At 68.7% G+C, this 56411-nt stretch carries 50 protein-coding genes and 10 pseudogenes (1 of these 60 only partly in view); 35 read left to right on the forward strand and 25 right to left on the reverse strand.

Annotated features, from left to right (window positions below):
- Positions 1-129: 129 nt before the first annotated feature.
- Positions 130-1146, reverse strand: a complete 1017-nt coding sequence (locus tag ABZ893_RS23995; RefSeq protein ID WP_361407146.1) for a MerR family transcriptional regulator — start codon at positions 1144-1146, stop codon at positions 130-132.
- 187 nt (positions 1147-1333) lie between these two features.
- Between ABZ893_RS23995 and ABZ893_RS24000 the strand changes: the two genes are divergently transcribed.
- Entirely contained in the window at positions 1334-1921 is a 588-nt protein-coding gene (locus tag ABZ893_RS24000; protein ID WP_361407147.1) for a sigma-70 family RNA polymerase sigma factor, read from the forward strand.
- A gap of 61 nt (positions 1922-1982) precedes the next feature.
- On the opposite strand, the gene ABZ893_RS24005 is transcribed toward ABZ893_RS24000, so the two are convergent.
- The 3 genes from ABZ893_RS24005 to ABZ893_RS24015 form a co-directional block, all read right to left on the reverse strand.
- A complete protein-coding gene (locus tag ABZ893_RS24005; RefSeq protein ID WP_361407149.1) occupies positions 1983-3362 on the reverse strand; it encodes a deoxyribodipyrimidine photo-lyase in 1380 nt (459 codons plus the stop codon).
- 64 nt (positions 3363-3426) lie between these two features.
- On the reverse strand, positions 3427-5040 hold the full coding sequence (locus ABZ893_RS24010) for an SDR family oxidoreductase (RefSeq protein WP_361407150.1): 1614 nt from the start codon (positions 5038-5040) through the stop codon (positions 3427-3429).
- A gap of 1141 nt (positions 5041-6181) precedes the next feature.
- Positions 6182-6958: a DUF899 family protein gene (locus ABZ893_RS24015; RefSeq protein WP_361407152.1), complete on the reverse strand. Its 777-nt coding sequence runs from the start codon at positions 6956-6958 to the stop codon at positions 6182-6184.
- A gap of 1238 nt (positions 6959-8196) precedes the next feature.
- Between ABZ893_RS24015 and ABZ893_RS24020 the strand changes: the two genes are divergently transcribed.
- On the forward strand, positions 8197-9171 hold the full coding sequence (locus tag ABZ893_RS24020; protein ID WP_361407153.1) for an LLM class flavin-dependent oxidoreductase: 975 nt from the start codon (positions 8197-8199) through the stop codon (positions 9169-9171).
- A 704-nt stretch (positions 9172-9875) separates the two neighbouring features.
- On the opposite strand, the gene ABZ893_RS24025 is transcribed toward ABZ893_RS24020, so the two are convergent.
- Positions 9876-11228 (reverse strand): MFS transporter, encoded by a 1353-nt coding sequence (locus ABZ893_RS24025; RefSeq protein ID WP_361407155.1) that lies wholly within the window; start codon positions 11226-11228, stop codon positions 9876-9878.
- 73 nt (positions 11229-11301) lie between these two features.
- Between ABZ893_RS24025 and ABZ893_RS24030 the strand changes: the two genes are divergently transcribed.
- Together ABZ893_RS24030 and ABZ893_RS24035 are read left to right on the forward strand one after the other, a co-directional pair.
- Positions 11302-12186, forward strand: coding sequence for a LysR family transcriptional regulator (locus ABZ893_RS24030; RefSeq protein WP_361407157.1), 885 nt, complete (start codon positions 11302-11304; stop codon positions 12184-12186).
- Between the two features lie 855 nt (positions 12187-13041).
- A complete protein-coding gene (locus tag ABZ893_RS24035) occupies positions 13042-13941 on the forward strand; it encodes a hypothetical protein (RefSeq protein ID WP_361407158.1) in 900 nt (299 codons plus the stop codon).
- Between the two features lie 19 nt (positions 13942-13960).
- Here ABZ893_RS24035 and ABZ893_RS24040 read toward each other — a convergent pair whose 3' ends face one another.
- Together ABZ893_RS24040 and ABZ893_RS24045 are read right to left on the reverse strand one after the other, a co-directional pair.
- Positions 13961-14434 (reverse strand): hypothetical protein, encoded by a 474-nt coding sequence (locus ABZ893_RS24040; protein WP_361407160.1) that lies wholly within the window; start codon positions 14432-14434, stop codon positions 13961-13963.
- Positions 14435-14939: 505 nt separating this feature from the next.
- Entirely contained in the window at positions 14940-15548 is a 609-nt protein-coding gene (locus ABZ893_RS24045) for a hypothetical protein (RefSeq protein ID WP_361407161.1), read from the reverse strand.
- Between the two features lie 531 nt (positions 15549-16079).
- On the opposite strand from ABZ893_RS24045, the gene ABZ893_RS24050 reads away from it, so the two are divergent.
- Complete coding sequence (locus tag ABZ893_RS24050; RefSeq protein WP_361407163.1) at positions 16080-16496, forward strand: hypothetical protein; 417 nt, start codon at positions 16080-16082, stop codon at positions 16494-16496.
- 63 nt (positions 16497-16559) lie between these two features.
- Here ABZ893_RS24050 and ABZ893_RS24055 read toward each other — a convergent pair whose 3' ends face one another.
- Positions 16560-16766, reverse strand: coding sequence for a hypothetical protein (locus ABZ893_RS24055; protein ID WP_361407165.1), 207 nt, complete (start codon positions 16764-16766; stop codon positions 16560-16562).
- Between the two features lie 36 nt (positions 16767-16802).
- Here ABZ893_RS24055 and ABZ893_RS24060 point away from each other — a divergent pair.
- Positions 16803-17256 (forward strand): annotated as a pseudogene (locus ABZ893_RS24060) (transposase); the annotation flags it as partial.
- Here the strand turns inward: ABZ893_RS24060 and ABZ893_RS24065 are convergent.
- The 7 genes and pseudogenes from ABZ893_RS24065 to ABZ893_RS24095 all read right to left on the reverse strand — a co-directional run bounded on the left by ABZ893_RS24065 (position 17244) and on the right by ABZ893_RS24095 (position 22586).
- A complete protein-coding gene (locus ABZ893_RS24065; protein WP_361407166.1) occupies positions 17244-17687 on the reverse strand; it encodes a hypothetical protein in 444 nt (147 codons plus the stop codon). The pseudogene ABZ893_RS24060 and the gene ABZ893_RS24065 sit on opposite strands and share 13 nt — an antisense overlap.
- Before the next feature lie 408 nt (positions 17688-18095).
- A complete protein-coding gene (locus tag ABZ893_RS24070) occupies positions 18096-18605 on the reverse strand; it encodes a hypothetical protein (RefSeq protein ID WP_361407168.1) in 510 nt (169 codons plus the stop codon).
- Between the two features lie 392 nt (positions 18606-18997).
- Positions 18998-19420: pseudogene (locus ABZ893_RS24075) on the reverse strand (transposase); the annotation flags it as partial.
- Between the two features lie 31 nt (positions 19421-19451).
- Positions 19452-19799, reverse strand: coding sequence for a hypothetical protein (locus tag ABZ893_RS24080; RefSeq protein WP_361407170.1), 348 nt, complete (start codon positions 19797-19799; stop codon positions 19452-19454).
- A 231-nt stretch (positions 19800-20030) separates the two neighbouring features.
- Positions 20031-21185: a PP2C family protein-serine/threonine phosphatase gene (locus tag ABZ893_RS24085; protein ID WP_361407172.1), complete on the reverse strand. Its 1155-nt coding sequence runs from the start codon at positions 21183-21185 to the stop codon at positions 20031-20033.
- Between the two features lie 192 nt (positions 21186-21377).
- On the reverse strand, positions 21378-21809 hold the full coding sequence (locus tag ABZ893_RS24090) for a hypothetical protein (protein WP_361407173.1): 432 nt from the start codon (positions 21807-21809) through the stop codon (positions 21378-21380).
- Positions 21810-21929: 120 nt separating this feature from the next.
- Positions 21930-22586, reverse strand: coding sequence for a DUF4232 domain-containing protein (locus tag ABZ893_RS24095; RefSeq protein ID WP_361407175.1), 657 nt, complete (start codon positions 22584-22586; stop codon positions 21930-21932).
- A gap of 769 nt (positions 22587-23355) precedes the next feature.
- Between ABZ893_RS24095 and ABZ893_RS24100 the strand changes: the two genes are divergently transcribed.
- Together ABZ893_RS24100 and ABZ893_RS24105 are read left to right on the forward strand one after the other, a co-directional pair.
- Positions 23356-25272, forward strand: coding sequence for a LamG-like jellyroll fold domain-containing protein (locus ABZ893_RS24100; protein ID WP_361407176.1), 1917 nt, complete (start codon positions 23356-23358; stop codon positions 25270-25272).
- Positions 25273-25326: 54 nt separating this feature from the next.
- Positions 25327-25850: pseudogene (locus ABZ893_RS24105) on the forward strand (IS5 family transposase); the annotation flags it as partial.
- A gap of 202 nt (positions 25851-26052) precedes the next feature.
- Here the strand turns inward: ABZ893_RS24105 and ABZ893_RS24110 are convergent.
- A pseudogene (locus ABZ893_RS24110) lies at positions 26053-26478 on the reverse strand (helicase); the annotation flags it as partial.
- A gap of 278 nt (positions 26479-26756) precedes the next feature.
- On the opposite strand from ABZ893_RS24110, the pseudogene ABZ893_RS24115 reads away from it, so the two are divergent.
- Both ABZ893_RS24115 and ABZ893_RS24120 read left to right on the forward strand, forming a co-directional pair.
- Positions 26757-26867 (forward strand): annotated as a pseudogene (locus tag ABZ893_RS24115) (amino acid transporter); the annotation flags it as partial.
- Positions 26868-27126: 259 nt separating this feature from the next.
- Positions 27127-28494, forward strand: a complete 1368-nt coding sequence (locus tag ABZ893_RS24120) for a hypothetical protein (protein WP_361407178.1) — start codon at positions 27127-27129, stop codon at positions 28492-28494.
- Positions 28495-28623: 129 nt separating this feature from the next.
- On the opposite strand, the pseudogene ABZ893_RS24125 reads toward ABZ893_RS24120, so the two are convergent.
- A pseudogene (locus tag ABZ893_RS24125) lies at positions 28624-28776 on the reverse strand (IS5/IS1182 family transposase); the annotation flags it as partial.
- Between the two features lie 96 nt (positions 28777-28872).
- Here ABZ893_RS24125 and ABZ893_RS24130 point away from each other — a divergent pair.
- Positions 28873-29211 (forward strand): annotated as a pseudogene (locus tag ABZ893_RS24130) (hypothetical protein); the annotation flags it as partial.
- A 329-nt stretch (positions 29212-29540) separates the two neighbouring features.
- On the opposite strand, the pseudogene ABZ893_RS24135 reads toward ABZ893_RS24130, so the two are convergent.
- Positions 29541-30377: pseudogene (locus ABZ893_RS24135) on the reverse strand (ATP-binding protein); the annotation flags it as partial.
- Positions 30378-30520: 143 nt separating this feature from the next.
- Complete coding sequence (locus ABZ893_RS24140; RefSeq protein WP_361407180.1) at positions 30521-31075, reverse strand: MarR family winged helix-turn-helix transcriptional regulator; 555 nt, start codon at positions 31073-31075, stop codon at positions 30521-30523.
- 249 nt (positions 31076-31324) lie between these two features.
- Here ABZ893_RS24140 and ABZ893_RS24145 point away from each other — a divergent pair, with 249 nt between their 5' ends.
- Genes ABZ893_RS24145 through ABZ893_RS24155 form a run of 3 tightly spaced genes read left to right on the forward strand, consistent with a single transcriptional unit; the run spans position 31325 to position 33926 of the window.
- The gene (locus ABZ893_RS24145) at positions 31325-32656 is read left to right on the forward strand and encodes an MFS transporter (RefSeq protein WP_361407182.1); all 1332 of its coding nucleotides are present in this window, start codon (positions 31325-31327) and stop codon (positions 32654-32656) included.
- Positions 32653-33525, forward strand: coding sequence for an alpha/beta hydrolase (locus ABZ893_RS24150; RefSeq protein ID WP_361407184.1), 873 nt, complete (start codon positions 32653-32655; stop codon positions 33523-33525). The genes ABZ893_RS24145 and ABZ893_RS24150 overlap by 4 nt, the downstream gene beginning before the upstream one ends.
- On the forward strand, positions 33522-33926 hold the full coding sequence (locus ABZ893_RS24155; protein ID WP_361407186.1) for a RidA family protein: 405 nt from the start codon (positions 33522-33524) through the stop codon (positions 33924-33926). The genes ABZ893_RS24150 and ABZ893_RS24155 overlap by 4 nt, the downstream gene beginning before the upstream one ends.
- A 272-nt stretch (positions 33927-34198) precedes the next feature.
- Here ABZ893_RS24155 and ABZ893_RS24160 read toward each other — a convergent pair.
- Positions 34199-34375, reverse strand: a pseudogene (locus ABZ893_RS24160) (IS5/IS1182 family transposase); the annotation flags it as partial.
- Between the two features lie 21 nt (positions 34376-34396).
- Complete coding sequence (locus ABZ893_RS24165) at positions 34397-35035, reverse strand: histidine phosphatase family protein (protein WP_361407188.1); 639 nt, start codon at positions 35033-35035, stop codon at positions 34397-34399.
- A 344-nt stretch (positions 35036-35379) separates the two neighbouring features.
- Here ABZ893_RS24165 and ABZ893_RS24170 point away from each other — a divergent pair, with 344 nt between their 5' ends.
- A complete protein-coding gene (locus tag ABZ893_RS24170) occupies positions 35380-35571 on the forward strand; it encodes a hypothetical protein (RefSeq protein ID WP_361407190.1) in 192 nt (63 codons plus the stop codon).
- Positions 35572-35586: 15 nt separating this feature from the next.
- Here the strand turns inward: ABZ893_RS24170 and ABZ893_RS24175 are convergent.
- Positions 35587-35697 (reverse strand): annotated as a pseudogene (locus ABZ893_RS24175) (leucine-rich repeat domain-containing protein); the annotation flags it as partial.
- A gap of 47 nt (positions 35698-35744) precedes the next feature.
- Entirely contained in the window at positions 35745-36995 is a 1251-nt protein-coding gene (locus ABZ893_RS24180; protein WP_361407192.1) for a serine hydrolase domain-containing protein, read from the reverse strand.
- A gap of 235 nt (positions 36996-37230) precedes the next feature.
- Between ABZ893_RS24180 and ABZ893_RS24185 the strand changes: the two genes are divergently transcribed.
- The 4 genes from ABZ893_RS24185 (at position 37231) to ABZ893_RS24200 (ending at position 39978) form a co-directional block, all read left to right on the forward strand.
- Positions 37231-37485, forward strand: coding sequence for a DUF6332 family protein (locus ABZ893_RS24185; RefSeq protein WP_361407194.1), 255 nt, complete (start codon positions 37231-37233; stop codon positions 37483-37485).
- Positions 37486-37528: 43 nt separating this feature from the next.
- A protein-coding gene (locus tag ABZ893_RS24190; protein ID WP_361407277.1) for an IS5 family transposase occupies positions 37529-38328 on the forward strand; the annotation gives its coding sequence in 2 pieces (ribosomal slippage) (positions 37529-37864 and positions 37867-38328; 798 coding nt in all).
- Between the two features lie 210 nt (positions 38329-38538).
- Complete coding sequence (locus ABZ893_RS24195; protein WP_361407195.1) at positions 38539-38871, forward strand: hypothetical protein; 333 nt, start codon at positions 38539-38541, stop codon at positions 38869-38871.
- 378 nt (positions 38872-39249) lie between these two features.
- Positions 39250-39978 (forward strand): NAD(P)H-binding protein, encoded by a 729-nt coding sequence (locus ABZ893_RS24200; RefSeq protein WP_361407197.1) that lies wholly within the window; start codon positions 39250-39252, stop codon positions 39976-39978.
- On the opposite strand, the gene ABZ893_RS24205 is transcribed toward ABZ893_RS24200, so the two are convergent.
- On the reverse strand, positions 39957-40109 hold the full coding sequence (locus ABZ893_RS24205) for a hypothetical protein (protein ID WP_361407199.1): 153 nt from the start codon (positions 40107-40109) through the stop codon (positions 39957-39959). The two genes, ABZ893_RS24200 and ABZ893_RS24205, sit on opposite strands and share 22 nt — an antisense overlap.
- 470 nt (positions 40110-40579) lie before the next feature.
- Between ABZ893_RS24205 and ABZ893_RS24210 the strand changes: the two genes are divergently transcribed.
- The 10 genes from ABZ893_RS24210 (at position 40580) to ABZ893_RS24255 (ending at position 47998) form a co-directional block, all read left to right on the forward strand.
- Entirely contained in the window at positions 40580-41113 is a 534-nt protein-coding gene (locus ABZ893_RS24210) for a hypothetical protein (RefSeq protein ID WP_361407201.1), read from the forward strand.
- Positions 41114-41236: 123 nt separating this feature from the next.
- Positions 41237-41434 carry a DUF1778 domain-containing protein gene (locus tag ABZ893_RS24215; protein WP_361407203.1) on the forward strand — a complete coding sequence of 66 codons (198 nt, stop codon included), beginning with the start codon at positions 41237-41239 and terminating at the stop codon, positions 41432-41434.
- Entirely contained in the window at positions 41431-41745 is a 315-nt protein-coding gene (locus ABZ893_RS24220; RefSeq protein WP_361407205.1) for a hypothetical protein, read from the forward strand. Before ABZ893_RS24215 ends, ABZ893_RS24220 begins: the two co-directional genes overlap by 4 nt.
- 161 nt (positions 41746-41906) lie before the next feature.
- Positions 41907-42188, forward strand: coding sequence for an AMP-binding protein (locus ABZ893_RS24225; protein ID WP_361407207.1), 282 nt, complete (start codon positions 41907-41909; stop codon positions 42186-42188).
- Positions 42189-42266: 78 nt separating this feature from the next.
- Complete coding sequence (locus ABZ893_RS24230) at positions 42267-42557, forward strand: hypothetical protein (protein WP_361407209.1); 291 nt, start codon at positions 42267-42269, stop codon at positions 42555-42557.
- Positions 42558-42697: 140 nt separating this feature from the next.
- Positions 42698-43435, forward strand: coding sequence for a GntR family transcriptional regulator (locus tag ABZ893_RS24235; RefSeq protein ID WP_361407211.1), 738 nt, complete (start codon positions 42698-42700; stop codon positions 43433-43435).
- 674 nt (positions 43436-44109) lie between these two features.
- Positions 44110-45051 carry a fumarylacetoacetate hydrolase family protein gene (locus ABZ893_RS24240; RefSeq protein ID WP_361407213.1) on the forward strand — a complete coding sequence of 314 codons (942 nt, stop codon included), beginning with the start codon at positions 44110-44112 and terminating at the stop codon, positions 45049-45051.
- 8 nt (positions 45052-45059) lie between these two features.
- Positions 45060-45920 (forward strand): MBL fold metallo-hydrolase, encoded by an 861-nt coding sequence (locus tag ABZ893_RS24245; RefSeq protein ID WP_361407215.1) that lies wholly within the window; start codon positions 45060-45062, stop codon positions 45918-45920.
- A 289-nt stretch (positions 45921-46209) separates the two neighbouring features.
- Positions 46210-46686, forward strand: coding sequence for a hypothetical protein (locus tag ABZ893_RS24250; RefSeq protein WP_361407217.1), 477 nt, complete (start codon positions 46210-46212; stop codon positions 46684-46686).
- 286 nt (positions 46687-46972) lie between these two features.
- Positions 46973-47998 carry a zinc-binding dehydrogenase gene (locus tag ABZ893_RS24255; protein ID WP_361407219.1) on the forward strand — a complete coding sequence of 342 codons (1026 nt, stop codon included), beginning with the start codon at positions 46973-46975 and terminating at the stop codon, positions 47996-47998.
- Positions 47999-48115: 117 nt separating this feature from the next.
- Here the strand turns inward: ABZ893_RS24255 and ABZ893_RS24260 are convergent, their stop codons facing one another.
- The gene (locus ABZ893_RS24260) at positions 48116-49114 is read right to left on the reverse strand and encodes a zinc-binding dehydrogenase (RefSeq protein ID WP_361407220.1); all 999 of its coding nucleotides are present in this window, start codon (positions 49112-49114) and stop codon (positions 48116-48118) included.
- Positions 49115-49340: 226 nt separating this feature from the next.
- Between ABZ893_RS24260 and ABZ893_RS24265 the strand changes: the two genes are divergently transcribed.
- From ABZ893_RS24265 to ABZ893_RS24290, 6 genes are all read left to right on the forward strand, one after another.
- Positions 49341-50591, forward strand: a complete 1251-nt coding sequence (locus ABZ893_RS24265; protein WP_361407222.1) for a thiolase family protein — start codon at positions 49341-49343, stop codon at positions 50589-50591.
- A gap of 10 nt (positions 50592-50601) precedes the next feature.
- Positions 50602-51486 (forward strand): SMP-30/gluconolactonase/LRE family protein, encoded by an 885-nt coding sequence (locus tag ABZ893_RS24270; protein ID WP_361407223.1) that lies wholly within the window; start codon positions 50602-50604, stop codon positions 51484-51486.
- A gap of 33 nt (positions 51487-51519) precedes the next feature.
- Positions 51520-52356 carry an SDR family oxidoreductase gene (locus tag ABZ893_RS24275; protein WP_361407224.1) on the forward strand — a complete coding sequence of 279 codons (837 nt, stop codon included), beginning with the start codon at positions 51520-51522 and terminating at the stop codon, positions 52354-52356.
- A 4-nt stretch (positions 52357-52360) separates the two neighbouring features.
- Positions 52361-53920, forward strand: a complete 1560-nt coding sequence (locus ABZ893_RS24280; RefSeq protein WP_361407226.1) for an AMP-binding protein — start codon at positions 52361-52363, stop codon at positions 53918-53920.
- A 66-nt stretch (positions 53921-53986) separates the two neighbouring features.
- Positions 53987-54748 (forward strand): GntR family transcriptional regulator, encoded by a 762-nt coding sequence (locus tag ABZ893_RS24285; protein ID WP_361407228.1) that lies wholly within the window; start codon positions 53987-53989, stop codon positions 54746-54748.
- 1396 nt (positions 54749-56144) lie between these two features.
- A protein-coding gene (locus ABZ893_RS24290; protein ID WP_361407229.1) for a hypothetical protein crosses the window boundary here: on the forward strand, positions 56145-56411 show its 5' portion. 162 nt of this gene lie beyond the right edge of the window; 267 of the gene's 429 nt are visible here — the first part of the coding sequence; the start codon lies at positions 56145-56147; its stop codon lies off the right edge, out of view.

A 56411-nucleotide genomic window follows, 5' to 3' on the forward strand; every position in this document is an offset into this window, starting at 1 on the left:
ACTTTCAGGGCGAATCGAACATGTTTGCCGTCACATCTACCAGAGCGCATGGTGGGTACGGAAGTGTCTGACCTGCCTTCGACGGTCCCTGTGGCATACCTCATGCCGAACATGCAGCCCCGGAGGGGATCAGCCGAAGAGTGTTTCGAGTAGTGCCAGGCCGGAGGCGAGTCCGGTGAGGCGGTTGGTTCCTGGTTCGGGTGGTGTGCCGGCCCAGCCGGGGCCTGCGAGGAGGGTGAGTGGGTGGGTTCGGGCGCCGCGTGGGCCCCATTCGAGGGCGAGGAGTGTGCGTACGACGCTTAGGTCGGCGGTGGTCCGGGACTGGGACCACAGGACGACGGCGGCGGGGCCGGTGCGCTTGGCCGCCGATACCAGGGCCTCGGCGGGTACGGCGGCTCCGAACATGTGGGTGGGTAGTGCCCGCTCGGTGAGTGCCGCCCACAGGGCTTCGATCGGCAGGCTGTGCTGTTCCTGCGGCATACAGGCCAGCAGGATCGGGGGGCGTGTGTCGGTGGCCGGGGTGGTCGCTGAGCGGAGTGTGGACGACACGTGCCAGGAGAGCAGGTGTTCCACCTCGACGTAGGACTCGTCCGATGTGGCCCATTTACGGCCGACGGCGTGCAGGGTGGGGGCGATGACATGTTCCCAGGCGACCACGATGCCGTAAGTGTCGATCGCGGTGCGGAGCTGGGTCTGGACTGCCGTGGCGTCGAGTCGTACGGCGGCGCGCGCCAGGCCTCGGCTTTCCGGCCAGACCCGTCCCAGGGGCAGGTCGCGGAGGCCGCCGGGAGTGCGGGGCTGCGGCGCTGCCACCGTCGGATGATCTGCCGCCCGGCCGTCGTCGGCCATCGCCAGCTGTGCTGCTTCGGCGGGTGTGATGCCCTGCGCGGTCAGCCGGCACATGTGCTCCATCCTGGCCACGTCTTGGGGGGACCAGCGGCGGTGGCGTCCTGGATCGCGGTGGCTGGGGCCGATGCCGTAGCGGCGTTCCCAGGTGCGCAGGGTGGTCTGGGCGACGCCGAGTCTGCGGGCGAGTGCGCCGGTGGTCAGGGCGGGTCCGGCAGGTTCGTCCGGCTCGGCGGAAGGTGTCCCGGGCCGGCGGTCCGCTTGTCGGCGAGTCGTGGGGTGCCGTTGCCTGCCGCTCATGCGCTGCTCCTTGGTGTTTCTCTTCGCCGCGTTGCTGTGCCGGACCCCGTTTCCTGGGGTCAAAACGATGCACGAACGATGCATCTTGTGCACCGGTTTCCTACGCGATCACTGTGGCGGCAGGCGCGACGAGGCGGCGCCTGGCACGTCAGTGCAGCCCGGTGGAATTGTCCGAGGAGTGTTCACGATGACCACGACAGAGTTGGCGCGCTCTGAGCCGGCGGGGCTTCGGGACGATCGGTTGATCGCTGAGGCGTTTTGGCGGGGTGATGGGGACGGTTGCCGGTTGGTGTACGAGCGGTGGGCGGCGCTCGTGCGCGGCCTTGTGCGGGGAGCGCTCGGCGACTCCTGGGACGTGGAGGATGTCACGCAGCAGGTGTTCATTGCCGCGTGGCGGGGGCGTGGTGGGTTTCGTCCGGAGCGGGGCAGTGTCGGGTCCTGGCTGGTCGGTATCGCCCGGCACAAGATTGCGGACGCGCGGGGGGTGCGGGCGCGTCAGGCCAGGTTGGCGGCCGCGGTGGAGTCGGAGTGGGACGCGGAGCCGTGGATGTCGGAGGGGTGCCTGGCGCAGCGGGCGGTGGACGGTGTGGTGGTCCGGTATGAGCTGAGCCGGTTGCCGCGCGTGCAGCAGGAGGTGCTGTGGCTGGCTTTCTACGCGGATCTGCCTCAGTCGCAGATCGCTGCCCGGATGGGGTTGCCGCTCGGGACGGTCAAGAGTCATGCCCGGCGGGGGATGCGTATGTTGCGGCTGCGGTTGGAGCAGTGCGGGGGGTGATCTTGCCGACCGGAAGAGCGGGTCCGGGCTGGTCGATGAACGCCGGGTGCACCGAGTGGTCTCAGTCGCGGCCGCGGGCCTGCTTGAAGCGGGCCAGACCGTCGGCGAGGTCGATCAACGGTTCCGGGTAGTCGAGCCCGGCCCGCATCTCGCGCGGCAGCCGCCAGGGCTCGTGGATCAGACGGTCCTCGACGCCGGCGAGTTCGGGCACCCACCGGCGGACGTACGTTCCACGTGGGTCGAAGCGCTTGCCCTGGGCTACTGGGCTGAGGACGCGGTGGGGGCGGGTGTCGGTGCCGGTGCCGGCGACCCATTGCCAGTTGAGCTGGTTGTTGACGATGTCGCCGTCGACGAGGAGGTCGAGGAAGTGTCGGGCTCCGATACGCCAGTCCACGTAGAGGGTTTTGGTGAGGAAGCTGGCTGTCAGGAGGCGGGCGCGGTTGTGCATCCAGCCCTCGTGGCGCAGTTGGCGCATTCCGGCGTCGACGATCGGGTACCCGGTGCGGCCGTCCCGCCAGGCGGCGATGTCTTCGACCGCGTCGTCCTCGCCGCGCCACTGGTCGTGGCGGGTGCGGTAGTCGGTGGTGGCGGTGTCGGGGCGGGCGGCGAGGGTTTGATGGTGGAAGTCGCGCCAGCAGAGTTGTCGTACGAACGCGTCGGCTCCGGGGCCGCCGTGTGCGCGGGCGCGGTGGATGAGTTCGACGGGGGAGAGGGCGCCGAAGTGGAGGTAGGGGGACAGCCGGGAGGTGGCGTCGTCCGCCAAGTCGTCGTGCCGGTCCTCGTATTGAGACAGGTTGCCGGACCACCACCGTGCGCAGCGGGTACGACCTGCCGTCTCGCCGCCTTGGGGTAGTCCGGGGGAGGTGTCGTCGACGTCCTTGGCCGACGGCAGGGACTCGCCGCGCGCGGTGTCGGGGACGCGCACGGTTCCCGGCGGCGGCAGCGGGTCGCGCAGCGGCATCTGCGACCAACGGCGGTAGTACGGCGTAAACACGGCGTAGTGGTCGGTGCCGGTTCCGGTGGGTGTCAGGGCGCCGGGGGCGACGGCGGTGGTCACGTTGTCGTGGACGTGGAGAGTCACACCTTGTGCGGCCAGTGCTTCGCGCAGCAACTGTTCGCGCTGGTGGGCGTACCGGGTGACGCCGGCGGCCATGTGTACTTCGGTGGCCCCGCACTCGACGGCGACGGCGGTGACCTCCCGAGCGACGGGGCCGGTCCGCACGACGAGGCGGCCGCCGCGTTGCCGCAGCTGCTCGTCGAGGTCGGTGAGGCAGTCGGTGAGGAAGGCTTGGCGGTTGGGTGCGTCGAAGCCGGTGGCGTGGATTCCTGGGTCGCGTACGAACAGGGGGACGATCTCGTCGGCGGTGCGTTGGGCGGCGTGGAGTGGGGGGTGGTCGTGCAGGCGCAGGTCTGCGGTGAACAGGACGACGGCGATGGTCATGTGGCCACTCCTGGGGTGGTGGTGCGAGGTGCGGGGGACGTGGCCCACGGGTGGTCATGGGCCATCACCGGTCTCTTCGCCGGGAGGTGGCGTGTCGGATGCGATCGAGTGGCGACCGGGAGGGTGAGGGCGCCGACGACGGCGATGTACGGGCGCCCGGGTTGCCCGCCGCAGCGTGGGTGATGTTGCGTGCCATGCCCCCGAACACGACGGCGTGGAAGGGCGAGACCGACCACCAGTAGGCGTGGCCGAGGAGTCCGCGCGGGTGGAACAGGGCGCGTTGTCGGTACCGGGTGCGCCCCTGGTCGTCCGTGTCGACGCGCATCTCGAGCCAGGCCAGGCCCGGCAGCCGCATCTCGGCGCGGAGCCGGAGCAGGCGGACGGGTTCGATCTCCTCGACGCGCCAGAAGTCCAGGGAATCGCCGACCCGCAGCCGCTGGGCGTCGCGTCGCCCGCGGCGCAGTCCGACGCCGCCGGCGAACCGGTCGAGCCAGCCGCGTACGGCCCAGGCGAGGGGGAAGGAGTACCAGCCGTTGTCGCCGCCGATGCCCTCGATGACTTTCCACAGCGCCTCGGGCGCCACGGCGGCCAGGAGCTCGCGTTCGTCTTCGTACAGGCTGCCGCCGGCCCAGTCCGGGTCGGTGGGCAGGGGGTCGCTGGGTGCGCCCGGCACCGCGGCGGAGGACCAGCGGGTGGCGACCTGGGCCTCCCGGACCCGCCGGACGGCGAGGGTCAGCGCGTCATCGAACGGCAGCGGCCGGCCGGGCAGGTCGGGGACGTAGCGGGCGATGTCGTGCTCGTTGCAGATGACTTCGTGTCGGAGTGATTCGGTGAGCGGGCGGGCGATGGAGGCGGGGACGGGGGTGACGAGCCCGACCCAGTGGCTGGACAGCCGGGCTGTGAGCACCGGGACCGGGACGATGACGCGCCTCGGCAGCCCGGCGACGGCGGCGTAGCGGCGCATCATGTCCCGGTACGTGAGCACGTCGGGTCCGCCGATGTCGAAGGCCCGGTTGACGTCGGCAGGTAGGCGGGCTGAGCCGGTGAGGTAGTGGAGTACGTCGCGGATGCCGATGGGTTGGGTGTGGGTGTGTACCCAGCTGGGGGTGACCATGACGGGTAGGCGTTCGGTGAGGTGGCGCAGCATTTCGAAGGAGGCGGAGCCGGATCCGATCACTACGGCGGCGCGGAGTACGGCGGTGGGTACGGCGGAGTCGAGGAAGATGCGGCCGACTTCGGCGCGGGACCGCAGGTGGGGCGAGAGGGCGCGTTCGGGGACGCCGCGGGGGGTGAGTGCGCCGAGGTAGACGATGCGGCGGACCCCGGCGGTGTGCGCCGCTTGGGCGAAGATGCGGGCCGCGCGCCGGTCTCTCTGTTCGAAGTCGGGTCCTGCGCCGAGGGCGTGGACGAGGTAGTAGGCGACGTCGATGCCGCGCAGTGCGGTGGCGACTGACTCAGGGTGTGTGACGTCTCCGCGTACGGTTTCGATCTGCGCGGCCCAGGGGTGGTCGCGGAGTTTAGCCGGGGTGCGGACGAGGCAGCGGACGCGGTGTCCCGCGCCGAGCAGTTCGGGGACGAGGCGTCCGCCGATGTATCCGGAGGCTCCGGTGACGAGGCAGTGCAGCGACTCCTGCCCTGCGGCTGGGCCGTTGGCCTGGCCGTTCGCGTTCGCGCTCATGGCTCTCTCCTCTGCGCTGTCCGAGCTCGCTTCCCAGGGCCGGCCGTCCGCGATCACACGTCCGTCCCTGCGCGCCTCCTGTCGGAAGATGCCGGCCGCAGGCGCCGATCGCCCCTCAGGTCTACGTGACTACTTCGGCGCAATTAGCGCATTCGGATGCACTGGCCGGGTACCGTCCCTGAGGGAGAGGCCGTCATGTCATGTCGTGTCGTGTTCTGTGTTGGTGGTGGTGCGGAGGAGGGTGTGGGCGGCATGGCGGGCAGAGGATCGCCCGCCGGACGGAGACCGATCGTGTCCGTCGTCGCTGGGTGCAGTGCCGTCTGGGGACCGAGGCGATGCTGTGTGCGTTCGCGTCGTTGCCGCGTTGGCAGTCGCCGGTCCTGAGCTGTGACTATCCGGTATCCGGTGGACAAGGCGGTGCACTTGGGCGGGCGGGGGTGCCGTCGTATTTCTGTCGGGGTTTGCCGGTGGCTCTGGGGGATGAGGCGTTGCCGCCGGTTCTGGTCTACCGGCCCGGCTGGACCCGCCCGCCGTGTCCGAGGCGCTCGCGGCGTAGGGTTCGCGGCCGGCGCCGCTGCTGGGGCATACGCGTACGGCGTGCGGGCCGGTGCGGGACGGGATGGGCCCGTGTGCGTGGCGCGCCGTGATGCCCTGCTCGGGGGTATGCGCCTGAGGGCGGTTTTACCGCCGAACTCGAATCCGGACGGGGCGGTGGCTGGGGCGTGCGGGCCGGGTCAGGTCCCGTAGTCGGACGGGGCCGGGCCGTGGCGGCCTGTTCCATGTGCCTGATCCCCTGCGGGCGTGCGGTCTCCGACGGCTGTGGGACATCAACGGCCTGGTAGTGGCGTCATTCACCTTCGGCAACGGCGATTTGTTGGAGGGTGCGGCGGCGGATGGCGAGCGGGGGAGGGTGAGGTGATCCTGGGGGCACGTACGTGGATGCCTGGTGCTCCGCCGGAGAGTCTGTGCGTCGGTTGCGACGTGACCCGCCGTTCGTGTGCAGGTCGAGGGCGTCCGCGAGACCGGCTTCATGGTTGTTGGGTGCAGCCGGAGGTGTCGCGACGAGCAGATGGGAGCGGGCAAGTGGCGTGGGAGCGGGCAAGTGGCGTGGGCCGAAGCGGACTGGCCCGCGGTTGTGCAGTCACGATCGGGGCGTGAGGTCGTCCGAGCGTCCGGCTTCGATGCGGGACCATTGGGGGATCGGGCGGCCGTTGGTCCGCAGACGGATGTGGTCGGCGGGTGTGCCCTGGACGCGGGGCCGGCCGGGAGGCGTGTCCTCCCACAGTTCCTGGCGGCCGTACGGGGTGAGGTCCATGAGTGCGTAGCTGTAGTCCATCGTCTCCACCCCGCGCCGGGTCGTCCAGTAGGTCTCGTAGACGCGGTCGCCGTCGCGCAGGTAGCAGACCAGGTGCATCATCCCGACGTGGCGTCCGGTCAGGAGTTGGTCCTGGGAGGGGAGAGCCGAGTACCAGGGCATCTGCCAGCCCATGAAGTCCCGGTAACGACGGCTTTCCTCGTACGGGCCCTGGCAGAAGACCGCGTAGGTGATGTCGCGAGAGTGCAGATAGGACAGTTCCTGCACCTGGGTGGTGACCCAGGTGCAGCCTTCGCACTGCCCGGCCGCGTCGTGGCCGGGGTGCCACATGAAGTAGTAGGCGATGAGCTGGTGGCGTCCTTCGAACGTGTCGAGCAGGGTGACCGGTCCGTCGGGTCCGGTCAGTTCGAGGTCGGCCGGCACTTCCACCATGGGCAGCCGGCGCCGGGCCGCGGCGATCGCGTCGCCTTCTCGGGTGTGGGCTTTTTCGCGGGCCCGCAGGGTGTCCAGCTGGGCCTGGAAGGCGGCCCGGTCCGTAACCGGCGGCAGCGCCGGCCCGCGGTCAGGGGCGTGTGTCCTCTTGTTCTTGTCGTGCTCGGTCATGGTCGTGTCCCATCGCTGTATGCCATCGATCGGTTCCGTCAACTGGCGATTCCGGCACTTCGGGGCTGGAGGGCTGCTCGGACCCGGTCACCCCTGGCTCGCGCAACACCTCCCGGTGTGTGCCGATTGCGTGACGGCTCACCGGCCCCACCTCGCCCAGTGCGGACGCCGACATAGAGCCGTCGTTGAGCGCGGCACACCTGACGGGGGCGGAGCAGTCACGGGTGTCCCGTCACAGGACGGCGCGGACTTCTCGACGCATCGACGTATACGTTCGCGTCCTCCGGCTCGGCCCACCTGATCCCCACCGTCCCCCTCGGCGCGCGTGAGCGCGAGCCGGCTGAGGTATTGGGTGCGGGAAATGACCGGACTGGACGACAACGTGGAGCTTGGCCACCACGCCCGCGCTGTGGAGCAGCGCGTCAACGTTGCCGTCACGACGGAAGCGGGTCGGTCGAACGCGCCGAACCGCTATTCAGAACGAGCACATCGACGAGCTCACGGCCGCGCAGCGGACAGTTGGGGACGGTCCCCCCGGCATCTGGGACGACATCGTCATCAACCTGAGCAACACACCCCAAAACCAGCCAACCCGCTCGAAGCAGGAGCTGTACTCGCTGCTCCGCAACCAGCTACAGGCGCTGAGCGAAACCATCTCCAACCGATGCACAGCGACCGTCTCCTCTCTTCGCTACGGACGACGACCTGTTCCAGCCCTCCGGGGAGCTGGCCTTCGAGTAGAACCGTTACACCGACGCCGCCGCGTACACACTCGCTGCCTCCGCCATCTCAGCGATAAGGGGGCGCGGCCCCCGCCCACGACGACGTGTACCCCGTACAGAGTGAGCACCCGTAACTGCAGGCTCTGGCCCAGCTCGTGGGGGCTGCGGCCGTCTTGATGCAGCGCCCCGTCACGTCGAACCGACGCTGTTACTGGGCGGATAGGGCTGACAGATTGGGGGGGTGACGGATGGAGGCGGATGGGGGCGATGCCCCTCGACGAGGCCCAGCAGGTTCTCGCCCACCCGCTCCGGTACCCCCCCGTGCCCGTCGACCTGGAATCCGCACCACACCACACCACACCGACGGTGACTGCGCGGAGATCCGGTTGATCCGGCCCGGCGGCCTGAAACGGCTTGCTCCCGCCGCCGAACCCTCGAGAACGCGACATCCGCCGCATGGCGCGAAAGGAATCACCACGCCGCTCACCGGGGCGGAACATTCCTATGCTGGCCGACATGATCGACATGCCGCTCTCCGCGCTCGAAGTCGCAATGGTCCAGACCGGCACCCGGGCCGTGGACACCCTGCGGGACACCGCCGCCTTCGCGCAGGAGCTGGAACGACTGGGCTACCACCGGATCTGGTACGCCGAGCACCACCACTCCCCGGCGATCGGCGCGTTCCCGCCCGTCGTGCTGACCGCGCACGCCGCGGCCTCCACCTCGGTGATCCGTCTGGGCTCGGGCGGCGTACTGGCCCCCAACCATGCGCCCATCATGCTGGCCGAGCAATTCGGGACCCTGGCCGCCCTGCACGAGGACCGCATCGACCTCGGCGTCGGCCGCGGCCCCGGCACCTTCGACGAGGCCACCGCACGGGCGCTGTGCCGTGGGGCCGGACCCACGACGGACTCCGAATACCGGGACGACGTGGCCGCGATCCTGGCCTTCCTGGTGGACGAGGTCGCGCTCGGCCCGCTGCCGCAGCCATGGCTGCTGGCCTCCAGCCCCGCCGGGGCCGTCCTCGCCGCGGAACTCGGCCTGCCCATCGCCGTCGCCCACCACATCCGGCCGGACAACACCCGTGCGGTCCTGGAGCACTACCGGGCCGCGTTCACCCCTTCACGCTGGTGCACCCGGCCCCGGGTACTGCTGTGTGTGGAGACGGTGTGCGCGCAGACCGACGAGGAAGCCCACTGGCACGGGGGCCCGATGAACGTCGTCAAGGCCGGCCTCCTCAAAGGAATCAGCGACACACCCTTTCCCACGCCCGCCGAGGCCGCCGCCCACCCCTTCGACGCCGAAGAACTGCGCGCCCTGGCCGCCTTCCGCGCGCAGCAGGCCGTCGGCACCCCCGAAACGGTCGTGCACCGGCTCGCACAACTGGCCGACCAGACCGGGGCCGACGAACTGATGCTCACCACACCTGTCTACGACTTCCGCGCCCGCGTCCGCTCGTACGAGCTGATCAGAAAGCACCTGGGGGCCTAGCCAGCTCTAGATACGTTCCTCTGCACACGTTCCTCTGCACACGTTCCTCTGCATACGGTCGGCCGCATGGCTGACTGGCTCCCTTCACTGCTCGGCCTCGCAGCCCTGGCAGCCCTGGCAGCCCTTGTAGCCCTGGCAGCACGCGGCAGGATCAAGCACTGACCGCACGGCGACAGGTGTCGGCCCCGGCCGCCGTCACGACCCTGGCGTCCCACTCGCTGAGCACGGTCCGCAGCTTCCGGACGGCCTTCCGGTTCACCCCGCGACGCTGGGCGACATCACTGTGGTGGACGCTTCGGCCGCCGTTGTTCTGCCTGAACGGTCCAGGCCGGCACCGTCCTGCCGGTGCCGTCGGGAGCGGCAATGTACGCGCCCGGGAAGGCCGCGAGAATGGCGGCGAAGCCCTGCTTTGGGTTGAGCCTGCGTTTCCTATTCGACAAGAACACCCCGAGTTTCACCTCGCTGTACGGGTGCCCGGTGGCTTGCTCTGCCCCCCGGAACTGGAGCCACGCTCGAGCTGCGTAGGCTCGGGGAGCCTACGGGGTGACCGTTGGGGAACTGGGCCCGGACGGGGGCCTGTTGGGCTCGGATGCGCGCGGCGCGCCGCATCGCCTGGTCAGTGGCGCTGGCCACCGTGGCACAGGCGGCGGCGAGCCAACTGCGCCGCATCACCCGCGCCGCGCACGTCCAGGAGTTGCGCGTGCTCACCAGCTTCCGTCCCGTCGATACCTTTCCTCGTCAGGAACAGACGCGTACGCATTCTCCCCTCGCCTCGCCCCCAGCCCCCGAACGCTTCGCCCTGCCCCCGGCCCCCGAACGCTTCGCCTCGCCCCCAGCCCCTGAACACTCCCGCCCTGCGCTTTCACCCGGGCCTTCCAGGCCCACAACCCCCCGCCCGCCGCGGCCAGCACCTGCGCAACGCCCGTAGCGACCAGGGCAGGGCCGGCCCCGGCCCAGCCGATGAGCGCACCGCCGACGAGCAGGCCCAGAGAAGACCCGCCCGAGTGCAGGACCGTCTCGGCCGTGAACGCCGCCCTGCGCTCGGCCCCGGTGGTCTGTTCGCTGATCAGCGTGTTCAGGGCCGCGATCCCCCACGGAGTGGCCGCCCCCGCCACCGCTGCCAGCGCGCAGATACCGGCCAGGCCCGGCGCCGCCGACGGCAGCAGGACGAATGTGGCTCCGAGCACCACCCAGGAGAACACCATCAACGGCACGCGCGGCAACCGGTCGATGACCAGCGGGGCCAGGAGCGAGACGATCACGGACGCGGTCCCGTACCCGCTCATCCCGGCAGCGATCAACGCGCCGGGCCGGCCGTGCTCGACACCGAGGACAGCCAGACCCAGGGTGAACCCGAACCAACAGACCCCGCCTACCCCCGCCATGAGGACCCCGGCAGCGACCTGAGGGCGGGACCGCACGACATCCAGCGCGGACACGCCCTCAGCCGTCGCACCCTCCGGAGCATGTTCCTGCTGCCGGGCCGCCGGCACCGCGAGCATCAGCACCGCGGCCGCAGCGACGACGACGGTCTCGCACCACAGCAGAGGCCGTGCACCCCACGCGACAACGAGCCAGGCCCCGGCAGGAGGGGCGAAGATCATCGACACCCGGTGGGCCAGGTCCTGCCAGGCCAGCCACCGCCCCGAACCTGCCCGGCCGCCCCGAACCACATGCAGGTCGGCGAGGTCGGCGACCAAGGCCCGCTGCGCCGGCCCCAGCAACGCGCCCGCCGCTCCCGTCACCAACCCGGACACGCACAGGGCGAGTGCGCCGCCCTCGCCGGCCAGCGCCGCCACCGGCACGACGGCCAGACCGACGACGTTCAGGGCCATCACCGCCGCCAGGGCCCGCCCGGAGGCCAGCCGGTCGCGCAGTCCGCGCCCCCACCAGCCCACCGTCAGCAGAGGCAGCCCGGCCATCCCCCCGACCAGCCCGGTGGCCCAGACCTCGCCGGTCTCGGCCAGCGCGACCAGCGGCAGGGCGACCGCGGTCATACGGGTCCCGATCCAGGTCACGAACGTGATCGCGGTCAGCAACTGCAACGATTTTCTCATGTCCTCGATCCTGCGCGGGGGATGTCACCGCGAGTAGAGACCACCTGGCACGCCCTGCTCATACGCTGAGGGCATGACCTCCCGCCTCAGCATCGAGGACCTGACGCTGGCCGAAGCCGTCGCCCGCCACGGCTCCATCGGGGCGGCCGCCAAGGAGCTGCTGACCACCCAGCCGTCGGCCTCCCGCCGGCTGGCAGCCCTGGAACGTCGGCTCGGTGCCCGCCTGTTCGAACGCGACACGACAGGTGCCCGGCCCACCCCGGCCGGGCGAGAACTGGCCCGCCAGGCAGCCCGGCTGCTGGCCGAGATCAGCGCGCTGCCCGACCAGGTGCTGGCGGCCACCGACGCGTCCCTGGCCGTCGGCACCATCCAGGCCATCGCACCGATCGTCTTCACCGTCCTGGACGCCAAACTGCCCGGCGTGACGGTCCATCCCGAAGTCGACCACGGACCGGTACTGGTCCAGCAGGTCCACGACGGCCTCCTGGACGCCGCGATCATCACGATCGCGGAGCAGACAAGCCTGCCGAGAGGGCTTCACCGCACGCTCCTGGGGGTCTCGCCCCTGGCCCTGGTCCTGCCCGAAGGAACAGCACCCCCCAGGACAGGAAAACGGCCACTGGCAGGCCACACCGTGCTGTACTCCACGATCGACCTGGCCGGCGAGACCGTTCGAGCCAAACTCTCCGCCCTCGGAGCCGCCCCACAACCCGGCCCCACGACCGAAGCCACCCTTCGCATCGCCCGCCACCGCCGGACCCCGGCGCTCGTGCCACTCCTCGCAGCCCGCTGGTGGGCCGACCCCGGCGACCAGATCCTGCCCTCCCCGGTACCGGGCCAGGCCACGATCTCCCTGATCACCCGCCCACCCCAACCGGCGGCCCTGACCCAAGCCCTGCCCGGCATCACCAAGCAACTCCTCGGAACCGACCCCGCAGGCCCGTCGGCCGGTTACTGACAGGCCTACGTATCTACGGACGCTCCACCGCAGCCACAGCCACAGCCACAGCCGCAGCCACAGCCACAGCCGCATCCGCAGCGTGGCGGGCAGCGGCTGACCTGCGGCATTGCGGCATTGCGGCATCACGCGGTGCTCCTAGCTTCACGTGCCCTTGGAGGAGTTCGAGGGGCGATGTGTCATGGCGGAGGCTTGGAGGCGAGCCGATGTCGGCTCGCCCTGAACAAGGACATCCGCGGCCGGTACAGGCCGCACGCTGTACCGGCCCGATGGCCGGAAGAGGGGTTGGTCGACGGGCTTTGTCAGCAGGCAGCATCCGGACGCTGATGTGGTCTTCTATGCCCTATGGCTGGAACGCAGACCGATGCTTGATGACGTCAGTGGGCCATCCCACCATGGGCGGCAGAGCCTGCCCGGTGCCCAACTGCGAGTGCCCGGTGCGCGGGAAGAAGCTGTGCAGCACCTGCTACAGCCGGCACCGGAAGTCCGGCATGGCCTTGGAAGACTTCATACGGGTTCCCTGCATCTCTCGGCATCCCCACCTGGGCACCGAGCACTGCCGGGTCCCCGGCTGCGAACGCCCGTGGATCAACTCGGCAACGAGCCGATATGCCGGGCCCACCGCTGGCAGATGATCAAGCACGGCGGCACGCTGGAGGAGTTCCTCGGCGACCCCGCCGTCAAGGGCCTGCCCGGCCTGGGGGACTGCTCCGTGCTGGCCTGCAACCGCCAGGCCGTCAGCGAGAGCGGCACGCAGAGCGAAGCGGGGGAGAGGGACGTTGGCCGGGTACGGCAGGGGTTACACCGTCGCACTGGGCGGCGGGTACGCGTGACGGACTGGAACACTTCGAGTGGGTGGTGTGGCGCCTCGAGGTCCAGGACCCGTCGCAGCTCGCGGGCGAGGATCCCGACCTGGACGAGCGCACCAAGCAGATGATGACGGAGCTCGCGGGCTCGCTGGGTTGCGTGTACGAACACTGCGTCGACACCGACACCGACACCTACGCCGACGGAACGCCGTACTACGTCTGGTGGGTCCGCCTGCCCGCAGCCGAGCACGCCTGGCACGACACGGTGGGTATCCCGCAGGTGCTCGGCCCGCTGTGCCAGTACCTGACCACCCAGCTTCCCGACGGCCTGAAGTGGGAGATCACGCCAGATGGCGAGTGCACGGTCGACCACGCCGGCAGCACGGCCCTGTGGACGGCCTACGACGATCTGATCGCCTCGTTCGAGCGCGCCCTGATCCCGCTGCGCCGGGACGGGGCCGATGCTCTCGATCCCCGCGCGAAGGTCTGGAAGTGGGAGGCGAACCTCCTGGTCGGCACGTTCGACCTGTGGCTGTGCAACGATCCTGACCGCCCGCACACCTGGCTCGTCGTCACCGTCGGACTGTGGAGTGGGTCGTGGCCCACATGGGCAGCCGCCTCATTCCCGTCAAGTCGTTCGTCCGTAGGGTCCTGGGCGTCGGGCCGTGCTGCATCACGATGCCGAAGTCGCCCTGTGTGGACTCGGTTTCGGCGTATTCGTGGCGTGGTGCTACGACTCTGCTCCAAATCTGGTCAGGCTGAAGAAACGGGCAGCTCGCCGGCGCCACGCCTTGACGTCAGCCGCCGGTCCGACGATATGCGGCCCGGCGCTGACGGGCCGGCTTTGTGGGGGCACGCCGCCGGCCAGTACGAGCGGCCGCTGCCCCACGCACACGAGTCCCGTGGCCTGCGTGACCTGTGGCTTCAGGAGGGATTGAACTCATAGGTGGCGGCGGTGTTGTGGGTCATTGTGCCCAGCTGAATTCTCTGTCTTTTTGTAGGTGGTCGTGTGCGCCGGCGGTGGGGTGGTAGCGGTGGTTGAAGTCGAGGGGGATGTTGAGGGCGAGGAAGTTTTTGCCGTCTGCTGTGTGTGCGCGCAGGTGGATGCGGTGTCTGGCCACCGGGACTGTTCTGGGGATGTGAAGGTTCCATGTCTGTTGCCAGGGTCCGGCGGGCGGTTGGGGGTTGCCGGTCAGGCGGGTGCCCAGGTTGGCGAGCAGGTCGGGTAGCCGGTAGGTGCTGTTGAGGATTTTCACCGGGCCGACCTTCATGGTCGTCGTGCAGGTGACCTGGGTGAGATCGACGGTCTCTTTGAGGCTGCTGTTCATTGTCCAGCGGAGCGGGCGGCCTAGACACGGGTAGGAGGGGATCAGGGTGATGTCGTGGATGTCCAGGACGTAGGTGTCGTCGCTCGCGTCCTCCACAAGGCGGATGGTCATGTCACTCATCCTTTGGCGTGGTGGGTGGGGAAGGTGCGGTGCTGTCGCCGTGGCATACGGGTGTGCGGGCGGTCACGGTCGGGGCGGCGTGACGGCAGGACGCGTGCGGCTCGTGGTTTCGTCACCTGTTCGGGTGCGGCCGGTCACCGGTGAGGCAGGGGTGCGGTTGCCCGGGCCCTCGTGTCAACGGGGCGTGGTGGGGCGGGAGTCGTCCGGTGGGCGAGCCGGCGAGGCGGGCGAAGGGCGCCTTTGAGGAGGCGGGCGGGGCCTGCTGTCCGCCTCTAATATGGCGTGGCGGGCACCTTGTCGGGGGTGGCCTCGTGCGGGCGTCCCGGATGGGGTGCTCCCGGGCTGTTGCCCAGATTGAGAACCCCGGCCCGATTACGGCGGGCCGGGGTTCTCCGTCATGCGATGCGTCCTGCGGTCCCCGGCCCGATTACGGCGGGCCGGGGTTCTTCGTCCTGCGGCGTGTCGTGCGGTGGTGCGCTGGTGCGCTGGTTTTGAATCACCAGTCGCGCTCGTCGCCCCTGTGGTTGTTGATGACGCGGAAGCTGCCTACCACCCCGTCCCAGACGTGCACGCCCTTGGTGTGGCCGGTGCGGACCCCGTCGCTGGAGCTGTGGGGGCCGACGGTGGCGATGGGGGCGCCGTTGTCGCAGGTCGCTCCGCGGAAGACCTCGACGGTCTTGCGGCTGTCGTTGCGGACGTTCAGGCTCGTGGAGCCCAGGCCGCTGACCACGGTGATGCAGCCGCCAGGGTGAGAGGAGTAGGACCGCTCGTTGATCTGGATCCGGCCCTCCTCGAATTCCCTGCCGCGGTCTCCGCGGTCTCCGCGGTCGTTGCGGTCGCCGCGGTCGCCGCGGTCGCCGCGGTCGTTGCCCTTGCCGCCGTAGTCGTTGCGGTCGTTGCCCTCCTTGCCCTTGCCGCCGACGCCGCCGTCCATGGGCGCCGGGGCGACCTGCGCGGCGGCGGGCGCCGGGGCGGCGTGCGCGGCGGCGGGGGCCGTCTGGACCTGCGGAGCGGGAGAGGCGGTCGCGTAGGTGATGCCGACCGCCGTCAGGGACGCGGCCGCAGCGACGGCCGCGGTGACGGCGCGGGAACGGGTCATGATCATGGCAGTGGTTCTCCTGTTCTCACCGAGAGATCGACTCGGTAGCCGACCCGTAACTGAACGTACGCAGACTCCCCAGGGCTGTCATTTCGGGCGGAGCGGGAGTGCTGCTTCCAGGGAGCCGATCGGGGTAGGCGCGCGTAACTGATGGGCTGTCAAAAAATATCTAATACTGGCAATTGACTGCCTATTAACCCATCAAGGTGATCTTCTGATGCCAGCTCACCCTTGACTGGCGGGAACTTTCGGCGCGTCGCACTTGACATACGGGACGCGGCGGCCATCGCAGGGCTGTGCGCGGGCGGCGGCACTTGGACGAGCACCGCTGCGCGGTGCGGCATTCGTCCGGGCCCGCACCGGTAGCCGATGCCGGTCAGGCGGTTGCACTTCGACGTCGCGTGGGACGAAGGTCTCGCCGAGAGATGATCTTAGAGCCCGGAAGGTTCGCTATGGGGCTGATAGCACTCGTAGGTGAAAGGCCAGGTTCGGAGAGGGTGTGGTCGTTGCTGGTCAGGGCTGGTGGGGTCGTGGTCGGTGGGGTGGTCGGTTGCCTTCCACGCCCTGCGCGCCCTGGAGATCCGCCACCTCACCCTCACCGACGCTCGCGACCTCGCAGCAGGCCACCTCCACCGGCCCGGCCGCACCGTCCTGCTCGCCGAACCGGTCCAGGCCCGCATGAACGCCTACCTCGCCCACCGCGCCCGGCGCCGGCCGAACACCGCCAACCCGCACTTCTTCCTCACCCTGCACACCGCGCTGTCCACCACCCCCGTCAGCCGGCCCTGGCTGTACCGCCACTACCCCGCCTCCAGCAACCTGCTCCGCAGGGACCGCATCGTCGACGAGGCACAGGCCGCCGACGGCGACATCCGGCTGACCTGCGACCTGTTCGGCCTCAGCATCCAGGCCGCCACCCGCTGCACCGCCGCTGGGGACTTTCTCTCCCGGTGACCGTCCCTCGCGCAGGGCCCCGGGCCGGCCGAGGGTTTTGGCCGGCCCGATGTACCCCTTGCCTCACGTCATGGCCGGGACCAGCACGGCCAGCAGCGCGATAAACAACGTCATGACGCTGAAGAACACGAAGCTGCCCCGGCTGATGGCCGTGGAGACCGGCGAGCCCGCCTCGCGGGCGACGTTGTAGCCGATCAGGCCTGCGACGGCCGAGACAGCCGCGAGGACAACCAGAGCCAGAAGCAGGATAAGGATGTTCTGCGTGCTCACGCCGCACCCCGCTGGCCCTGCCGGCGGGAGGCGGAGGCGAAGCGGCAGACCGCGAAGCTGCGTCGCAGGGTCGCGAACCAGCGGGCCGACACCGCTCGCAAGTGGGCCAAGCGCATTGTCCGCGACCATGACGCCCTCGCGGTGGAGTACTTGCGTCCCACGTTCCTGGCGAAGACCACCATGGCCAAGAGTGGCGCCGATGCCGCGATCGGCGCCACCAAACGGGCGCTGATCGAGCAGGCCCGTAAGCACGGCCGGACCGTGTACCTGGTCCATCCCGCGCACACCACGATGGACTGCGCGCACTGCGGAGCGAGAGCCAAGCACCGCCTCCCTCTTTCCGAGAGAACGTATACGTGCACCGCGTGTCGAACCGTGTCCCCCAGGGACAAGAACTCCGCCCGCGTGATGCTCGTCCGGGCTGGTCTTCAACCCGGCTAGCGCTGATCGTGTAAGACCCGCATCCCCGCCCGGGGGTCAGGCGACGTGAGCTAGGAATCCCCCTCCTTCAGGAGGGGGAGGAGTCAACGTGTAGTCGGCGTGCTCCTCGAGCTGCTGAGTCAGTCCGCTCATGCGCTGGCGTACCAGTTTCTCGACGCGGCTGAGCCTGCCGCGCAGCTCCCGCATCGCCGTTTCCACGTGTTCGGCCTCTTCGCTATCGACAGTCCTGCACCTGCACGCCGCAGCCGAGGTCCTCCTCAAGGCCCGTCTCACCCACGAGCACTGGAGCCTGGTCTTCGCCGAGCCTGCCGCAGCTAGCTGGGGGCCGGCCAGGTGCTCGACGGCGCTGCGCAGGTAGTCCATCCCGTTGTGGACCGGGGTGAAGTCGAGGTCTGGCCGAGCGGCGACCGGCTGGCCGTCGCGGGCCTTCGGGAGGTCGACCGACTCGACCGGCTGCTGGTGGGTGTCGGACTCGGGCACCGAGGTCTGCTTCGTGGCGGGGCGACCGGCAAGCCAAGAACGTTCCTCGTGTGTCGGTCCAATTCCCTTGCTTTCCGCTCATCCTGACGGGCTTTCAAGGAACGCACGGGATAACCGCAATTATCCTGTGGGTTCCTTCTCGTCACCCGGACCGGTGGTGCGGAGGAAGTCGGCGACGACCGTGCAATGGCGTGGCAGGCACCTTGTCGGGGGTGGCCTCGTGCGGGCGTCCCGGATGGGGTGCTCCCGGGCTGTTGCCCAGATTGAGAACCCCGGCCCGATTACGGCGGGCCGGGGTTCTTTGTCATGCGATGCGTTCTGCGGTCCCCGGCCCGATTACGGCGGGCCGGGGTTCTGCCCCGCGACGACGACGACCGTCGGCGTGTCTTGCGGTGGTGCGCTGGTTTCTCAGTAGTCGTCCCTGTCGCCCCTGTGGTTGTCGATGACGCGGAAGCTGCCTACTACCCCGTCCTCGACGTGCACGCCTTCGGTGCGGCCGGGGCGGACGCCGTCGCTGGAGCTGTGGGCGCCGACGGTGGCGATGGGGGCGCCGTTGTCGCAGGTCACTCCGCGGAAGACCTCGACGGTCTTGCGGCTGTCGTTGCGGATGTTCAGGCTCGTGGAGCCCAGGCCGCTGACCACGGTGATGCAGCCGCCAGGGTGAGAGGAGTAGGACCGCTCGTTGATCTGGATCAAGCCCTCCTCGAATTCCCTGCCGCCGCGGTCGCCGCGGTCGTTGCCCTCCTTGCCCTTGCCGCCGACGTCGCCGCCCATGGGCGCCGGGGCGCCCTGCACGGCGGCGGGGGCCGTCTGGACCTGCGGAGCGGGAGCGGCGGCGGCGTAGGTGATGCCGGCCGCGGTCAGGGATGCGACGGCAGCGACGGCCGCGGTGAAGGCGTGGGAACGGGTCACGATCATGGCAGTGGTTCTCCTGTTCTCACCGAGAGATCGGCTCGGTAGCCGACCCGTGACTGAACGTATGCAGACTCCCCAGGGCTGTCATTTCGGGCGGAGCGGGAGTGCTGCTTCCAGGGAGCCGATCGGGGTAGGCAGAGCACCTGATCGCCCTGCCGTGCCTAACTGATGAGCTGTCAAAAAAATATCTAGCATTGGCAATTGACTGCCCATTGACCCTTCAAGGTGATCTTCTGATGCCGGCTCACCCTTGACCGGCGGGAACTTTCGGCGCGTCGCACTTGACATACGGGACGTAGCGGTCATCGCAGGGCTGTGCGCGGACGGCGGCACTTGGACGAGCACCGCTGCGCGGTGCGGCATTCGTCCGGGCCCGCACCGGTAGCCGATGCCGGTCAGGCGGTTGCGCTTCGACGTCGCGTGGGACGAAGGTCTCGCCACGAGATGATCTTGGAGCCCGGAAGGTTCGCTATGGGGCTGATGGCGCTCGTTGAACTCAGAGATCGCCCGCCAACCCGGAACCGGTCGTCCGCCCAACAGGGCCCGGTGGTCCAGTGGGTGTCGAGTCTGACGATGTTGAGTGCGGTGGCGGAGAAGGCGTGTCGAAGGCGGACTTTCGGCAGGCCGCGGTCGCGGGCCCGGCGGATGCCGGTGAGGTCGAGGGCCTGGTTGATGGTGCCCTCGACGCCGGCGCGCAGGGCGTACTTGTTCTTCCAGGTGTCGGTCTTCTGCTCGGCGCGGGCCGCGCGGGGTTCTCGTGGAGTTCCTCGGGACGCAGGGGTGAGTATGCGGCGCCCGGGTTTCGAGGTGGTGCACTGCTTTCGAGCCGGCCGAGTCGGGCGAACCGTCTCAGCCCGAGCCCGCCGTCGATCTCATGACCGTGCTGGAGCAGAGCGTCGAGGAGGCACGGTCCGCCCGACATCCCGCGACGAACCCCTCGAAGCCCGACCAGAAGAGGAAATGATCAGCCCGCCCAGCCGATGTCCCGGACCTCAATCGCTCCCGCGTGTGGCATGTACTGGATCCAAACGCCTGCCGGATCTCCTCCACCGAGCCCACATCCCGCACATCGGGCCAGGCCCGCGGATCCATCTGCGCGACCTCCACCAGCGCCTTCACCTCCCGCCAGGCCCGATCGTCGGGCAACTGGGCCATGACCTCGACCGCGAGCTCCTCCACCACCACGCCGTACCGCATCCCGCACACCTCTGTGTTGCCGCTCGTCCGTACGGTCCTCGGCGCCGAGCCGCGCAACACCACGAGATCGCCCTGCGGGAACTCGGCTTCCGCATATTCGTGGCGCGGCTCTACGACCCTGCCGGAAACCCGGTCAGGCTGAAGAACGAGCAGCTCACCGGCGCCCCCCTGACGCCAGCCGCTGGCCCGACGACATGCGGCTCGAGGGGTGACGGAATGCGCGGAGCGTGCTCAGCGGGCCAGGCGGTGACAGTCAGCCGGTTGTCGACGGGGTGGTCCGTCGGTGAGGTGCGGTCGGCGCAGATAGCGCGGGAGGGTGCGTTTGATGATCAGGAAAGCGGCATCATCGGTGAGTCGCTTGCCCGTGTGCGCGAGCAGGTCGTGGTGAATGTGGTGCAGCAAAGCGTCGGGACCTGAGGCGGGGAAGGAGGCGACGCGTTCGGCGAGCGGGTAGAAATCTCCGGCCGGTGAGCGGGCTTCGATCACGCCGTCGGTGTAGAGCAGCAGCATGTCACCCGTCTCCAAGACGAACGGATCAGTGCCGCCGTTCCGTACGCCCAGAGAACACAGGCCCAACGGGGGTGCAGGCTGACGGGAGTTCAGGGCGGTCACCGCGCCACCACGGACCAGCAGGGGCGGCGGGTGGCCGCAGTTGAGCATCTCAGCTCGCGGACCCTCATCGTGGATGTCGATCATGATGGCGGTGGTGAAGTGCTCGCCGACGTCATGCGCGGTATCAGCGGCCTCCTCCAGGTTCCGGCAGACGCTCTCTTCGACGGCGGTCACGAGCTCGGGCAAGGAGTGGTACCGGGGAGCGCCCTCACGGAACGCGCCCAGCACCACCGATGCCTCGCCGACGGAGGCCAGCCCATGACCTCGAACATCGCCGATGAGCACCCGGGTACAGGCGTGATCGGCACGGGCAACCGCCAACAGATCGCCCCCGATCTGAGTCTCGTCCTCGGCAGCCAGATACAGCCAGGCCACCCGCAACGGCCCGATCCGGCGAGGTGGAGGCCGCAGCAGAACCCGCTGTGCCGTCTCGGCCACCGACCGCACCCGGCTCAGCTCCCGGGTACGCCGCTCCCGCGTATAGGAGATGAAGACCACCAGGGCCGACAGCACGGCCAGGGCGATGAGCTGTGCCACGTGGTTGGTCGTGGCCAGCCCGCCCAGGAGGACCGAGACGATCACCAGGGCCGCCTCCGCCAGAGCCCCGATCAGGGCGGTCAGCCACGGACCGGCGACAGAAGCGGTCAGAGTCGGCGCGATGACCAGCAACGGACCCAGATGAACACTGGTGCCGGTACCGACGTCCGCCACACTGATGGCCACGATCAGTGCAAGTGAGACCACCACCAGCCCGCGCCCCGCGCGCTGCTCCAAGGTGGGGTCTCCCGATGCACCTCGTACGCCCATATGCCCTTTCTACGCCTCTTTAGCCGTGCGTGTTTCCCGCGTCAGTTCCTGTCAGGCCCGGTCCGCTCTTGGCACTGCATGTCGTCGGTAGCCCGCCGGTGCCGCCCACCGAGACAACAGCCGCCGTCCTCAAAGACGCCCACCGCGCCGCCGACTCGGTCAGGCTCCTGGTGACCCCTGATCGAGCACAGCCAGACGTGACATCACCCGTACGATGATCACGTGGCCGCGCGCACCATCCGCGCCTCCCAGGTCGATCTGATCCACGCCCTGCCAGGCCTCCGCATCCCCGACGTCGCCGAGCTGCGCGCCCGAGGCGGGCTTCGCCCGCTTTGTTGCGTTCGCTCGCCAGGTTTCCTCGGCTTGAACACTGGCGGTCGTGACTCCAGCTCGGCCAGCCGGGTTCTCTGCCGGTATCAGGCGGCGGTTGGCGATGAGCATCCCGACGCGGATGAGCGTGTCGCCCAGGTGGCCGGCGGCTTCTGGCTGGGACATCCAGGCATCGTGCTCGACGGTGTCCACCTTGAGTAGAACGTAGCCGCGGTTGTTTCGCGACCACGACCGCCCGGGTTGGCGGCTGTCGTGCATCACGCCGCTGCCTTCGGTCGCTCGGCCAGGAGGCCGCGTTCGAAGCGGGCTCCGGCGCGGACGAGGGCGACATGCTGGTGGCGGGGGAGAGGGGGAGGGGGAGGGGGCACGTCTGACCGGGGGTCAGTCGACTTTGCCGCCGATCGGGCCGACCTGGATGTCCTTGGCGCTGCTGTCGGAGCCGTCCGTCACGGCGAGGTTGATCTGCGGTTGCCGTACGGTCAGTTGGTGGGTGTCGTTCGGCGGGGTGACCGTCAGGCTGGTCACGTTGACGCCGGTGCCGCCGCTGTTGTTGTAGGGGGTCATCAGCTGGAAGGTGGTCGACTGGCCGGGCGAAAGGGTGACCGAGACCGCGGAGGTGTCGCTCCGCGCGGCGCTGTCCGAGCCGCCGCCCTGGAAGTTCAGGTCGACCCCCGGGAAGCCGTGCATGCTGCAGCTGCTGGAGCCGTTGTTGGTGAGCCGGACGGTGGTGAGCACCTCGGCACCGCCGGTCGTCACGCTGCTCGCGCGGACGCCGCTGAGGTCGGACGCGTGGCAGATCGAGCCGCTGCCGTCGGCGGCCTGCGCGCTGCCGCCGCCCGAACCGGAGCCCGAGCCGCCGGCCTGGGCCTGGGCGGACCCGCCGGTCGCCCCGCCGTTCGTACCGGCGGCCGCGCTGGCGCTCGCCGAGGCGCCGCCGCTCGCGCTGCCCGAGGTCGCGCCGTCGCTGTTGCAGGCGGTGAGCGACAGGCCGGCCGCGACGGCGACGACGGCGATGGCGGCGGACTTGTGGATTCGCAAGGGATTCTCCCCGATTTGACGCAGCATCAGTTCTCTGTGATCTCTCACGTGGGATTCACGCGGCCCGGGCGGGCCCGGTTGCCAACTGGTGAGAGATCTTCACGTGGTTGATATCACGTCGCTGACCTGCAACCTTCCACGGGGGAGGGCATCCGTGATGCCTCACCGGCTCACCGGCTCACCGGCTCACCGGCTCACCGGCTCACCGGCTCACCGGCTCACCGGCTCACCGGCTCACCGGCTCACCGCATGAACCCAGCGGCCCATCCGCCAGGAGTCAACACTCGCCACTTCAATGGGGGCTTGGCTGCCGTGCTGTAGCCACGGTCACGCGACTCAGTGTTGTGCGAGAGCCACGCGCGGAGGACGCCGGTGACCGGCGCGGGGCTGACAAGAAGGACCACTCCGCCCTTGATCCGCACCCAGGTGGGCGGTCTCCAGGTGGAGACGGAAGGTGTCGGCGAGGACGAACTTCACCGCCATCGGGTGCGTGGGTTTCTGACGACGCCGTTGCACCCTCAATCCCAAACTCAGCGAAATCAATGACCTGTTCGCGACTGCGTCGCTCCGGGATCACTTTCAGATCCCGCGCGACCTCCGTGATCGTCTTGCTGAAGGAGGGGGCCAACGCATCGCGTCCCGCTCCGGTCATGACGGCAGATCAGGCGCGCTGCCACGGCGGAGGCCGCCCCGGACGGCGCGCCGGCCGCCCCCTATGCTGGGGGCCGTCCGGCCGGACCAGACCGGGGCGACGACGCAGGAGGGGTTTGTGGCAGCGCTGTATCCGGACGACCCGCGCTCCATCGGCGGATACCAGTTGCTGGGGCGGCTGGGCGCCGGCGGTATGGGGCAGGTCTTCCTCGGGCGCTCGCCGGGCGGCCGACAGGTCGCGGTCAAGGTGGTGCACGCCGCGCTGGTCGACCGGCCGGACTTCCGCTCCCGGTTCCGCAGGGAAGTGCAGGCCGCGCGTGCAGTCAGTGGGGCGTTCACCGCGCCGGTGATCGACGCCGACCCGGACGCGGCCGGGCCCTGGCTGGTCACCAGTTACATTGCCGGTCCGTCGTTGGAGAAGGCGGTCACCGACCGGGGGCCGATGCCCGCGCCGCAGGTGTTCGCCTTGGCCGCCGGGCTCGCCGAGGCGCTGGTGTCGATCCACGGCGCGCACCTCGTCCACCGCGACCTCAAGCCCTCCAATGTGCTGCTCGCCGCGGACGGCCCGCGGGTCATCGACTTCGGGATCGCCCGGGTCGTCGAGAGCAGCTCCCTCACTGTGACAGGGCAAGCGCTCGGCTCCCCGGGATTCATGTCGCCGGAGCAGGTGAATGGCGAGGAGATCAGTCCGGCCAGCGACGTCTTCTCCCTCGGGACGGTACTGGCGTACGCGGCCACCGGCGGTAACCCGTTCGGCAACGGGCACCTGGCCTCCATCTTCTATCGGGTCGTCCACGACACCCCCGACCTCGACGCGGTCACCGACCCTGCGCTGTGCGCCCTCATCGCCGACTGCCTGGCCAAGGACCCCGCCCGGCGCCCCACCCCGCGCCAACTCCTCGCCCGGTGCGCCGCGGGTGCCGCACCGGCCGAAAGCGCCGACCGCAGCCGCGGAACGCCGCACGGTACCGCGCCATCCGGTCGGATATCCGGCTGGGACGCCGCCGTCGGCACCGGCGGCGAGTGCTCCACCAGCTCCGCGATCTCCCCGGACAGGGGTAGTGCCCGGGACGCCGGTGCCGTCCCCGGCGGCACCGTAGACCCCGGTGCGCGCAGCGAAACAGCCTACCCGGGGCACCGGCCGGCCCACGGGGCAGCGGCGGTCCCGGCTGACCCCCGGCCTCCGGTACCGGGCGCTCCCGGCACGGGGCCGACGGCCGTCGGCCGCCACGACGTGCCCATCACTTCCCTGCCGGCAACGGCGATGACGCGTCCGCGTCCTGCCGATGTTGCGGGCCGACACGGCCCCGCCCGCCGTACCTTCCTGATCCCGGCAGCCGTCGCAGCGGCCGCCGTCGCGGTGGGCGTCCCCATGTACCTCACGCTCAGCCACGACACCTCACGAGGCTCCGCACCGGCCCGGCCCACCGGCCCCAAGCCGGTCGGGGCATGGCGACTTGACGAACGCTCCGGCACCGCCGCGGCGGACACGGCCGGCACCCACGACGGCACCGCATCCGATGTCCGCTGGCGCACGGGCAACAGCGGCGCCGCCCTCTTCAACGGCGTCAGCAGCCAGATCACCACGCGCGGCCCGGTGCTCGACACTGCCCCTGGACACAGCTTCACGGTCTCCGCCTGGGTCTACCTCACCAGCACGAACGGCTTCGCCACCGCCGTCAGTCAAGGCACCTCCAACGGCAGCGCCTTCTTTCTCCAGTACTCGGGCGCCGACCACCGGTGGGCGTTCTCCCGGCCGGGCGTCCGCGCCCTCGCGGCTGAGCCGCCCGCCATGAACACCTGGACACACCTGGTCGGGGTCTGCGACGCCGCCTCCCACCGACTCCACCTCTACGTCAACGGCACACAGCAGGGCACCGCCACCGACACCCGCCCCGTCACCACCCCAGGCCCCCTCGTGATCGGCCGCGCCACTTTCCACGGCCGACCCGTCGACTTCTTCCCCGGCGGCATCAAAAACGTCCAGATCTTCGACCAATCCCTGTCCGCGGACCGGGTCGCGGCGCTGGACTAGGCACTGTTCTCGGATCTCCTTACGTGGGTGGGGTGTTGGGGGCAGGCCGGCTGTATGGGCCGTGGGGATCTGACGAATGCGGAGTGGGATCGGCTGGAGTCGTTCTTGCCGCGTGGCGGGACGCGTGGGGGCCGGTGGAGTGATCACCGTCGGGTGATCAACGGGGTGTTGTACCGGGTGCGGAGGGGTGTGCAGTGGCGGGATCTGCCGGAGCGGTTCGGGCCTTGGGAGACGGTCTATAAACGGCATCGTCGCTGGTCGGCGGATGGGACGTGGCAGATGCTGCTGTCGAAGGTGCAGGCCGCCGAGGACGCTCAGGGCGGGATCGACTGGGACGTGGCGGTGGACTCCACCGCGGTGCGGGCTCACCAGCATGCCGCCGGCGCGAAGAAGGCCCCGCCCACCGCACCGCCTCAAAAGGGGGCGGTCCAGGGGGCGAACCGGGCCGAACCGGTGTTGCGGAAACTGGTCGTCCGGCTGGAGGAGGTGGTCAGATCGGCGAATGCCCGGGACGTTCCCGCGGCGGCTTCACCACCAAAATCCACCTTGCCGCCGACGGGCGGTGCCGGCCCCTCGCCCTGCCCGCGCCCGACGCGGGGCAGCTCGCCGCGATGCCGGCGGCCCAGCTGTCGCAGGGCGGAGGCGGATCGGTGCGCCACGGCGCGTACACCAGGGTGTCCGCGTGGGGGCCGCCCGTGGCCCGGTCGACGAGCTGGATCTGGTGGCTGAGGGGACCAGCTCCTCAACTCCGAGTACCAGGAACGCTGGCTTGCCGTCGAACTTGGTGGAGCCGTCGCGGTTCAACCTCAGCGCGCGGCCGATGTTCTGCACGATCTCTACCTGGGAGCCGCGGGTGTCGGCGAAGCAGATCGCCTCCACACCGCGCTCGCCGGTGATGTCGACGCCTTCCCCGAGCACGCGAACGCTCGAGAGGAAGACCCGGTGTACGCGCCGGTTGTTGGCGTCGATGCCGTTGGTGAACTGCCGTAGCACCTCCCGGCGTTCGGCCACCAGATGGTCGCCGCACAGCGACCCCGACCACACCCGGGCCGGCGGCACGTGGCGGCCGGCCTCCAGCCCGTAGAACTCCGCGTCGATGGACGACGCGGGGAGCTCCTTTTCCGCCTTGACCATCGTCGTGTCATCGGTCTCGGTGACGTACAGCTCGGCTGCGGTCTTCGGTAGCGCCTCCGCGAACGCCGCAGCCCGCGACGTCCTAGCCGAGCAGACCAGCCCGCGAGGACAGCAACGCCGAACTCCGCCCGCCTACTGCGCTGCGCGAGGGTTGCCAGGCCGTTGCACCGGGCGCGGCAGCCTCCGCGCCTGCTGCCACGTCCGCTGACAGAAAACGGCACGCCGCTGTCAGTGCCGGGTTTCATACCGGCGGATTAGGCCATAACACGCGGTCGCGCCTGTCCGTCTGGCACGCACAGGTGCACGCTGCGCGGAACAGACAAGGGCAACGTGGCCCGTGGAGGGGAGTCGCCCGGCTGCTCGGCCCCTTGTTGGCTCGGCTCACCGCCTGGCGCGTACTGGACGCCCTGGTCGCCGTCACTATGTTCGCGCTGGGCGCCACGCTCGTCGCCGGAACATGAAGCCGGGTTCGACGATCAGCCTGGGCAACGTCAGGGTCCGAGGCCGAGGCGGCCCTGGCCCGAGGACGACTGGCGCAGCGATCCAAGATGGCCGTAGTGAGCTCGTGACCGAACGTTCACACTGTCGCAAGCCCCGAACCCCCCACAGAGCAGACGATCACACCTTCCCCGGTATGTATCCGGAAAGCGGGGTTGCCGGGCGGGTCGGGCCAAGGGCAGCGTGTACCCCGACGGACAACGCCCGAGCAGGACACAGAGGTTGAACTTGACGACCGACGACAACCAGTGGATTCCCCTGTCCCAGGCACGGCTTCGGGCGCTCGTCCCACCGGTGCGGGCGGTCGTCGCCCAGCCCCGTCCCCGCACCGCGGTGGCCATGTCCGCGGCGGGTGTCACCCTGTTCGCCCTGGTGGGCTCCGGCGCCCCCAATCACAACACACTCACGGTCCCCACCACTTGGCGCGCGCTGCCGGCGATGCCCGACGTCCTCTCCCAGACGGTCACCATCGCGGCCATCGTCCTGTCCTGCCTCGGCACGCTCGGCATGCTCAGCGCCCGTCGGCGGGGCTGGAGCCCGGACTCCCGTCTCCTCTTCCTGCCGGGCGCGCTCGCGGTGCTCGTCGTCGCCAACCTCACCCCGGTCGGGTCTTCCGACACGGCCAGTTATGCGGCGTACGGCCGTATCGCCGCGCTCGGCGGTGACCCGTACGTGACCTCCCCCGCCCAACTGGGAGGCCCCTACGCCCAACTCGTGGCCGTCGCCTGGCGTGACACCACCTCCGTGTACGGACCGGTCGCGACATGGTGGCAGAGCGCGGCGGCATTCCTCGGCGGTGAGCGGCCGTGGGTGACGATCTGGGTCCTGATGCTGGCCAACGCGTGCGTGTTCCTGGGCACCGGCTATCTGCTGATCCGCGCTGCGGACGATCCCGTCAGGGCTGGGCTGCTGTGGGTCGCCAACCCATTGCTGATCGGTGTGCTGGTCGGAGGCGGACATCTGGACACCATCGTGGCCGCTCTCGCCGTCGGCGCGATCCATCTGGCGCGCAGAACTCCCCGGCTGCGCCATGACCTGCTCATCGGGGGGTTGGTCGGCCTTGCCTGCTGCGTCAAGATCAGTGCGGCCCTGCTCGGCGTCGCACTGGCCTGGCCGCTGCTGCGAGTGGGAGCCTGGCGGCGAGTCGCCCGGCAGGCCTCGGTGGCCGCGCTGACCATCGCACTCCTCTACAGCGTGTACGGTCTGCACGCTCTCGCCCCGCTCTCGGCCGCCTCACGGATGGTCTCGTTCCCGTCGTTGTGGATGGTGTTCGACTGGCTGGGAAGCGAACTTCTTGGGCCCGGTGCGACCGCGACGGCCATCCGTCTGCTGTGGCCCGGCCTGATGCTCGTACTGGCCTGGGCCCTTCACCGCCGTACGCCCGCGGGCTCTCCCCCTGCCGTCGCCGTACCATTCGCGCTCGCCTTCGCCTGGGTTCTCACGGCTCCGTGGTCGATGCCCTGGTATGCGGCTCTCCCCTTCGTCCCGGCAGCCCTGTGTCCCCAAGGCCGCCTCACCCGGTACCTCGTCGCCGCCACGGCTGCCCTCGCCCTGGTCAACAACGGCGGCGGGCACGGCTGGTCCGCATGACGCGCCTCGTGGATGGAGCCTCGCGCCGGGCGAGATTCTCGACGCCGGGGAGAGAAAGCTGCGGTTCTTCCAGGAGCAGCTGAACTACGAGGCGACGGCGTGGGGTAGACCTTGGCGCAGCCGGAGTGGGTCCTCCAGAGGCAGGCCCCAGGGCCGCCCCCGGCGGAGGGTGTCAGCCTCCTGGCGCCGCAGTACGACTACCAGCTTGGTGAACTGGCGCGGGCTCAGCCCGGTAAACGGGGATATCCAGGACGGCTCCGACGCCGTGATCACTCCAGCCACACCGGGATCATCACATCAGATCGGCTCGACGCCGGGAACGATCGTTGCAGTTGCGCTTCGACGCACAGCCGATGCTGGCAAGGGGACGGAGAACTCTCGGTCCGGCGGCGGCCCCTGCGGGTCTGGCTCAACCCCGAGCACGGGCAAGCTTTGCTTCGGCTCGACTACGAGCTGTGCTGGGCCACCACATGGATGGACGACGCCAATCGATGGGTCGCCCCCGTGCTCGGCCTTCCCGAACTCCCCTTCGTCGACTTCGGCGACGCCCTGTTCCAAGAACGCCCTGACGGGGTCCACTGGAAGACCGGTCCGCTTGTGGACTACGCCAACGGTCGCCCCTTCGCATGGGTGGACGACGAACAGAGGGAGCTCGACCGGGTGTACGTAACTGCCCACCACCGGGGCACCGGGCTTCTACACCACGTCGACCCGCGCCGCTCGTCGTGTCTTCAGGCCGTACTCCGTCCCGGCGGGCCGGCGCGGGGCTGTCCGGTCTTTCAGGATGACAGTTGGGCGGCGTTATGGCGGCTGACGGTCGCCCTCGGGCAGGTCGCGTAGCGCTCCCAGGCCACGCCGGAGATGGTGACCGTCTTGAACTCCGGCGGATAGTTCTTCATGACCACGAGATGTCCGTCCTCAGAACCTCAGGATCCAGTGTCTCGTGTGTCCAGAATCAGGGGTCAAGGCCCTACTACAGCGTCACCCCCCAACCCGGACCAGGCAGCCGAATAGCCCCAGCCTGGGGCCACAGTGCGTGGACTTACCGCCTTGTTCAGGGCGCGCAGTTCGCTGGCCGAGGGTTCCGTGGGTTCGAAGGCGCTGTCCTGGACCTTGGCGAGGAGTTCGACGGTCTCGTACGGGTTGCCGCCGGTGACGGCCCAGACTTCGCGGCAGAAGGGCGCGTCGGCGTGTTCGCCGAGCGCGGCGCGGGTGAGGCCGGCGGTGGCGTCCGGGGTGAGGGCGTGCAGGGTGGTGCGGGGGTGGGCGGCGGCGCCGACGGCTTCGAGGTGGCCGGTGGAGGCGGCGGTCGCCTCGCCGTCGCGGTGCGCGACCACGACGAGGACGGGCAGGTCGTCGAGGCGTTCGGCGAACGCGGCGAGCCAGTGCAGGGTTTCCTCGTCGGCCCACTGCGCGTCGTCGATGAGCAGGACGAGCGGCCAGTGCAGCCGGGCGAGTCTGGCCACGGCGACGACGAGTCCGTCGCGCACGCCCTGCGGGTCGGCCTGACGGCCGCTCGGTTCGGCTATGCCGAGGGCGGGTCCTGCGATGTCGTACCAGTCGCCGAAGTATTCGCGGGTCTCCTCCTGGGAGAGGTTGAGGAGTGCGGGCTGGAGGAGTTGGCGTACGACGTTAAGGGGGACGGAGGTGACGGTCTCGCCGCCGCGGGCGGACCAGACGGTGGCCCTGCCCTGCGCGATGCGGCGCACTTCGTCGAGGAGTGCGGTCTTGCCGATGCCGGCCTCTCCGCTGAACACGACGAGGCTGCCCGACGACGCCGCGTCCCCGCAGAGTTCACCGAGTGCCTGCGCGACGACCGCGACCTCCGCGTCCCGCTCCCACAGCCGTGCCGAGGCGGCTCCCTCAGGCCGACTCTGCGTCATCCCGCACCCTCCCGAAGTCGCTCGATCGACGTACAGATGTTGAGAGTGGAGCACCGGCTCAGGGAGTCAGGTCCAAGATCCGGACTGGCTGGCCTTCCCATCGCTTCGGCGCGGTCGTCTGCGCCCCGGGAAACCCATGACCGTCAGGGAAGTCGTGCTGGGCCTTCGTGGTCGAGGAGGATTTTCTTCAGGATCTGCGCGGCCGTACGAAACTCCTCGCCCGACAGGGAGCGGATCAGTTCGCGTTGGCAGGAGAGGACCTCGCCGAACGCCTCGTCGATCACCTTCCTGCCCTCGGTGGTGAGTTTGACCACGACAATGCGGCGGTCGACGGGGTCTGGAGTGCGGGTGATCCAGCCGCGGCTCTCCAGGGACTTGAGGCGCGTCGTCATCGTCCCGGAGGTCACGAGCGTAGCCGCCATGAGTTCCCCGGGGGTGGACTGCTGTCGTGCATCCCGGCGTAGTGCCGCCAGCATGTCGAAGGACCAGGGCTCCAGGCCGAAGCGGGACAGCGTCTTGTCGCGGTCACGGTCGAAGAGCCGGGTGATGCGCAGCATGCGGCTGACCACCTCGAGGCTGCGCACCTCGGCCTCGGGCAGGCAGGCCTGCCAGAGGCCGATCATCTCGTCGATCGCGTCGAGGGGCTCGCTGTGAGGCGTTCCCGCGCTCTGTTCGCCCGTTGCGTGTACCGACTCCACTGAGCCTCCCCGATGCCGTCGTCCGGATCACATCGAAAAGATATCTTGACGCTCAAGAGATGTCCATGGAGGCTGTCCGGCAGCCGCGGCCAGCAACACCCCAGCCCCGGAAGTCCAAAGGTTCGGGGCTTGCTGTGCCCTGCCGTTGTACGCCTGAACTCTGTGCTGTCCCGCCCCTGATGCGATACGCCGACCGCCGCCCAGCCGGCGGTGGCTCCCGCACTCCCTGAACGAGAAGTGGTGGTCATCGTGGCAATCGAGGACTCGGTTTACGCGAAAGTAGGCAGACGGATCATCCCCCTGCTGTTCGCGCTGTGGCTGGTCAACTTCCTGGACCGGGCGAACGTCGGCTTCGCCGCCCTGCAGATGAACAAGGAACTGCACCTGTCTCCAGCCGTCTACGGCTTCGGCGCGGGAGCCTTCTTCTTCGGCTACCTCGCTCTCGAGGTCCCCGCCAACATGCTGCTGCTGCGCTACGGCGCGCGCCGCTGGATCGCCCGGATCGCGATCACGTGGGGACTCGTCTCCATGGCACAGGCCCTGGTCGTCGGCCCGACCAGTTTCGTCGCGGTCCGTGTCGCCCTGGGCTTCGCCGAGGCCGGATTCCTGCCCGCGATGCTCTACTACCTGACGTTGTGGTTCCCCGCCGAGCGCCGGGCCAAGGCGATCGGCCAGGCCATCTCCGCCAACGTGGTCGCCGTCGTGGTGGGGGCGCCGCTGTCCGGGCTGCTGCTGACCTACCTGGACGGCGCCGCCGGGCTGGGCGGTTGGCAGTGGCTGTTCGTTGTCGAGGGCGCTCTCGCGGTGGTGCTCGGCTTCGTCACGCTGCGCACCCTGACCGAGCGCCCGGACCAGGCGCGCTGGCTCGCCGAGGAGGAGCGCTCCTGGCTGGTGGCCCGAATGGACAAGGACGCCGCGGCCGCCGGCACGCAGGGCAACCACTCGCTGAAGGACGCGCTGCGACTCCCCATCGTCTACCTCCTCGGCGCGCTGTACTTCTGCTGGGGCATCGGCTTCTACGGCGTGACCCTGTGGGCCCCGCAGATCATCGCGCAGCTCTCCGGCGGCTCCATACTCCACACCAGCCTGCTGACGACGGTCCCCTTCGGCTTGGGAGCGGTGGCAATGATCCTTAACGGCCGGCACTCGGACCGCAGCGGGGAGCGGCGCTGGCATGTGACGATCCCGCTGCTGACCGGTGCGGTGGGCCTGGCCGCGGGATCCGTGGTGCCTGATGCGGCCGCGAGCTTCGCCGCGCTGTGCGTCACCGTGGTCGGCGTCTCCGCGGGCCTGGGCGTGTTCTGGTCGGTACCTTCGCAGTTCCTCGTGGGACGCGCGGCCGCCGGAGGCCTGGCCGTCATCAACACGATCAGCAGCTTCTCCGGTTTCTGCGGCCCGTACCTGGTGGGATTCGTCCGCGGCAGCACCGGCAGCTTCACCGCCGCCATGCTTATCCTGGGGGCGAGCACCGCCGTCGCAGCCCTTCTCTCCGTCGTCCTGCTGCGCACACTCCGCCCGGCCGAGGCCAAGTCCCCGGCAGCCGCCGAGGTCGGCCTTGCCGAAGGCGACCCGGTCGCATGACACACGCCACGGATCTCACGCTCTCCGCCGTCCACAACCCCGACGGCCAGCCCCCGCTCCCGGTGGACGCCGCTGTCGGCTACGCCCGCACGGTCATGGACTGGGACGCCCAGGGCACCGATCCCGCGGTGGGCGCCGCACGGGACATCGCCTACGGGCCCCACCCGCTGCACCGGTACAACGTCTTCGCCCCCCAAGGCGCCGAACGGGCCCCGGTCCTGGTTTTCTGGCACGGCGGTGGCTGGACCAACGGCTACCGACAGTGGGTGACGTTCATGAGCCGCGCCGCCTGTTCGCTCGGCTTCGTCCTGGTCGCCCCTTCCTACCGGCTCGCCCCGGCCCATCCGCTGCCTGCCGGGCTCGAGGACGCGCTCGCCGCGCTCGCACACATCAGGCATGGCATCCGCGGGTGGGGCGGAGACCCCCACCGTCTGTTCCTGGCCGGCCACTCCGCTGGGGGCCAACTCGCCGCGCTCACCGCCCTGCTGGCCCCAGAGGGCGTTGCGGCCTGCCTGCCGGTCAGCGGAATCATGGACCTGCGACATCCCGCCCCACTCCCGGGCAGCCTGGAGGAGCTCATCTACACGACGGTGCTCGCCGAACCCGCGCTGGACACCGCGATGAGCCCGGTGTGCAGGATCACCGAACCCGGGGCGGTCCCCTTCCTGCTGACGTACGGAGAACACGACACCGACCGGGTCATCCGCTCCAACCAAACTCTGGCCGCCCAACTGGCCGACCATCACACGGCAGTGGACCTGGTCGAGGAAACCGGTGCCGACCACTTCCACACCCACACCGCCCTGCGATCCCCCGACTACCCCTGGTACCGGCGGCTCGCCGAGATGCTGCGAAGGAGTACGACGTGATCACCCCGGTCGACACTGGTCTACCCGCCCCCGACCAGCCGTTCTCGTGGGCGGTGACCGCCGCGGGGATGCTCTTCACCGCCCACGGTCCGGTGCGCCCCGACGGCAGCATCGACACTGGCCCGGTGGCCGCGCAGGCCCGGCTGACCCTGGAGAATCTGCGCCGCTCGGCCGAGGCGGCCGGAGCTGGCCTGGGCGACGTCGCCCAGGTCCTGCTCTTCCTGACCGACCGGGCCGACATCCCACTGGTCGACGCCGTCTACCGGGAATACTTCGACACCCCCTACCCGAACCGCTGCTGCGTCGTGGTCGCGGCCCTGGCCGTCCCCGGCATGCGGATCGAGTTGATGGCCCACGTGTCGCTCGTCAGACCTCGGGAGTTCAGCGATCGCTCAGACTGAACCAGGGCGTCGAAGAAGCTGCGATGCGAGCCGGAGGGCTGGTGTCTGCCCCGTTGCCCGCCGTCATCTTCCACAGTGTCAGGCCCCCAGCTGTCGTTGCTGGGTGGCCGAGACCGACGCTCGTCGTTTTAGAAGTCGCGTGCATGGTCGAACTCTGCGGATGTCTCGTAATCGTCCCGCTTTTCAAAAGCCAGGGAGTAGTAGAACGGGCCTGCCGCACGATCGGGTTGGGCAGGTCAAACCTGTCACCCAACCCTGCAGCAGCCCCAATCCCTTGTGGCGGGGGAGCGGCGGACGATGCGCATGTCGATACCGAGGGTGGCGGCGTGTTCTACGAGGTGCTGGCGGTAGCCGCCGTCGACCCAGGTCTTGCGGGCGGTGGGGTGCTCGATGGCGATCCGTTCGATGAGCGTCTGGCCGGCGATGGAGTCCTGCACGCCGGCCGCGGTGCGAGGACTCCGAGGTGCCGGTCACCTTGTGGGCCCGCTGTCGTGGGGCTCGGTGCGGGCCGGGCCGATGGGCAGTCCGGCCCACGAGGTGACGCGCCACGCGTCGCCGTCGAGCTCGGTGACGGCTATGCCGGTGTTGTCGAGCTCCCGCTCCGTCATGTCCTGCACGGAGACGTTGGCGGCGCGGGCGGCGAGCCAGACGCGGATCGCGACCCCGTGGCTGACCATGGCCACTGTGTTCGCCCCGCTGCGGACGGCCTCGTCGACGACGCCGTCGAACCGCTCAAGGACTTCCTGGCCGCTCTCGCCGCCGGGCACGCGGGCGGAAGGGTCGGTGGGCCAGCCGAAGACGAAGTCCAGGAAGGCGGTGTGGGAGGCGTGATCGCTGGCGCCCTCCCAGTGGCCGGCGGAGACTTCCCGGATTCCGTCGCGGACGTGGACGGACAGCCCACGGTCGGCGGCGAGCGGGGCGGCGGTGAGTCCGGTGCGTTGATGGGTGGAGGCGTAGAGGGCGTCGATCTTCTCATCGGCGAGGGCGACGGGGAGAGCCGCCGCCTGTTTCCGGCCCAGCGCGGTCAGCTCGGGACCGGGGATCCTGGTGTGCATGGTGTAGGCGACGTTGGCAGTGGTCTGGGCGTGGCGGATCAATATCAGACGCATGTGACCATGCTCGGCGCTGGTCACGGATTCGGGCAGAGGGCCTCGCAGGTGCCGTTTCCGGGCCGTCGCGCGCGGCCGAGTGCGACCGCGCTGATGCACGGCCACCACACTGGTCGGCTGACGTCGGCGGTGCAGCGGGCGCATCTATCCCCTTCGGCCCCGCAGTTCGTCGCGCAGCCGCCACCCATGTCCCAGTCACTGGTTCCGCAGCCCGTGCATGTCCGCTCGTGGTCGAACGTGGGCGACATCCGGGGCGGAAGTCGCCGGCACTCCGGTGCTGTCCTCCGGGCGCTGAGCCCACCAAGGGGTGAGGCGGGAGGCTCCCGCCGGATGGAGGCACTGCTGTGATCGTTCGACTCGTGGGCGGCCCGCTCGCCGGACGCGTGCTGGAGACCACCGACGCCCCGTGGTCCGGGGACTGGCTCACGGCCGGTGACGCCGACTGGGGCCTGTACGTCCCGGTGCACCGTGACCCGGCGGCCGGCACCGTCCTGGCGGAGGTTCAGGTAACGCAGTTCGTGCAGCTTGGCTGCTGACGACGGCAGGTGCTCGATCGCGTTTCCTCGGAGCCATAGCTCACGCAGGTTGCGGAGCTGGCCGATGGTGTCGGGCAGGGTGGTGAGCTGGCTGTGCTGCGCTCTGAGCTCGATGAGGCCGCTCATCCCGAGCCGCGTTCGGCAAGGTGATCGTCACCCATGAGGTGTGACGCTCACGGGGCGAAGGTCGCGGACAGGATCCGGGTGACCAGGGCGAGGTCGTTGCCGCCGCCGGTGGTGGGGTTGAAGGAGTACACCAGGCGGCGGCGCAGGTCGCGGGTGGTGAACATGCCGTTGGTGTAGCCGAAGGTGGTGCCGGTCTTGCCCCACACCGTCACGCCGTTGGGCAGAGTCACGCGCATCAGGCCGGCGGCGTAGTAGGCGCTGCCCTGTCCCGGGTCGTCGGCGGTGCCGCCGAGGTAGGGGACGTCGGGGACGTCGAACAGTTCCGCCTGCTCGGTCGGGGGCAGCAGTCGTCCCCGGAAGAGTGCGGTCAGGAAGCGGTCGAGGTCGGCGGTGGTGGAGATCATGCCGCCGGCGCCGGGGTTCTGTTCGGTGATGTCGACCAGTTGCGATCCGCCGTTCGGCCGAGGTACGGCGATGTAGCCGTGGGAGTGGGGGCCGGGGATCGTGGTGTCGGTCTGCGGGGCGGTGGTGTCGCGCAGGTGCAGCGGTTGCAGGATCCGGGTGGTGATCTCCTGCTGGTAGGTGTGTCCGGTGAGGTTCTCGACGAGCATGGCGGCGACGTAGTAGCCGGTGGCTCCGTAGACCTGCATGCAACCGGGCTTGGTGAAGGGGCGTTCGTGCCGGACGGCCTTGGCGACGAGTTCGGAGAGCGGGTGGTTGTCGAAGCGGTGCTCGACGATGCCGTCCGGGGTGGTGGGCAAGTCGTCCAGGGTCAGTTCAGGCAGGCTGCTCGTGAAGTTGAGCAGGCTGCGGACAGGGATCGGCGGGTAGCTGTCGGGCAGGACGTTCGGCAGGTAGCGCTGGACAGGCTGGTCGAGGTCGACGCGGTCCTCGGCGGCCAGTTGCAGCACCACGGTGGCGATAAAGGTCTTGGTGACGCTGCCGAGACGGAACCGGCCGTCCACCGGCACCGGCGCGCCGGTCGTGAGGTCGGCGGTGCCGTACGTCCCGGTCCAGTGGCCGTCCGGCCCGCTCACGCGTGCCAGCACGCCCGTGACGCGGTCGGGCGCGCTCGACAGGGCATGCTGCAACGCCTGCGGATCCAGCTCCGGCAACCGGTCGCCGGTGGTGTCGACCGCGACGGCAGGCCGCGTGGCGGGCGCCGCGACCGCCGGGACGGACGTGCCCAGCGTCACCGTGCCGAGCACCGCGCAGCCGAGCGCCGCCATCGGTACCCGCCTGCGTCGGCCCGCTGTCGTCGCGGTCCCGGCGTTGGAGGAAGAAGGCTTGAAAGTCATGCCCACGACCGTGCCGCACCGTCGCGGTGCGACGCATCGGGGATCGCCCCTGATAGCACCCTGATCGATCCCTGATGCCGTCTCAGCTTCCGGGAATGCTGGAGTGCTAGGTCCCGCCCGCCGCCTATCTGCGCGGGCTCTTAGAAGTCATCTCAATTGGTAAGCGCCTCGGCACGTGAGAGTCAGGCTGTCCGGCCCAGGCGCCGTGGCTTGACCGTGAGGTGAGACTTGCAGCATGGACATGGGGCGTGAGTCGCGGTGGGAAAAGGACGCAATGACGGTGGAGATCGTTTTCGCCCTGGTGACTGCTGTCGCGCTGGCTGCGGCGGTCTTCGCCGGCGCTCTGACTCTCGCACTAGCCTTTGGCATCTCTGGTTCAGCGAAGCAGGGCGTGTTGGTGGGGGGTGCGCTGCTCGGAGCGACGGCCGGAATATGGCGTCTGGTACGGGTGCTGCGTCGGTTCGACGAGCAGCGCCGAATGGGCCGCTGACTGCGGTCCTTCTCCTTGATGTCGGTAGCCTGCCGGCGTGGGGATCGTTGAGCGGCTGGTGCCTGATGAGCTGTGGGAGTTGTTCCGGTGCGTGGTGCCGGAGGCGCCGAGTCGACCTCAGGGAGGCGGCCGGCGCCGGCACGGTGACCGGGAGGTACTGGCTGCGATCGTGTTCGTGGCCACGTCGGGTTGCACGTGGCAGCAGCTGCCGTCCGCCTCGTTCGGACCATCGGGACCCACGGCTCATCGGCGTTTCGCAGAGTGGTCGAAGGCCCGGGTGTGGGCGAAGCTCCATCGGTTGATCCTCGATGAACTCGGCTCCCGGGGTGAACTGGGCTGGTCTCGCTGCGCGATCGACTCGGTGAACATGCGGGCCCTGAAAAGGGGGACCTGACGGGTCCGAATCCGGTGGATCGGGGCAAGTACGGCTCAAAGATCCACTTGATCACCGAGCGGACCGGGCTGCCCCTGTCCGTGGGGATATCCGGTGCCAATTTGCACGACAGCCAGGCCCTCGAACCGCTCGTGCGAGGCATCCCGCCCATCCGCTCCCGTCGCGGACCGCGTCGGCGACGACCTGCCAAACTCCAAGCCGATAAGGGCTACGACTACGACCACCTGCGCCGATGGTTACGCCAGCGCGGCATCCGGCACCGCATCGCCCGCAAAGGCGTCGAGTCTTCCCAGCGGCTGGGACGCCACCGCTGGACCATCGAACGCACCATGGCCTGGCTCGCCGGATGCCGCCGCCTCCACCGCCGCTATGAACGCAAAGCCGAACACTTCCTGGCCTTCACCAGCATCGCCTGCACTCTCATCTGCTACCGCAGACTCACCAAATGAGATGGCTTCTAAACCGCCGTGGCCCTATTCACGAGAACGGACAGCAGATGTTCACGACTTCGAGCAACGCCAGAAGCCGCCGTTGTTCGAATACTCCGTGAGATGGCCCTGCACGATGACGGATCCCGGTGGCCGCCCTCGACGCGCGCATCGACTCCGAACGGCGAAACGAGGGTGCGAAGCAGCAGCCCGGAGAACTACAACGAGGGGATGACCGTCTTCCTCTGTTCCAAGTGCGGCACCGCGATCACGCCGGAGCTGGCGGAGCTTGCCGCTATCCCCGACCTCTCCGTCGGCGAGCGCGACCGGGACAAGGAGACGCGCCGGGCACCATCCACCATTCCGCAGGGCCGCTACGCGATCGATCCCGAGCCCTGGGGACCCCCCTACGTCGTGCAGGACGATCAGAAGAACCCAAAGCCAGCTCAGCCGCGGGGGCCTCGGATCTGCCGCGAAGAAGGCTTCGTCATCTCGGCGGGCAGCCGACAGACAGTACTGGTGCACCCCGACGACGCCGCTGGCCTTCAGCCGTTGCCCAACTGAGAGAACAGCACTGGGTGCTGCGGACCGGCAGGCGACGAGGGACTCAACCGAGCCTGCCCCTGCGGTGCTGCGGTCGCTACCCTCGCGGCCGACTGCTTCGGGCCCTACGAACTGCACCTCGACCCCGTCCGGACCTACGCGTTCTCCCAGTAGGACCCCGACCTTCGCCGGGAGACATGCTCGCCCCGCCGTTCCGCAGAACGGTGGGCACACACGTCACCGCTGGCCAACGTTCGATTCCAGCGAGGCTTCACTGCCTCCCAAACTGGTGAATAAACGCTGCCCAAACTCGCGCACAAAGCCACCGCCGTGTCTTTCCGCGCCCACATAGTGGCTTATCTGCCATATTTCTTGCGTGATCTCTATGAAAGGTGCCTCATGAAGTTCGCAGTCATCGGCGGTACCGGGCTGATCGGGTCGCAGGTCGTCAAGAAGCTGAATGCCGCCGGGCACGAGGCGGTACCGCACTCGCAGTCCACCGGAGCCGACGTCATCAGTGGCCGGGGGCTGGACGAGGCGGTGGCGGGAGCCGATGTCGTCGTCAACCTGACGAACTCCCCGACCTTCGACGAAGCCTCCCTGGCCTTCTTCCAGACCTCGATGGACAACCTTCTGGCTGCGGCCCACAAGAGCGGCATCGGCCACTTCGTCATCCTCTCGATCGTCGGCACGGACCAGGTTCCGGAACTGGACTACTACCGGGCCAAGGCTCTCCAGGAGAAGATCCTCGCGGCCGGGCCGATCCCCTACTCGATCGTCCGTGCGACGCAGTTCATGGATTTCATGGACGCCGTCCTGTCCTGGACCACCGACGGCGACACCGTCCGGCTGCCCGCCACGCCGATCCAGCCAATCGCCTCCAAGGACGTGGCTGAAGCGGTGGCGGAGGTCGCCGCGGGCGCCCCGCTGAACGGCATCCGCAACATCGGCGGTCCCGAGGTCTTCAACCTGGACGAGCTGGGCCGGATCACCCTGTCCCACAAAAACGACAGCCGTACCGTCGTCACCGACCCCACCGCCGGCATGTTCGCCGCCGTCAAGGGTGACGTCCTCACCGACATGGACGCCCACCTGGCACCTACCCACTACGCCGACTGGCTCTCCTGACTCGCTCGCGCCCCATCCATCAGCGGCTGGGTGAGCGCCGGGCGGCGGTAGGCGGCGTAGCCGAGCGCGCCGATGACCAGCAGGCCGACCAGGACCAGCAGCAGGAAGATCAGCAGGGCAATCGTTGGCATAGCAGTGGATTCCTCAAGGATTCGGGCATGCGTGACTCGCATGCAGGACATGGCAGGGTGCGAAATCCCTGGTCACAGGTCGGAACAGGGAGGCCCGGAGAGGGCGGCGCCAGGATGGAACCCAGCGGGGTTAGCCGCGCAACTCCTCTCCGGCCAGGGCATTTACCGGCGACTGTGACCCCACTCGCGTGGTAGTCGGCGCGGAGTCGCAGGAGGAGACGCAGCTTGCTGCGCAACCCCCGCCCCGGGAGCCCAGGTCCCCCGCGGCCAGTCGGGGGAGCCGCGGAGGGGGCTGCGCGGACAATGATGTAGCGCGTAGCGCCTTGATCACACACGCCACCTGACGCCCTGTACGACCCGATGCCCCCGCCCCTGGCCTGTCACGGCCCAGGGGCGGGGGCATCCGCGTGCTCGCGTGTCCTGGTTGGTGCGGCAGGGCGGTGTGGGCGGCGGGAGGTGAAGCTGGGGGTATGAGCATCAGCAGCGAGCATCCGGTGAGCGCAGACCAGGTCTACCGGGCCTTGGTGGCGTTGGGAGCGGAGCCGCAGTTCGACCCGGAGACGCGGCCCGAGGGCCCGCAGGACGAGGACCGCCTGCGGCTGCTCGGTTGCCTTCTGGCCACGGTGGAGCTGGAGACCACCGAGGCGACCCGGTTGGGCCGTGACGAGGACGAGGGCGAAGTGCTGCTCGGATGGATCGAGGCGGTGAGCCCGGATTCCAAGGTGTCGGCCAATGTGCTGGTCAACCGGCTCTATCGCACCGGGGTGCAGCTCCTGGGAATCGACCTCCTGGGACTCGACGAGGGCGAGACGCTGCCAGGGCAGTCGGCCGCGTCCGCGGCCATCGTGGCCGCGTCGGATACGTTCGCCGCCCACCTCCGGTTCCGCGAGGGTGACGTGGCCGGCGTCCGCCAGGCCCTCGGCCGTGCCGAGGACGCCGTGACCCACATCCAGCGGTACATGCACGATCTCCGCGTGGCCATCGGCGACGCGGAGGCGGAATGAGGAGTAGAGCGGCCAGGCAGCCCTACCTCGCTGCCGTCCGTTGCCGTTACCCGAGTGCAAGCCCCGCCGACCCGATCCGCGACACCGCCTGACGACACCACATTTGGTGTCTAGTCTGGTGTCATGTCGATTACCCCGATGACGCTCCGCGTCCCCGACGAGATCGCGCCCGCGATCAAGCAGGCCGCGAAGGCGGCCAACCTGAGCGTGAACGCCTACATCGTCCGCGCCGCGCGCCGCGCCGCGACCCTCGACGCCGGCCACCAGCTCGCCGCGCTCGGCCTGGGCCAGGACCTGGCCGGCGAGGGCGACGCCCTGTGACGTCAGAGCTCAAGCGCGGCGAGATCTGGACCCTGCCCGCACCCGATGGCCGTGACGTCCTGGTGGTCTCCCTGACCGGCCTGGACGACGCGTACGGAGCCGTCCTCGCGATTGTGCTGCACCCCCCGGGCCGCTACCCCGATACCGCCATGTCCGTCGTCATCGACGACCCGGTCCCGTCCACCGCTGTCGCCGTCAACCTCCAACAGCTCCGCTCGACGCGCTTCACCGAGGCCACCTTGAGGGGCGCTGTCGCTCCCGCCGTGATGGCCCGCGTGGACGCGGCGCTGCGCGCGGTCCTCGACCTCTAGCTCCTGGACGGGACAGTCCGGCTCGTCAGCTGGCGGGCTTGATGCGCCCGGCCTCGACCTTCGCCAGGCAGGCGTTGCACAGCGGGCTGGCAGGCCGGCCGTAGGCAGCCGCCCCGTATTTCTGGGTTGTGTTCTCGCACCGTTGCGCAACTTCATCTACGGTGCCGCACCCGCCTCTCCGCGACGCTATCCGCGTGTTCGGGCCGGTGCTGACGCAGGGGTACGGACAGACCGAGTGCCACACGATGATCACTGTTCTGCGCCCTGAGGACCACTTCGTCGACGGAGACGTCAACGGAGAGATTGCCGACGACACCCGGCTCTCCAGCTGCGGCCGTCCGAGCCTCGAAACTGTCGTCGAGATCCGGGAGGGGGATCGCGTGCTCGGTGCCGGTGAGGTCGGGGAGATCTGCGTGGCGAGCGACCTGAACATGTCCGGCTAAGTACGACGATCCCCGAAGAAACTGAAAAAACACTGATCGGCGGATTCGTGTACACGGGCGACGTGGGGTACCTCGACCATGAGGGTTTCCTGCACATCGTCGACCGTCAGAAGGACATGGTCATCACCGGGGGGCAACGTCTATCCGGCAGAGGTTGAGAACGCTTTGCAGCGACGCCCGGAGGTCGCGGACTGCGCAGTGTTCGGCGTCCCCGACGACTACTGGGGTGAGGCGCTCGTCGCCGCTGTGCAACGCGTTGACGGTGCTGTCCTCGATGCGGACGCGATGGACGCGTACCTCCGGGACGAACTCGGGGCGGTGAAGACGCCCCGGCGGATTGTTGTGCTCGATGAACTTCCGCAGAGCTAGGTCGGTAAGGGCCTGAAGACCGTCCTGCGTGACCAATTCCTGGCAGAAAGCGATGAATAGAAGTGTCGGTACTGGGTGATCTGCCCAGCACTCCGGGAAGTATGCTTGGGGAACGATCTAGCCCGAAGGTAATGGACCTGGTGACCACAGACACTGATCTCCCGCTCGGTGAAGCCGCGTACCGTACGATCCGCGAGGCGATCCTCACCTGTCGGCTCATGCCGGGTGCCCGCATCACCGAGCGCGGTCTCGCGGCAGAGATGAATCTCGGTATCAGTCCCGTTCGGAACGCCATGACCAGGCTCGATCACGAGGGCCTGATCCAGACAATTCCGCGCAAGGGCTACCAGGTGGCACCGATGACCGTGCGCTCAGTGAACGAGTTGTTCCAGTACTGGGCGATGTTCGGGAGCGCAATGGCGGAGGTCGGGCTGGCCAAGGCCAACGATCAGCAGATCGCTGAGCTGATCGAAGTGGTCCAGCGACTGGCATCGGTCACATCCGAACCCGAGGACTCTCATGAGACCGCACTGCGGGTAATCGACGATGCGATCGCGCCATTCGATGTGCTGGCAGAATTCATCGATAATCAGTACTTTCTGGCGGAATATCGCCGACTTTATGACGAGCTACGACGCGTGTGGATCATGGTTGTAGAATCGGAACTGCTTGTCGCGGGCCGGCGGATGGATGACTACGACGAATGCATCTCCGCCATTCGCCAGCGTGACATCAGTAGATTCGTGGCGTTTCTACGCAATCATATTGAGCAGTCGCACATGCGCGTTGCGAGCAGCCTCACGCGTTTTCCGTCGCTGCTCGATGCGGAGATCGTTCCCGTCTCAGGCGAGGCCTCTGCTCGGGGCAGGAAAGGTTGAGCCCGGATTTCTGGTGCGAAATCGTCGGTGGAGTAGACGTGTCCGGAAAGCTTTCCTGCATGGTCGCCGCACGCTGACGGGGCGTGCGGGTTGCACCGGTGCTGTGGGTTGCGCGACCCCGGTGACGATAGAGTCGACGACCTTCTTGAGTGGCACGTGTGCGAAGGCGGCTATCGAGGAGACCGGTAGCAGGTGGTCCTGGGCCTGCTCGACGTGAGGCAGGCGTCACGGAAGGCATGCCAGACGTCATGTAGATGATGCGTTCCCGGGCCGCGCGTGATCGATACTGTCCAGCGGGTCCATGGCCCCGCATCGGCCGCCCGCGATGACGACGTCGACGCGACCGAAGTGCTCCGATGCCACGTCGACCGCCAGGTGAAGGCTGTTGAGGTCGCATACGTTGGCGGCCCAGCTGCGTGCAACTGCCTCGGGGGCGAGGGCGGTGCCGAGCCGGTGTTGAGGGCGGTTCTGATCAGCTCCTGACTGGTGGCGAGGGCGGCTGGCCTGCCGCACAGCGCAGATAGGAGAAGGCTTCATGCCTGGCTTGTCGTTGGTGCTGGAGTGTGCGCGGGCAGAGAGATGTGACGCTTCCGAGCAACTGAAACATCACTGATGACTCAGTGAAATCTCTTGGGTACGCTGTCCCGGCCGCATCAAGCTGAAGGAGGCAGGACGTGTACTGGGTCAGCTACGAGAACGCGAAAGGCCGATCGCGAGTCGGCGTCGTCAAGGACGGGTCGATCTTCTCGCTCGGCGAGGAAGCACAGTTGCTCGACATTCTGCGCGGACCCGAAACGCTCAGCACTTGGGCGGAGCGCGCACTCAGCGATCCGAACGAGGTCGTCGAGGAGCGTGATGTCACCTACGCGAGCCTCATCCAAGCTCCCCCGAGCGTCCGTGACTTCATGGCGTTCGAGGAGCACGTTGTCACCTCCCACTCCGCGCTCGGATTGACTGTCGATCCTGGCTGGTACCAGATCCCTGTCTTCTACTTCAGCAATCCCGCGGCGATGAAGGCTCCACGCGAGACGATTCGCATGGCTCCAGGCTCGAAGTGTTTCGACTTCGAGCTTGAGTTCGCCGCCGTGATCGGACGTACGGGAAGCGATATCGCGGTGGAGGACGCCGAGAGCCACATCGCCGGCTACACGATCATGTGCGACTGGAGCGCGCGCGACCACCAGGAACTGGAGATGAGGCAGAACCTCGGCCCGGCCAAGGGCAAGGACACGGCGACGTCACTCGGCCCCTATCTGGTCACCCCGGACGAGATCGAGCACCGGCGCCTGCGGAGCGGGTTCGACCTCGAGATCACCGCACACGTCAACGGCAAGCGCTACAGCACCGGCAATCTCGCCGATATTTACTGGTCCTTCGCGCAGATGATCTCCTTCGCCTCTCGTGGCACCGAGCTGCGGCCCGGCGACGTGATCGGCAGCGGCACCGTCGGGACCGGTTGCATCCTCGAGCTCTCTCGCGTCCATGGAGCGGAGGCGTACCCCTACCTCGAGGCAGGCGACCACGTCGTGATCGACGGGGGCATCCTGGGCTCCATCGACGCGACGATGGAGGCGAGTCCCGAGCCGAGCAGCCTGGGCGAGGGGCGGAGGTCGTGATGGAGCGGGTGACGGAGAACGTACGCACCGAGACCCGGACACGGGGCTCCAACCCGAGCATCGTGAGGACCTCGGACGGGGTGGTCGTCATCGACACTCCTCAGCTCCCCACGCAGGCTGTGGCGATGCGCAAGCTCGCCGAGTCGACCGGTCCGATCCGGTACGTCATGAACACCGAGCATCACTGCGACCACATCTTCGGGAACTACTACTTCCAGGATGTAGCACCGGTCGTGCATCACCAGGAGATCGCCGACAACTTCATGCTCCTGGAGCCGACGCTCGATCCCTACGACTTCGTCGCCGAGTCGGTGCGCACCCAGGATGCACCGGGGCTCGCGCTCTTCCCGGCCCGCGAGGCGTACTTCGCCGACCTCAAACGCGCAGACATCACCTTCGCGCAGGACGTCTCGCTGCAGGTAGGTGGGCACACCTTCGAGTTGTTGCACACGCCCGGACACACTCCGGGCCAGACGGCGGTGTACGTCCCCGAGGAGCGTGTCGTGTTCACGGGAGACACGATCTTCAGCGGGTGTCAGACCTGGTTGATGTCCTCGGACGTAGGCGAGTGGCTGGACTCGCTCAACAAGATCGCCGCACTTGACGTCGACTACGTCGTGCCCGGTCACGGGCCCGTGACCGATCTGAGCTACATCCGCGTGCAGCGCGCCTGTCTCATCCAGTGGGTCTCGGCCGTGGCGAACGCTGTCGCCGGGGGATGGAGTCGGGAGGAGACGATCGCTCGGGTCAATCCCGGTGCCGACCTGCCCGTCGACGTGGGCCTCGAGTCGCTGCGCGACCACATCTCCACTCTCAATGCTGCCTCACTGTGGGACAAGCTGACCTCGACCGCGGTGACCGGAATCTGAGGCAGACGGCCCTGCGTATCCCCACGCCCCGGGTGACCTGCGTCCGACCTTCGCAGAGGCAGGCCCGGTTCGAAGGATGCGTGGCGCCAGGTGCGACATTTGAAATGTCAGCAGATCCACTCTGACACTTTACTGAAGCCTGGTCGTGTTGCAGTATGGCCTGCGCCACAAGTGACGCTGGTCTCCCGGGCGCTGTTCCGAGGTCGCGTCTCGACTCACCACTTGGTCCCGTGCCGCCAGCGTGCGCTCGGCGCCTTACCTCACCCAACAAGCAAGGTGGAGGAAAGCAGTGATCGTCATTCTCACGGTGTTCAAGTACGTCGAAGGTGCGCCTGTGCCCGCTCAGGCAGAGTCGGAAGCCATGGAGGCGGCGTTGCAGGAAGAGATGATCGACACCGGCACGATCCTCTTCTTCCATAGCCGGCTGAAGTTCTTCGGAACCGAGGTGGCGGGGACCAAGTGGGACGACGCCGCTCTGTACGCAGTTCCCGACATGGCCGCGATGCGACGCTGGTCCATGTGGGACAAGCACCGAGCTGTCGATGAGGCGATGGCAGAGGGCAACGCCTTGGTGAAGGTACTGCCTCTGCAGTTCACGGACTCGGATGACCCGAACCTGATGAACGAGCTCGTGGAGCTGCTTCAGGACATGTCTCGCGATCGGGCGCAGCGCGGCCTCCCGCTCGATTTCGCCGCCGCGCGGCTGGGCCCCGAGTATGCGACCCCCGGCCTGGCCGAGATCGCTGCCGCTGCCGCTGCCCAGTGAGTTCCGGGCGGCTGTGCGCCCTCGCTGGGAGGAGTGCGCAAGACGTGCGGAATCGGTGTACCCGACTAGAGCACTGCACGCACGACCCGCGACCTCGCCAAGAACGGCGGCATCACGGGCGCTGACCCCGGGCCGCCCTCCGAGGTGGCCAGCCCCGCGCACGGCGACCGAGTAGCCGGTACGACCTCTTCGCTGTCGTTGGCGAGCCCGCTGCCCGTCATGAACGGGCGCGAGTCGGAGCTGGGGGGCGACCGCATCCACACGAGACGGAAAGGTGAGAACAGACATGCAAGCAGTGCGACTGAACGCCTTCGGAAGCGTCGACAACTTCGAGGTCGTGGACCTCCCTGAGCCTCAGGCCGGTCCGGGGGAGTTCCGAGTGAAGGTCGAGTACTCCGGTCTGCGTTGGGGAGATATCACCCAGCGCCGGGGCAACCTCAAGGTGGGCAACCAGCCGCCCCTGATCGGAGGCCTTGAGGTCGCGGGGAGAATCGACCAGGTCGGCGAAGGCGCGGCTGGTTACGAGCTCGGTCAGCGAGTCATGGCGGCAGTCCCGGAGGGCGGCTTCGCCGAGTACGTTGTGATCCGTCCGGACGGGATCGGCACGAACGTCTGGCCCATTCCGGAGAACGTCGCCTCCGAGAAGATGCTGGCGTACCCCGTCAACATGCTCACCGCCTACCACGCGGTGTACACCTGGGCGGACGTGCAGGACGGCGAGACGGTCCTGGTGCACGCGGCAACCGGTGGCATTGGCCTGCTGATCGTGCAGATCCTCAAGCGGCGCTTCAAGAACGTGACGGTCGTCGGCATCTGCAGCTCTCCGGAGAAGGCCGAACTCCTGCTCGCGAACGGCTGCGATCACGCCGTGAACCGCAAGACGACTGACTACGTCGAGGAGATCAACCGGGTTCTCGGACCGAAGGCGACCGGGTTCAACGCCGGTGGCGATCTCGGTGGCGGCGTCGATGTGTCCTTCAACGGCATCTCGGGAGAGACGATCGAGAAGGACCTCCAGGTCATCCGCAAGCGCGGCCGCCTGGTGATCTACGGATTCCAGGGCGGCGACAAGATGCCGGTGGTCGACACCGATCTCGTCACCTACGACAGCATCACAGTCATGCCCTTCTCCCAGGTGGCCTGGCGAGACACGCCCCAGGCCCAGGCCGCTGACAAGTTCATCGACGAGTGGCTGCGAACCGAGGACCTGATCGAGCCGGAGATCTGGCCGCTGAGCAAGGTGGCCGAAGCCGAGAACGCCTTCGAGGACGGGCGTGCGACGGGCAAGGTCGTCTTCGCCGCCTCCGCGTAGGAGTACGGGCAGCGAGCCGCCTCGAAATGGCGAGAGCCTCCGAACACGAGTCGTGTTCGGAGGCTCTCGCCATTTCGAGCATGCCCGCCGCTACCAGCAGGCCGGGCAGTGGGGTGACTAGGGCATTTCGAACACGATCTTTCCCACGGCGTCGTGGGCCGAGAGCCGGGCGATCGCCTCGGTGGCCTGTCCGGGGAAGCTGTGGATGCTGTCGATGACCGGGCGGATCCGGCCGTCGAGAACGTAAGGGAACAGGGCGGCGACCGACGACGTGATGGCCATGCGGTCGTCGACCGGGCGTGAGTCGAAGGCGCTGCCGATGATCGTGATCAGTCGGACCGCGACGGTCGCGAGATTCAGCGAGGGCTCGGCGCCCGCCACCGTGCCCAGGCAAAGGATCTTGCCGCCCACCCTAGTGGCCGGGATCGCCGCGCTGAATGCCGAGCCGCCGAGGGCGTCCAGGACGAGATCGGCGCCCTGGCCGCCGGTCGCGTTCAGGACGGCCTGTGTGAGGTCCTCCTCGTCGGTCGCGATCACATGGTCGGCGCCGAGGCCGCGCAGGGCGTCCTTCTTGCCGGCTTTACGGGTCGTCGCCAGCACGGTGCCGGCCCCGAAGGACTTGGCGACCTGGATCGCCAACGAGCCGATACCGGTCGTGCCGCCATTCACCAGGACCGACGCGCCCTCCTGCATCCCGCCGCGCGTGACCAGCGCGTCGTGGCTGATGCATAGCGCGATCTGCAGCGCGGCGGCGTCGGTCCAGCCGACGGCGTCTGGCAACGCCGCCAGGTTGCCGGCGTCGATGACGATGTACTCGGCGAAGGCGCCAGGGGCCATGCCCACGACCCGGTCTCCAACGGCCCGTCCCTGGACGGCGGGACCGATCGCGTCGACCTCGCCGGTGAACTCGACCCCCGCGACGTAGGGAGCGGGGCCCTCCGGGCCGCCCGGCACGTTGTCATAGACACCGGCGAGCATCATCTGGTCGACGTAGTTGAAGGCGGCGGCGCGAATCCGCACACGCACCTGACCGTGCGCCGGAGTGGGGACCTCGGCCTCGCCGAGGCTGAACTCGCCGCCGATCCGGCCGTGGAGGACGTTCATGGTGGTGGTCATGTGCCTTCTCCTGGTTCTTCTGAACGCTTAGTCGTTGACCAGTGACATGTCACAACGTAGTTTTTGGAACGTCAATTGGGAAGCGCCTCGCTTGTCGAAGGGGTGCTCTTGTCTGCAGATCCCGGCCTTCAGGGGCCACGGCACGTGTTCTACGGCGTCTCGCTTGGCGGTGCGGGTCTTGATGACTCGGCACTCCACCGAGCTCATCACAGAGAGCAGAGATGACATGTCAACCGACATCTATGTCGTCGGCGTCGCGATGACGCGGTTCGGCCCCCTCGCGGACGCGACCGTGAAGACGCTGACCGCCGAAGCGATGCAGTCCGTCATCGACGACGTCGGCTGTGAGCTGGACGTGATTGAAACGGCCTTCTTCTCGAACGCGGTGCAGGGCATGGTCGAGGGCCAGGGCTCGGCACCGGGCCAGTTCGCCCTGCATGAGGCCGGCCTGACAGGTCTTCCGGTCATCAATGTCGAGAACGCCTGTGCTTCGGGCGCCACTGCGCTGTGGCTGGCAGGGAACCACGTGCGCTCCGGCTCAGCCGACGTCGTACTGGCCATCGGTGCCGAGAAGATGTCGTTCTCCGACCCCGAGCGTCGGGGCAAGGTCGGCGACGCCTTCCTCGGCGGCCTGGACGTCGAGAAGCCCGATGAGACCCTGGCGTACCTGCAGTCCTTGGGTGCCGGCATCGACGGCCCCTCTGGCGAGGGCCGCCGCTCGGCGATGATGGACCTGTACGCCGCCATCTGCCGCGCTCACATGAAGCGGTTCGGCACCACACGCGAGCAGCTGGCGCTGATCGCGTCGAAGAACCATGACCACGCGGCACTCAACGACAAGTGCCACTACCGCGACCCCATGACGCCCGAGCAGGTGCTGGCGAGCCGGCCGCTGGGCTACCCGCTGACCGTGCCCATGTGCTCGCCCCTCAGCGACGGTGCCGCCGCGGCGATCGTCTGCAACCAGGCAGGCCTGGAGAAGATGAGCCCCGAGACGCGGGCCCGGGCCATGCGCATCAGCGCCTGCGAGCTACGGTCCGCAGTCGGTCGCCCGTGGGACGACCTGGACCGTCACGTGATCCGCCGGGCAGCACTCGCCGCCTACGACAAGGCAGGCATCACCCCGGAGCAGGTGGATCTCGCTGAGGTCCACGACGCTGCGGCCTTCGGCGAGCTGTTCGCCAGCGAACTATTGGGCTTCGCGCCCTACGGCGGCGGGGGAGCCCTCGCCGAGAGCGGCGCCACCCGCCTGGGCGGCAGGATCCCGATCAACACCTCCGGCGGTCTCGAATCCCGTGGGCACCCCATCGGGGCCACCGGCCTTGCTCAGGTCTACGAGCTCGTCACTCAGCTGCGCGGCGAGGCCGGCGACCGTCAGGTCGACGGAGCCCGCGTCGCCGTGCAGGAGAACGGCGGAGCCTTCCTCGGCGTCGAAGAGGCAGTCGCCGTCGTCACCGTCCTCTCCACCACCCACTAGGAGCCACACCATGACCTACGTCCCCCAGAAGATCGCCGGAGGCTTCACCTTCCCGGAGTCCCCGCGCTGGCACGCCGGACGGCAGGCGTTCTACTTCGTCGACATCGACGCCGGCAACCTCTTCGAGCTCAAGGACGGCATCGTCCGCTGCCTGCACACCTTCCCCGACTTCATCTCCGGGCTGTCGTTCGACGACGAGGACGGCTTCTTCGTCGCATCCTGCAAGACCAACCGGGTGGTCCACCTGACGGGGGCGTTGACCGGCGAAAACCAGGTTCGGGTCGTCTCGGACCTCAACCAGATCTCGTGCTTCGGTCTCAACGACCACGCACGAGCGGCGAACGGCGACATCTTCCAGGGCGTGCTGAACTACAACGCGATCGCGTCCTTCTCCGACCCGGCGGTTCCGCAAGTACCGGGATCGGTTCAGAGGATCCGGCCGGACGGCTCGCTCGAGGCGGCACCGGGCGAGGTGCTGTTCCCGAACGGCGTCGTGATCGCCGAGGGCGGCAAGCGCCTGCTGGTGGCCGACACCTACGGCAACAAGATCTCGTCGTGGCCGATCCACGAGGACGGCTCGCTGGGTGAGATCTCAGTCTGGGCCGACCTCGGCGAGCACGTGCCCGACGGGATCTGCCTTGACGCCGACGGCGCACTGTGGATCGCGGCCGACCGCACGGTGCTCCGCGTCCGTGAGGGCGGTGAGGTGCTCGACGAGATCGGCTTCGACCTTCACAGCACGTCCGTCATGCTCGGTGGCCCTGACGGACGCACCCTGCTCATCACCGCAGCAGCCGGAATCGACCGCCGGGTCGTCCACGCCAGCCTTACCGGCACGCTGTTCCAGGTCACGGTGGACGTGCCCGGTGGTGCGCTGCCTTCGATCTACAGCTGACCCGACGACCGGAACGAGGAGAGGAGCACGAGGATGACGGTTGAGGGCATGAGGGTGGTCGTCACGGGCGGAACCGGCGGCATCGGGCGGACGGTGGTCGAGGAGTTCATCGCGGCGGGCGCCCGGGTCGTCTTCTGCGGGCGCAACGAGGACCGCGGACGAGCGGTGGCCGACGCCCTCGGCGGGCGCGCGGAGTTCATCCGCGCCGATATGACCAAGGCGGCTGACATCGCCCGCCTGATCGGGTCGGCCGCCGCCGGAGGCCGGATCGACTGCCTGGTCAACAATGCCGCCGAGGCCGAACCGGTCGGCTTCGGACAGCTCACCAGCGACATCCTCGACCACGCCATGCGCTCGGTTTTCGGCAGTGTCGTGCTGGCCTCGCAGACGGCTGCGGAGACGATGCGCGCCAACGGGGGCGGCGTCATCATCAATATCGGCAGCAGCGCGGGGCGCCGGCCGAACTCCTCGGCCGCGGTCTACAGCAGCCTGAAGGCGGCGGTCATGTTTCTGACCCGCTGCCTGGCCATGGAGCTGGCTCCGGCCGGTATCCGGGTCAACTCGGTCTCCCCGGGCGCCATCCCGACGCCGATCTTCCGCGACCAGATGGGCTTGAGTGACCTGCCCGAGGACGAGGCTCTGCCGCTGATCCGCGAGGGGCTGTCCCGGATCCTTCCCGTGGGCCGGGCCGGCACCACCCAGGACATCGCTCGGGCCGTGCTGTTCATGGCCGACCCGGACAACGCGTACGTCACCGGCACCGATTTGATGGTCGATGGCGGACTCACGGCGGGCAACACCCCGTTGGCACGCTCCGCGGAGTGGGCACGGGTGGGCGAAGTTATCGGCGCTGCCCGTGAGGGTCGGTGACGACATGAGTGCCCTGGAGTTGCTGCAGCGCGGTCGGCGGCTGTCCCCGGACGGCCCGGCCATGATTTTCGGTGACACCGCGATCGACTACGCGACGGTGATCAAGGGAGTGGAGAGCACTGCCCGGGATCTGGGGGCCGCGGGTATCGGCCGCGGCGACGTCGTCGGCGTCCTTGCGCCCAACCATCCGAGCACGCTGATCGCCTCCTACGCGGCGACGACGGCGGGAGCGACGTACCTGCCCGTCGCCGGCACCGAACGCGCGGGGAACATCGCGTCGTTGCTGAACCGTTTCGGGGCCACGATGCTCGCGTACCACCCGGACAAGGCAGACCTGGCGGCCGAGGTCCGGGAGCTGGCCAACGACGTGCGCTTCGTGCCGTTCCACCCGGAAGTGTGCGCCCACCTGCTCGACCTGGGCCCGGTCCCGGGCGATCAGGTGGGTGCCGAGTCCGGGCTGATGACCGCGCCGAGGCTGACTGACATCGCCTGGCTCGGGGTCACTGGCGGCACGACCGGCGAGCCGAAGGGCGTCCAGCTGAGCTGGCTCGCGGTGAACGCATTCGTCCAGAAGTACCTGGCGGAGTTCCCGACCCCGCACCCGGTCATGCTGCTGGCCACGCCGCTGACCCACGCCGCGGGGATGCTCGCGCTCCCCACCATCGCCAGGGGCGGGACCCTCGTCCTCACGGACGGTCTGGTGCTGCCGAGGTTCCTGGACCTGATCGAGCGCCACCAGGTCAACGAGCTGTTCCTACCGCCCACCGGGATCTACAAGGTGATGGACGACCCGTCCTGCCAGGGCCGGGACTTCAGCAGCCTGACGAACTTCTTCTACGGCGCCGCCCCGATCTCGCTGCCCCGGCTGCGGCAGGCGATCGAGGTGTTCGGACCGGTGATGACACAGTCGTACGGCCAGACCGAGTGCCACACGTTGATCTCGGTGATGAAGCCCGCGGACCACTTCATCGACGGTGACATCACTGGGCGGGTGGCCGATGACGCACGATTGTCCGGCTGTGGCTGGCCCTCCCTCGGCACCACCATCGAGATCCGCGACGACGACGGCCACATCCTGCCCGCAGGGAAGCCGGGAGAGATCTGCGTCGCGAGCGACCTGTCGATGACCGGCTACTACCGTAGCCCCGAGGCCACCGCGGCGACTCTGCGCGACGGTTTCGTCCGCACCGGTGACATCGGATTCCTCGACGCCGACGGCTGCCTGCACATCATCGACCGGCAGAAGGACCTCGTCATCTCCGGAGGGTTCAACGTCTATCCGGCCGAGGTGGAGGCGACGTTGCGTCGACAGCCCGGTATCGCCGACTGCGCGGTGGTCGGACTGCCCGATGCCTACTGGGGCGAGATCCTTGCCGCCGCAGTGATCCCCGAGCCCGGTGCCGTGCTCGATCCGGAGCAACTGTCGGTCGCGGTGAAGGCGGAGCTCGGGCCGGTCAAGACGCCGAAGCATTTCGCCGTTATGGCGTCGTTCCCGCAGAGCGGGACCGGCAAGATCCTTAAGAAGGACATACGAGAGCAACTCGCCGCGGAACTGGTCGAATAGCTCCGTGTCTACCGACGGGGACTCCGCCTGCCCGGACTCTCCGAATTCGTTAAGGAGGGGATCCTCTTGCCCCAGTCCGACTCGTCTGCCGAGAGGGCCGGCAAGCCGGCCGATGGCGAGGCTGCCGGCGACCAGCCTTTGGCCGAGTTGGCGCTCGGCCGAGTCCGCCACGAGATCCTGATGTGCCGTCTGGCACCGGGGCAGAGGATCACCGAGCGTGGGCTGGCCGCCGAGTTCGGCCTCGGCCTCTCAGCAGTCCGCGACGCGTTGACCCGGCTCGATCAGGAGGGCCTGATCCTCACCCTTCCCCGTAAGGGGTACCGGGTGGCGCCGCTGACCCTCAAGTTGGTCGACGACCTGTTCGGGTACTGGGTTCTCCTCGGTCCCGAGATCATCCGGCGGGCTGTGGTGTCGGCCAGCGACGAACAGCTGCAGGAACTCCTGGCGCTCAACTCGGCCCTGGACGCCGGGGTTGTTCCGGGCGAGGAGGAGGCGACGCGGCAGAGTCTGCTCCGCGCTCTGGACGCCTCCATCCGGATGTTCACGGTGATGGCCGGGATCACCGGAAACCGCTATCTGATCGACGGTCATCGGAGAATTCTCGGCGAGCTCGGAAGGGTCTGGCGGCTAGTCATTCAGTCCGAGCTCGACGAGCTGGGAGGCCGAGTCCTCTCCCTGCAGCAGGGCGCGGCGGTGATCGAGGCACGCGACGCAGAGGGCTGCGCGGAGTTCCTGCGCGCACACATCGAGAAGTCGCACGAGCGGGTGCTGCGCATGCTGATTCGCTGGCCGTCCGTGGTTGGCACCGAGATCATGCCCATTACCTGACGTACGCCGGGACGAAGGCGAACAGGCTCATGAAGGCTTGGTGTCCGTCGCCCGCGATCATCCTCGTTCGGCCGATGGCGTCCCTTGCGCCGGACAGCTCCCACGCCTTGCAGTCGTTGCGAGGTGTCCGCGGTCACCCGGACGGCTGCGACGCCCCGGGCAACGGCAACTGCGACTCATCCTCAGCGTTGGCTGATCCAGCTGGACTTGGATGCCTGGGCGATGGCGCCGGGGTTGGTGGCGTTGGGGAAGCCGATGCGGTCGAGAGGGGGGCGGACGAGTCCAGGGGACCCGGGCGGCGAGGGTGTTCTGTCGGGTCGGGACGATCAGGTCGGCGCGTCGTTCGATCCCGGTGACGACGGAGTCGGCGACCTCGCGCGGCGCCGAAGGGACTCGCCCTACCTGTCTGCCCCCCCGGACCGTCACTGAGTCCCCGTCACCCGGCTGCGCAACGGGGCCTCCCGGACCATCCGCTTGGGCGGGACCTCGACAGGTCCTTGCAGGCGGACCGCGGGACCAGGAGGTGCTCTATTCCGTGGACGGCCCGGTGACGATGTGCGTGTGGAAGTCCTTGCTTTCAGGCCGGCGACCGATGACACCCTCAACTTCCGGCGAGCGTCTCGGAAGTGCCTCGGAACGCAGAAACGCACCGAGACACGCTACTGAGTCTGCACACGCGAGCATCGCATCGGACCGGACCTCGGAGGGGCGGCACCTGAACCGGTACAACATCGACAACCGCCCGGGAGTAGCCCGGTCGCACAACACACGCGGCCCTCTCAAGGACGGCCGGCCGCTCCCGGTGGCCTACGGCGACGAGGAGGCATTTCATACCTGGTGCGCCACTGCGGAGCCGGTCACGCAGCCAGGACCGGTCAACCTCCACTGCCTGCCCCCGCTGCTCCGAGCTGAGATCCAGTGGGGCCTGCATGCCCATGCCCAGTCCGCACAGCACTGCGAGTGGAGCACCAACGGCATCCCTCGGATCGTCGATGCCTCATTCGAGACAGTCATGGTCTGGATGAACGTTGGCTTCGGGTTCACTGCCGCCGCTGTGGTCCTGTTCCTGCTCTCGGCACGTAAGGATTCAGCCGCCCGGACAGCTGGCCCAGTCGAACCTATGCGGTCAGAGCACTAGCGGGCTTGATGCGTCCGGCCTCGACCTTCGCCAGGCAGACGTTGCACAGCGGGCTGGCCGGGCGTCCGTAGGCGGCTGGCAATGGACTCCCGCCCGGGTGAGCTGCGGCTTTGCGTCAACACGTCACCGTCTGTAGCGGTTCCGACACTTCCGAGTCGCCGCGCGGACGATCCTGGGCGAACCTGTGGGGGTGCGTGATCGGCCCTGTGGGTCGTCACGCGCCGCAGGGGGAAATCCGTCGACCAACGGGAGACCACCATGCATGCCACTCTCCGCAGCCGCTGTGTCCGTGCGCTCGCCGTAGGTGCCCTGTCCGCCGGGCTGATATCGGCCGGATCGGCCGGAGCCTTCGCCGCCGGCGACGCGCCGATGCCGATGCCGAGCGCCACGCACAGCAAGACGCCGATGACCAAGGCCTCGATCACGATCAAGGCCAACCACATGTCCGTCAAGGCGGGGCAGAGCGTCACGTTCATCGGTCAGACCAAGGGGTTGAAGTCCGGCACGAAGCTGGTCCTGCAGAGC

Source organism: Streptomyces sp. NPDC046821 (assembly GCF_040645335.1).
Lineage (GTDB): Bacteria > Actinomycetota > Actinomycetes > Streptomycetales > Streptomycetaceae > Streptomyces.

Coding starts and splice junctions, on each gene's coding strand:
- ABZ893_RS24165 (WP_361407188.1), bottom strand. CDS start 35,035: ATGCGTCTGATATTGATCCGCCACGCCCAGACCACTGCCAACGTCGCC.
- ABZ893_RS24080 (WP_361407170.1), bottom strand. CDS start 19,799: ATGCGGTACGGCGTGGTGGTGGAGGAGCTCGCGGTCGAGGTCATGGCC.
- ABZ893_RS24200 (WP_361407197.1), top strand. CDS start 39,250: ATGAAGTTCGCAGTCATCGGCGGTACCGGGCTGATCGGGTCGCAGGTC.
- ABZ893_RS24070 (WP_361407168.1), bottom strand. CDS start 18,605: ATGATCGTGACCCGTTCCCACGCCTTCACCGCGGCCGTCGCTGCCGTC.
- ABZ893_RS24270 (WP_361407223.1), top strand. CDS start 50,602: ATGACCTACGTCCCCCAGAAGATCGCCGGAGGCTTCACCTTCCCGGAG.
- ABZ893_RS24210 (WP_361407201.1), top strand. CDS start 40,580: ATGAGCATCAGCAGCGAGCATCCGGTGAGCGCAGACCAGGTCTACCGG.
- ABZ893_RS24255 (WP_361407219.1), top strand. CDS start 46,973: ATGCAAGCAGTGCGACTGAACGCCTTCGGAAGCGTCGACAACTTCGAG.
- ABZ893_RS24030 (WP_361407157.1), top strand. CDS start 11,302: ATGACCTCCCGCCTCAGCATCGAGGACCTGACGCTGGCCGAAGCCGTC.
- ABZ893_RS24010 (WP_361407150.1), bottom strand. CDS start 5,040: ATGAGCGCGAACGCGAACGGCCAGGCCAACGGCCCAGCCGCAGGGCAG.
- ABZ893_RS24260 (WP_361407220.1), bottom strand. CDS start 49,114: ATGACCACCACCATGAACGTCCTCCACGGCCGGATCGGCGGCGAGTTC.
- ABZ893_RS24205 (WP_361407199.1), bottom strand. CDS start 40,109: ATGCCAACGATTGCCCTGCTGATCTTCCTGCTGCTGGTCCTGGTCGGC.
- ABZ893_RS24230 (WP_361407209.1), top strand. CDS start 42,267: ATGAGGGTTTCCTGCACATCGTCGACCGTCAGAAGGACATGGTCATCA.
- ABZ893_RS24215 (WP_361407203.1), top strand. CDS start 41,237: ATGTCGATTACCCCGATGACGCTCCGCGTCCCCGACGAGATCGCGCCC.
- ABZ893_RS24265 (WP_361407222.1), top strand. CDS start 49,341: ATGTCAACCGACATCTATGTCGTCGGCGTCGCGATGACGCGGTTCGGC.
- ABZ893_RS24045 (WP_361407161.1), bottom strand. CDS start 15,548: ATGATCATGACCCGTTCCCGCGCCGTCACCGCGGCCGTCGCTGCGGCC.
- ABZ893_RS24150 (WP_361407184.1), top strand. CDS start 32,653: ATGACACACGCCACGGATCTCACGCTCTCCGCCGTCCACAACCCCGAC.
- ABZ893_RS24025 (WP_361407155.1), bottom strand. CDS start 11,228: ATGAGAAAATCGTTGCAGTTGCTGACCGCGATCACGTTCGTGACCTGG.
- ABZ893_RS24005 (WP_361407149.1), bottom strand. CDS start 3,362: ATGACCATCGCCGTCGTCCTGTTCACCGCAGACCTGCGCCTGCACGAC.
- ABZ893_RS24040 (WP_361407160.1), bottom strand. CDS start 14,434: ATGACCATCCGCCTTGTGGAGGACGCGAGCGACGACACCTACGTCCTG.
- ABZ893_RS24180 (WP_361407192.1), bottom strand. CDS start 36,995: ATGACTTTCAAGCCTTCTTCCTCCAACGCCGGGACCGCGACGACAGCG.
- ABZ893_RS23995 (WP_361407146.1), bottom strand. CDS start 1,146: ATGAGCGGCAGGCAACGGCACCCCACGACTCGCCGACAAGCGGACCGC.
- ABZ893_RS24015 (WP_361407152.1), bottom strand. CDS start 6,958: ATGACCGAGCACGACAAGAACAAGAGGACACACGCCCCTGACCGCGGG.
- ABZ893_RS24185 (WP_361407194.1), top strand. CDS start 37,231: ATGGACATGGGGCGTGAGTCGCGGTGGGAAAAGGACGCAATGACGGTG.
- ABZ893_RS24195 (WP_361407195.1), top strand. CDS start 38,539: ATGACCGTCTTCCTCTGTTCCAAGTGCGGCACCGCGATCACGCCGGAG.
- ABZ893_RS24275 (WP_361407224.1), top strand. CDS start 51,520: ATGACGGTTGAGGGCATGAGGGTGGTCGTCACGGGCGGAACCGGCGGC.
- ABZ893_RS24020 (WP_361407153.1), top strand. CDS start 8,197: ATGATCGACATGCCGCTCTCCGCGCTCGAAGTCGCAATGGTCCAGACC.
- ABZ893_RS24280 (WP_361407226.1), top strand. CDS start 52,361: ATGAGTGCCCTGGAGTTGCTGCAGCGCGGTCGGCGGCTGTCCCCGGAC.
- ABZ893_RS24000 (WP_361407147.1), top strand. CDS start 1,334: ATGACCACGACAGAGTTGGCGCGCTCTGAGCCGGCGGGGCTTCGGGAC.